Origin of the sequence: Pseudoalteromonas sp. NEC-BIFX-2020_015 (genome assembly GCF_012952265.1) — a bacterium.
Classification (GTDB): Bacteria; Pseudomonadota; Gammaproteobacteria; order Enterobacterales; family Alteromonadaceae; genus Pseudoalteromonas; species Pseudoalteromonas neustonica.
This window is the reverse complement of the sequence record NZ_JABCJL010000034.1, coordinates 1-43832: the sequence shown is the minus strand read 5'-3', so window position 1 is coordinate 43832 and position 43832 is coordinate 1. Positions and strand designations below refer to the sequence as shown.

Sequence of the window (43832 nt, the reverse complement as noted above, 5' to 3'; positions counted from 1 at the left end):
CCATAGCCCCCGTAGTTAAGCCTTCAGTATTTAACCCATTGGTCATTATATTTGCAAATGTTTCTGACACACCTAAGGACTTGGCAATATCAAGGTTAAAGCCATTCATTGCAACAAAACTATAGCTCCCAGTCCAAGTCAAGAGGCGTTGATTAATCAATTCAATATCATCACGAAGAACAAATAGTCCTGAATCATCCTGAAAATCTGACTGGGTCAGCTTTTTCAAAGCACTTTGCTTATATTCATGCCCATCAGCCCTGAAAAACAGCTCTGATTTCAAATCTGGGCCCAACTCCATTGAACGGCCTATCACAGGGATACTATTCGAAACACCTGAATTTATAGCTTTAATTGAAAAGTCTGTACACATTATATTTCTCCTTATGCTTATTAACTTAAACGTTTTTTACATTGATAGTTTTAACTAGATTTAAGTTAACAGCTAACGAAGAAAAGGCTCATTACAACTTATTACACCAGTACAAAACATCGCCTTGCTTTAAAATTACAAGCATGCATATTCTCGTTTTGAGCCAATATTTAACGTTTGATTAGAGTGTTAGAACTACGCCAATAGTTTTTTGTATTTGCTAAGGTTGCTGCTTCGATTTCTGTTTAAATCTTCGCAGTAACCAATATAAGGTGAGTATTAACCAATTTTCAGGGGAGATATTTATTCTTTCTAGTGAGATAAATTAGAATCTTCCATATTGTTGTGACTAAAACAAGCTTCAGTCATTGTGGGTGGCAAACTAATTTTTACGCTGCCTATAACAAGAGTGATAGAAAACTTTAGAATGGGTGTCATCTTTGTTCGTGTTCGTGTTAGTAACCAATTTTCAGGGGAGATATTTATTCTTTCTAGTGATATAAGTTAGAATCTTCCATATTGTTGTGACTAAAACAAGCTTCAGTCATTGTGGGTAGTAAACTAATTTTTACGCTGCCTATAACAAGAGTGATAGAAAACTTAGAATGGGTGTCATCTTTGTTCGTGTTCGCGCGCACTAAAGTACGCTGTTTAATGAAATTAGGGGTTAGTAAACGACTGGCCATAGCATGCTGTATCACCAGTACCAAAAGTAGGCGCTTGGAAGCGAAGGCCCTTGTAGATGCTCAAAAACAAAAGGAATTAACATTGCGCTAGGCAATGACTACTTAGCGTCACAAGGTTTAGTGTCATTGAGAGATATTTGGATCAATATTCATTACGGGAGATGAGCCGCCCATTGCACTTCCAGTTAATAAAAAGCGCATGATGGGTGATGTGGGGGCTCGAGGTTAGAGACCTCCGGCTACCCGATTAGGTGCAGATTACTCCTTTGTTTCGAATTCTATGCCACCAAACCTTTTAGCGACAAGATTATAAGCAAAACAAAAGAAGCGCTGCATAAAATAAAACATTACACCGTAAATCACTGGTGCAAAAACAAATAATAAATAAGGGAAACCTTGACCATTATGACTCTCAAAATCAGGTCCGAAAAAGAATAGCGCTAGCCCTATAAAGCCAAATGGTAAAGTAAGAACAAAAAATGTTAATGCGATAGCTTTACTTGTTTGATGTGACGATATCTTACTTATCTGAATATTCAATTATGCCTCCGATGCACCTAATGTCTTAGTATTTATACGTTACATTGTTTGTATCGTATACATATCTTGTTGAACGAAGCATACCCCCCATTCAACATTTTATTGGTATGCTTAATGCTATAGGAATTCTCTTTTTTAGGGAAGTTGTTGATTGCAGTTTTATTGGACATTTTTTTACTACTAAACGTGTTAATTACTGTTTATTTATTTCATTTTTACGCTTTTTTATATCGTTTCTTGCCTGCTGTTATCTTTTTTGCTTATTTTAGTCAGCACCACATCTAAGCTGATTCACTGTTACACCAACTTAGTTAACGAGTTATTTTTAACGGTTCGACTTACTATTAACCACTATTCATTGTTATGCCTTGCGTTGTTAAACCGTCGGTTTTTATATCTTTTGCACAGAGGCTTTTCATTATCAACTGCCCTTGCTTACATGATGGGCAAGGCCAATCAACGCTAACCGGCACTGTTGTATCTGACTTTCCTTGATTTACAAACAAACTAGACAGCCACTTTAATTGAGCAAGTAAAACTGTGCTACTAAGCTTACTCTTTTGGCTAAAACTTATCTCTTTTTATATCACCATCCGCACATCGTTCATTAAGTGGGCATCTATCGCGTTAAACCCAAATTACATGCATGAAAATAACGGCATGATTACAGCTTTCATTTTTAATAAGTCGTTCAAGCTCTATGCTAGTAGCTTTTGCAGTTACTGATATTCGCTCGTCATTTTCTGTTTTGATTTTCACATTAACTCTCTTGTGAGGCCGCTTGCCTACTACGCCTACGGATTATTATTGGCATAATCATAACAGCATTTCTACACGCACAAAAAAAGCGCCCGAACTGCTGGGCGCTTACATTGTTGAATTAAGTTAACTCAAAATGTTACTGATTTACTACACTTTTTAGTGGATTTATTGGCTTCGCGTTTTCGTCCAATAAGTTCATATCAAAATCAAACTCATCAACGCGGATAGCGCGTTCACGTTTTTTATTGTAATCAATCAGTTTAGCGTACTCTTCTTCAGTGATTACATTTGCAACAAGTGCATTATCAAGTGTTAGTGCAAAACGAATACCTGGTTTAATTGCTTTAGCACGTAGCGCTTTCTTCACTTTTGCGAGTAAATCTAAACAACCCATTTTTGCTTTATACGCTTGCTCATTAATGTGATGCCCATCACCTTCAACTGGCTTAACTAAATGCGTGATTTGCTTTTTAAAAGCGGTATCTAATTGCGCTTGCTTAGATAATTCACGAATTAAATCATCACTGATTTTTGGCATTTTAGTTGAGTAGTTCATGGTGATAAAACGCATAAACTTACGTGTGCCACTTGCTGGGAAGTTATCTAAAAATTTATGCAGTGCTTCTTCAGCACTTTGTAGTGCAAAACGCGTTGCGTAGTGGAAGTACGGCGCTGCTTGCTCTCGCTCACTGTTCGCTACTTTTTGCTCGTAATACTTAATTGATGCCATTGCGGCATACAAAAAGCTCATTACATCACCTAAGCGTGCTGAAAGCATTTCAGCTTGTTTAAGTTTACCGCCTAATACTAATAACGAGAAATCAGCGTATACCGCAAGTTTTGCTGATAATTTTTGCGCTGCTTTTTCATATTCGCGTACTTCAGGTAATGGTGAATTGGCACCCGCTGTGAACGGTAAAACACCTAAACGGAACGCACGTAAGCTGTTTGCTACACTGTAACCCACTGTTTTACGTAAAATGCGGTTAAACTCTTTATCAGCGCCTTTATCTTCACTGTGAATTGATTCAACCATAGACTGTAAATATGGGTGACAACGCATAACACCTTGACCAAATATCATTAGGTTACGCGTAAGAATGTTTGCGCCTTCTACCGTTATTGCAATTGGTTGTGCAACATAACCACTTGCTAAAGTATTTTGCGGGCCATTTTGAATCGCTTTACCAGCTTGAATATCCATTGCTGAATCAAGCACATCACGGCCAATTTCAGTCATGTGGTATTTAGCTATCGCCGTCACGACAGATGGCTTTAAGCCCATGCCTAAGCCTTCGGTGGTTAAAACACGCATTGCTTCTTGTAGGTATGTTTTACCAGCAATATCAGCCAACTTTTCTTGAATACCTTCAAATTGACCAATTGCTAAGCCAAATTGCTCACGTACTGCAGCGTATTCAGAGGCACCTTTAAATGCTACTTGCGCAGTACTCACGCCTAGTGCTGGTAATGAAATACCACGGCCAGCGCCTAAGCAGCTAACCAGCATTTGCCAACCGCGACCGATGTTCTTTTGACCACCAATAATAAAGTCCATTGGTACAAATACTTTGTTACCACGCGTAGTACCGTTGTAAAAACGAATGCCCATTGGATCGTGGCGATTGCCAAGCTCTACACCTGGGTGCTCTTTTGGAATAAGTGCACAGGTAATGCCGAGGTTTTCTTTGCCACCTAGCAAACCATTAGGATCAACCACTTTAAATGCTAAACCAAGTACAGTCGCAATCGGTGCGAGCGTGATGTAACGTTTGTCCCACGTGATCTCAAGGCCAAGTACTTCTTCGCCGTTATACATACCTTTAGTGACAGTACCTAAATCTGGAATACCACCGGCATCAGAGCCAGCTTCTGGGCTAGTTAGTGCAAAGCAAGGGATGTCACGGCCATTTGCTAGACGCGGTAAATAATGCGCTTGTTGCTCTTTAGTACCAAAATGCAGTAATAATTCGCCCGGACCTAATGAGTTAGGCACCATTACTGTTACAGCGACTGCGGAGCTTTTAGTTGCAATTGTACCTACAATGGTAGAGTTTGCATAAGGACTGAATTCTAAACCACCAAATGACTTAGGAATGATCAATGAAAAGAAACGTTCCTTTTTTAGAAAGTCTAAAATGTACTCAGGTAAATGAATACCATTTTGAATTTGTGTGTCGTCGATCATGCCCAGTAACTCTTGTAATGGGCCGTCTATAAATGCTTGTTCGTCAGCGCTTAGCACTGCTGCTGGCACTGCGCGTAATGCGTCGAAATCTGGCTTACCTTGGTAGATAGAGCCTTCTAACCAAACATCACCCGCATCAAGCGCTTCTTGTTCAGTTATTGAAATACTTGGTAATACTTTTTTTAATTTTGTGCGTAAACTCATGATTAACTCATCCGACCAGATAATTTATATCTCTATTACGTCATAAAAATTGCTTTAGATCAATTGCTCTAACCAACTTTTTAACAGTTTTTTCAATTTATTTATCTTTAGATGTGTAAGCTATTGAATAAAAAGGGCTTACACGTGTACGCTGAAATGTATTTATTTTGCGCCGATTTAATCAAAAACAACACTAAATAGAGTTTTTAATTAACCAAGCACAGAGAATAAGGACAAATAAGGTGATCAAAATCATAATCAAGGTATCCCAAGATAAAAAATTGTGCGTATCACAGGAGGTAATATTAGGGGTTACTTTGCACAAGTAGCAGCTCTTTTTTGTATCAAGTAGCAGCTCTTTTTTGTATAAAGCAACCTAAGGAGAAAGACCGGTGAAGCCTGTAGTCGTTATCACGTAACCTTCAACAATCATGCCTAATTTCATTGTTTTTAACGCCAACTAACATCGAATGGAGAGCTTATCCCCATACTTTTTTATTTGGTTAATTTACGCTAAAAATTGGCATATTGGCCGTTACATAAGTTAAGTAAACAATTAGGAGACAGGCCTATTTCAAGCCCTCGCTTACCTGCACTCACATAGATTGTCTCGAACTTTTCAGCACTGGCGTGTAAATAGGTTGCTAAACGTTTCTTTTGCCCTAAAGGGCTCACACCACCGAGTATATAACCCGTGCTGTTTTCTACTTTTTGCGGTGCAGCCATATATACTTTTTTAGCATTACAGGCTTTTGCCAGCTGCTTTAAATTAATTTGTTGGCTAACGGGTGTAATCGCGACGATTAACGTTTGCTCAGAAGTTTCAAGCACAAGCGTTTTAAACACCTTCTCAGCGGGCAAATTTAGTTTTTCAACGGCTTCTAAACCAAAATTTTGGTCTTTGGGATTGTGCTCATAACTCAGCAGTTCAAAATTTATACGGTGTTTTTTTAGTAATTTAGTCGCTGGTGTCATTATTTTTTACCAGTTCGGTTATTTTAAAACTAGGCCTACGATTATACCCAAACCACCTAAAGATACGAGCATCGTTGGGCGTTTTGAGGTGGTTTGCGTCTATACGGAACGTTTACTATATAGCATCCCAATTTGCGACTCTTTAATTAACAACTTTATACTCATTTTCTGTTTATAGACCCAAACTAACTTTGCAGGTTAATTGCCCTTCAAATTGATAATTTGAGAGGCTACTGCGCTCAATACAAACTTGTAGCAAGCTTGTAATAAAAATATAAAAATGCACCAAACTATTCCATTAAAGTAAATGCTCTTTTATTTTAAATTAACAAAACAATATAAAAACATTAATTATTAAACAGTTACAAAAAACAAAATAACGCCCACTAATCATTATAGTTAATCACAAATTAGTATTTTTTAGTAATAATTTATTGAAAAATAAGTTATTACGTATTACATTACGATCAAATGCAAATAATTATCATTTAAAAGGATTTGTTACTTTGAAACTCTCTCATCTGTTTGTATGTATTACTACGGCCACTTGTTCAATGGGCGTATATAGCCAAAATACACACTCTGACTCCCCTGCAAATATTGAAAAAATTGAAGTTTTTGGCCATAAATTAACACTCGATAATCAAGATGTTGCCGCATCAGTTTCTTCACTAAACGCAAAAGAAATTGAACGCCAACAAGTTGCAGATCTCACACAATTACTTAGAACATTACCGGGGGTTGACGTATCTGGCAGTGTTAATCCTTTATCAGGTCAACCTTCAATTCGTGGTTTATATGGCGAGCGAATTCATGTATCTGTCGATAATGTGAAACGAAAAAGCGAGTCTGATGGCAGCCAGAACATCGCTGTAATAAACAGTTTAGGAGTTGATCCTAACCAGTTAAAACAAGTCCAAGTATTAAGAGGTGCTGATTCTTTAACCGTAGGTTCGGGCGCACTTGGTGGAAGTATTCGTTTAGTCACCAAAAATGCAGCTGATTATTTAGCCGCTGAAAATGGTGTTGGTGTTAATGTTGCTGCAAACTATCAATCTGTTTCTGATGCTGTTTTTTATTCAGCATCGGCTTTTCATCTAACGGATACGCTTGATACCGTAGCGTACATTAGCCAAGTAAATTACAGTGATATAGACATAGTTAAAAAAGATCACGCACAAGAAGATGAAGTTATTGCACAACTCAATAAAATAAAAAATGAGTCTCAAAGAACAAATTTAACTCTAAAAAACACATGGTATTTTATGCCTGAGCATAGCCTCCAAAGTAAACTAGACTTTAGTGAAACAGAGTCACTCGATCAGCCTTACGGGCAAAGACTCGATTTGGGGATCACCTATCCGACACTCAGTGAAGATTACAAAAATGACTACATTGAAGGTATGCTTAATTACACATACCAACCTCAAAATATGTTTATCGACCTTGACGTACAGGCTTTTTATAGCAAAAAAACCTACGATGAGACTACGAATGGCTACATTATGCGAGGTAAAAATAAAATAGACTTTGATAAAGTCAGTAATGGTGAAAACAAACGCTATGGATTGAGAGTTGCCAACCTCGCAACATTCACGGGCTTAATTGACCATAAATTGGCTATCGAGTTTAGTTTTGATCGCGAACTATTTGACCAGCAACAATATGAAAAAAAGACCCTCTCAAGTTACTACGGACAAAGCCAAGGCGATAATGTATCGCTGTCAGTAATCGACCAAAGTGAATTCTTTAATAAACGTATTCTTTTAACTGCGGGGCTTCGTTACGACAATTATGATCGTAGCAGCGACACCTTTATTAGTTTTGCTGATAATAAAAATAATGCATTATCAAAAGAATTAGGAGTAACATTTAAGGCCACTGAGAATATAAATTTTTATATGAAAGCGGCTGAGGCATTCAGAGCCCCTTCGTTACAAGAGCTGTATAAAAAAGATGAATGGCGCTGTCATATCGGTGGTAAGTTATGCTATTCAGAACCCCAGCCTAATTTAAAAGCTGAGAGTGCTTTAAATTATGAAGGAGGTATCGGCTTCGCATGGCAAGATACTGCATACATTGATCAGCTCAGCATTAAAGCCATATATTTTAAAAGTAACATTGATGATTACATAGATAACGTACCGTATATGTACTACATCGACGCCGACGGTAATAAGCAGCTCGGTTCACCTGGTCCTGATCCTGCCAATGGAATCCCTGTTGCAACACATCGAGATTATAGTGCTAAAAACATTGGTCAGCTAAAAAGTGAAGGCTTTGAAATAGAGGCAAAGTATCAATACAAAAATCTCGATATGTACCTAGGATATGCAAAACTAAACATGGACATTATAGGCCTGCCTAACTTCTTTTTAGGAACAATTGATTACAATAAACAGCCTTATGCTGAAGCCCCAGCAAATAAGTTAACGTGGAATACCAATTATCAATTAAACGATAACTTTAATGTGGGTATACAATTACTCCATTACAGGGCGCAGCAACGCCTTAGTGACACATACAAAAAATATGGCTATGGCACAAGTACATACAGTATTTACAACTTAAATGCACAGTATCAAGGTAGTGATAGCCTCAGTAATCTCAGTGTTCGCTTTGGCGTAAACAACCTAACCAATAAGCGTTATTTACGCGCACCTGCCAGCGAAGCAAACGATCCAAGTGAGTTAGGGAGAAACTACAAGGTGACGCTTAGTTACCAATTTTAATTGTTCAAGCTCAGATTAAGGTATTTATAATTTAGAATTAGTTATACCAAACAACTTTAAATACGTGTTTCAGCTGTAATAAAAAGCGAATGTCATTGCTGCAAATTAACACATTAATTTTAAAGTTGTTTGAGTACATAAGCGTAGATACGCGACACAGTATTGTATCTACGCTGCTCATAAACAACTACATGCGAATAGTTGATAAATATGGCTCCTAGATTAAATAATATTCACCACCGGGATCAAGCGGCTTTTAGCTGCCATGCGTTTTCCATAAATACGCATTGAGCTTACCGCTAACGCAACCACCACAGCACAACCCAACAACCAAAAAGCTGAGAACATAGGTGAGTGTTTAAAATTACCCACTTGATAAACTACTGAGGCGGTAATGTAGGCGAGACCTGTTGACCAAGTCGCTACAAATAGCATCCACTTCATTCCAGCTTCTCTATACATGGCGCCCATAACAGCAACACATGGGGTATATAACAGTACAAACACCAAGTAACTAAATGCGGCTAATTGACTACTAAATAAATTTTCCATAGTCGCGTACGTTGACACATTAACATCTTGATCTACCGCAGCACTCGTTTGGTCACTTACATTCGCGACATTTAGTCCTAACGGATCGAGTAAATTACCAAAAACATCCAGTAAATTGGCAGGCACGCTGGAAAAAGCTTCACCTACTTTATCAAGAACTTTAACCGGTTCATCGCTTGTCGTATTTGCACCTTCTAAGTTTGAATATAAGCTATCTAGCGTACCAACCACCGCTTCTTTAGCAAACACGCCTGTAAATATACCCACTGTAGCAGGCCAATTATCTTGCTCAACACCAATTGGAGAAAATATTGGCGTTGCGAATTTTGATATTTCACTCAGCATTGATTTATCAGTGTTGTCGTTACCAAAGGTGTAATCGGTACCAAATGAACTTAGTATTTTAAGAATAACAAAAACGACGATAATCGTTTTACCAGCGCGCATACAAAAGCTTTTTAAACGCTCCCATGCTTTATAAAGCACCCCTTTTGCCGTGGGCATATGATACGCAGGCAACTCTAAAATAAACGGTGTAAGGGTTGGACTAAATAAGGTATTTTTAAGTACTAATCCTGTCAATACCGCCATTACTATGCCCAGTATATACAGTGCAAACACAAGGTTTTGACCATTGGTTGTAAAAAATGCGGCAACAAATAATGCATAAACACTTAACCGAGCACCACATGACATAAACGGCGACATGGCAATCGTCAATAAACGATCTTTATGAGTTTCTAATGTCCGCGTGGCCATAACCGATGGCACGTTACAGCCAAAACCAACAATTAAGGGTACAAACGCTTTACCAGGTAAACCTATGGCCCGCATTAATCTATCCATAATAAATGCAGCGCGAGCCATGTAGCCTGAATCCTCAATAAAAGCTAAGCAGAAATATAAAAAGCCAATAACAGGAATAAAGGTCGCAACTAACTGAATACCGCCACCGATACCATCGGCTAATAATGCACGTAACCAATCAGGCGCACCGACTGAAGTAAGTATTTGCCCAAAGCCATCAACCAAAATAGCGCCAACGGCAATATCAAAAAAATCTATAAATGCACCGCCAACATTCACCGCAACTGTAAACATTACGTACATAATAGCTAGGAAGATTGGGATCCCTAAAAATCGGTTGATCACTATTGCATCAATTTTATCACTAATCGTATCTGATGCTACACCCTTGGTATTTTGAACTTGATCAGCAAGCTGATGTGCAAATTCATATCGCCCGTTAGCAAATAGCACATCAAGTTCATGATGATCAGCAAATTGTGCAAACTGTGTTTTAGCCAATGCCTGTGTATCTTGATCAGCGTAACTAAAACAGCTTTCATCTTGCTCTAATAAACGCAGTGCAAGCCATTGAGTATCTACATTGTCTATTTTTTTATCACTTGCTTGTAGGCTTTTAACAATTTTGTTTGTCGCATGCATTACTTTTTCATCATAATGCGGCACATGCGACGACACCTGCTTAAGCTCTAAGCCTTTAGCAATGCATAACTTTAATCCTGTAATCCCTTTTTTATTATTGGCACTTAACGCAATTACAGGGCAACCTAACTTTTCTTCTAGGGCTTTAGTATCTATCACTAAGCCATTTCGCTTAGCAACATCAACCATATTTAACACGATAACCAAAGGTACTTTCATTTCAAGTAGCTGTGCGGTCAGGTATAAATTTCGTTCCAGGTTTGATGCATCTAATATATTAATGATCAGCTCAGCCTCGCCACTTAGCGCATAATCTCGTGCTATTTTTTCGTCAAGTGGTGTTTGCGAGTTTACATCAAGTGAGTATGTGCCCGGTAAATCAACCAAATCAACGCGCTGATCAGCAACCTTGAACTGACCAATTTTTTTATCGATCGTCACGCCTGACCAATTTCCAACTTTTTGCTTACTGCCTGTTAGTGCATTAAAAAGCGTGGTTTTACCACAGTTCGGGTTACCAATAACAGCTATGTTTGGATTCATACAGCAAGTTCCAAATTAATCGATTGAGCCTCAGCTTTACGAAGACTTAAAACAGTACCACGCACTTTGATAATCATAGGATCACCAAACGGAGAAAAACGTAGCACATGGACAGGCGCACCAGGGGTAAGCCCCATCGCGAGTAATTTTTGACGCAGCAAACTTGCATTGGGATCAATGCTTACCACAGAGCCATGTTGGCCGATAGTTAATTTATCTAATGTTAACATGCCGTCTTATTCTATTAATTACATCAATGGGCTGATTTTACGCCGATTATCCAATCATGCAAGTGAGACTGATTATCATATCGATAAGTATACAAAATAAAGCAAAAACGAGATGTAATTACCTGTTATAGGTATGTTTTTTAGTAGCTAGAGTTAATGAGTTAACCGTTATTGACTGCTTCGATGAGGTATTCGTTCTTTGCATATTTCATAGATGTTAATTAACTGTTTTTTTAAATTTAACTTTTTATCAAGCAAGTTACTTTTAGGTGGGGTAATTTGTAAATTAATAATAAAGTTTTCAAACAAAAAATGGCGCTAATTAGCGCCATTTTATGAGTAATGAGTTATTACTTCGTCAGATCATCAAAGAACTTTTTTACACCATCAAAAAAGCCTTTTTCTTTTGGACGATTTTTTGAACCATCCTTACCCATACTTTGCTCAAGCTCTTGGAGTAATTCACGTTGGCGCTCATTTAAGTTCACCGGCGTTTCAATTACTACCTTACAAATTAAATCGCCTATAGCGCCGCTGCGTACAGACTTAACACCTTTACCGCGCATGCGGAACATTTTGCCTGTTTGACTTTCTGTTGGGATTTTTAATTTAGCACGACCATCTAAGGTAGGTACTTCAATTTCACCGCCCAATGCCGCTGTTGTAAAGCCAATGGGTACTTCGCAATAAAGGTTATTGCCATCACGTTCAAATATGCGGTGTTCACGCACTGATACTTGAACATATAAGTCCCCAGCTGGTGCACCGTGCACGCCTGCTTCACCTTCACCCGATAAACGGATACGGTCGCCAGTATCAACGCCCGCAGGAATTTTAACTGATAATGTTTTAGTTTTTTCTACACGACCTTGGCCATGGCAGCTGTTACATGGATCAGAAATAATCTGACCAGTCCCCTGACATGTCGGGCATGTTTGCTGTACAGCAAAGAAACCTTGGCGCATTTGCACTTGGCCTGCACCATGACACGTTGTACATGTTTTAGGTTTAGATCCCGCTTTTGCACCACTGCCATCACATGGCGAGCAGCTTACCCAAGTGGGTACTTTAATTTCAACTTCTTTACCACGAACCGCTTCTTCTAAGCTTAAGTCCATGTTGTAACGTAAATCGGAACCGCGTTGTTGACGTGATTGACGTCGACCACCGCCGCCACCAAAAATATCACCAAATACATCACCGAAGATGTCACCAAAATCACCTTGACCGTGGCCACCATGACCACCGCCGCCGCCACCTTGTTCAAATGCAGCATGACCGTATTGATCATACATTTGACGTTTTTGAGCATCGGTTAAAATCTCGTAGGCTTCTTTAACTTCCTTGAACTTAGTTTCAAGTTCTTTATCGCCTGCGGTACGGTCTGGATGATATTTCATCGCTAAGCGTTTATACGCTTTTTTAACGTCTCTTTCGCTGGCATCTTTTGCCACTCCAAGGACTTCATAATAATCGCGTTTTGACATATCTATCACACTACTCTTTTCTTACTGCAGCTTGGCTGCGGATAAACCGATAAATCACATCGATTTACCATCTAATTTACATGCAAAAGGCGCGTCAAGCTTTTGCCTGCGCGCCTAAGGTGTTCATCCTAACTTAAATCATGACACTATTCATCGTGTTTTTAGTTAGGCGAAGCGCTAACAACAATTACTTGTCGTCTTTTACTTCTTCGAACTCAGCATCAACTACGTCGTCATCTTGTTTAGCTGACTGTTGTTGCTGTTGCTCGCCTGCATCTGCGTTGCCTTGTTGGGCTTTAGCTTGTGCAATTTCCATTAATTTTTGTGACTTTTCAGCTAGAGCTTGAGTTTTTGCTTCAATCTCGTCTTTTTTGTCACTCTTAATAGCGGCTTCTAAATCTACTACAGCGGCTTCGATAGCGTCTTTATCTTCGGCTGGAAGTGCATCGCCCGCTTCTTCAATTTGCTTACGTGTACCGTGAACCATTGCATCAGCTTGGTTACGTGCTGCTACAAGCTCTTCGAATTTTTTATCTTCTTCGGCATTAACTTCAGCATCACGAACCATTTTTTCAACTTCTTCATCACTTAAACCTGAAGACGCTTGAATCGTAATTTTTTGCTCTTTACCTGTATCTTTATCTTTTGCAGATACATGTAAGATACCATCAGCATCTACATCGAATGTTACTTCGATTTGTGGTGTACCACGTTGTGCTGGACGAATACCTTCTAGGTTAAATTGACCTAAAGACTTATTGTCACTTGAACGTTTACGCTCACCTTGTAGTACGTGAATCGTTACCGCTGCTTGGTTATCTTCAGCTGTTGAGAAAGTTTGCGATTTCTTAGTAGGAATCGTCGTGTTTTTCTCAATTAACGCAGTCATTACTGAACCCATTGTCTCGATACCTAGAGACAGTGGAGAAACGTCTAGTAATAGTACATCTTTAACGTCACCAGCTAGCACGCCACCTTGAATCGCTGCGCCTACTGCAACTGCTTCATCAGGGTTAACATCTTTACGTGGCTCTTTACCAAAGAACTCCGTTACTGTTTTTTGTACTAGTGGCATACGTGTTTGGCCACCAACAAGAATAATGTCGTTGATGTCGCTAACAGTTAAATCAGCATCCGCTAGAGCACGCTTAAGTGGTTCAATTGATTTAAGTACTAAGTCTTCAACCAGTGACTCAAGCTTAGCACGTGTTAATTTCACGTTCATATGCTTAGGACCTGATGCATCAGCAGTTACATACGGAAGATTTACTTCTGTAGATTGTGCAGATGAAAGCTCAATTTTTGCTTTTTCAGCAGCTTCTTTAACACGTTGCATTGCAAGTGGGTCAGTCTTTAAGTCTAGACCTTGATCTTTCTTGAATTCAGCTACTAAGTAGTTAATAACACGGTTATCGAAATCTTCACCACCTAAGTGAGTGTCACCATTGGTAGCAAGTACTTCAAATGTGTGCTCGCCTTCAACTTCATCAATCTCAATGATTGATAAATCGAAAGTACCACCACCTAAGTCATATACTGCAACAATGTTTTCGCCTTTATTTTTATCCATACCGTAAGCAAGTGCTGCGGCTGTAGGCTCATTGATAATACGCTTAACTTCAAGACCCGCAATACGGCCAGCATCTTTTGTTGCCTGGCGCTGTGAATCGTTAAAGTATGCAGGAACAGTAATAACGGCTTCTGTTACTTCTTCGCCAAGGAAATCTTCAGCGGTTTTTTTCATTTTTTTCAAAACTTCAGCTGAAATTTGTGGTGCTGCGCGTTTTTCACCGCCTGCTTCAACCCATGCATCACCGTTATCTGCTTTGATGATTTTAAAAGGCATGATGCCGATATCGCGTTGTACTTCTTCGTCTTCAAAACGACGACCGATTAGACGCTTAATCGCAAATAATGTGTTGGTTGGGTTTGTCACTGCTTGGCGTTTTGCAGGTTGACCAACAAGTGTTTCACCATCTTGCGTGTAAGCAATAATTGATGGTGTTGTGCGATCGCCTTCCGCGTTTTCAATTACGCGTGCTTTACCGCCGTCTAGTACTGCAACACAAGAGTTTGTAGTACCTAAATCGATTCCAATAATTTTACCCATGAAACATCTCCAACTTCAAAATTCATTAATACGTTCGATGACTAGTAAATAGGGATGCACAGAACTGAATTCAACTGTAAAAATGAAAAAAAAGTGATTTTTTATCATTTATTTTGCAAATAACCCTGATAATTGTATGGATTGATGTTTTTTGCGTCAATCAACCCACACACAAACTGGTCTGATGAGTTTTTCCGTGCTATAAAATTGCAATAATAAATAATCATTACACAAGGAACTGCTATGCATTTCGATCAACTCCTTCAAAGCGCCGCACATATTGGCCTTATGCCAGCCCACGAACAAGCTAAAGCAACAATGCAATTTCCGGCTAATTGGTGCCAAGGCAGAACAGCGTTTGGGGGGCTTTCAGCGTCTTTACTTTATCAAGCAATGCGCCAACAAGTTGAAGCAAGTCGTCGATTACTATCAATAAGTACGAACTTTGTCGGTCCTTTATTAGCTGATACTGAGTTTTCGTTAATAGTAGAGGTTTTAAGAGAAGGTAAAAGCAGTACGCAAGTATTAGCAAAGGCAGTGCAAAATAATCAAGTGAGTGTAGTAGTACAAGCATGCTTCGCTAAACCCCGTGATTCAGCAATTAATGTACCTATTACTAAAACGATGGACTTGAAACCTGTTGATCCACGTTACACTTTGCCTTTTAAGTCAGGCGCGATGCCGGAATTTTTTCAGCATGTTGATTTGTGCCCACAACAAGGCGCTATGCCGTTTGCTGGTGCAGATACATCGCACTTAGGTGGTTGGATGCGATTAAAAGAATCGCCGAATGAAATAACCGAAGCCCATATTATTGCTTTGACGGATGCATGGCCGCCAACATTACTACAAATGTTTAAGCAACCTGCTCCTGCAAGTAGTATGTCTTGGTATTTGGAGTTTGTACAAATGCCGCAGTTAGGTGCGCAGCAATGGCTTGGCTTTGAGGCAATAACACAGCATTGTAAACATGGTTATGGCTTAGAGGATGGCTGTATCTGGTCACAGTCAGGAGAATTAATCGCCCTTACTCGTCAAACCGTTGCGTTATTTGATTAATTCTGGATTGACTACTTGCGCATAATCACTGCCTTCAAAAGCCATAATTGCACGGTACTCACCATTTTCTTTGATATGGGTAAGCCCCATATCAAAGACTTCTTGTAATACTTGGCTATTGAAGTATGCCGGACGAGGAGCTTCTTTAAAAATAGGATGGATAGTAATCACCTGCGCCAGTGCGTGCTTTTTCTGATATTGCTGGAAATAATATAAGAAAACCCGTTTTTCAAGCACAATCACATCAACCCATTCTTTTAATAAGTTATCAACCTGCGCAGCTTGATTTACCACTTCATCATAAAATTGTAATCTTGTGGTAATAGTTTTAAATGGAGCTGGTAAAAATGCCGTCGCATTTTGAAATGCTAATACGCTCTTCCCTGTTAAGTCATAAATTGTATTTATTATGTAATCGTTCTTTTTGAGACTAACCGCAACATTTTGATACGCAAGTAAGCTATCACTTGAATAAATCCCCCGCGAGTATCCACCAGCGTAATTTAGAGCAACATCAATTTTTCTTTGCTCAAGCAGCTGCTCTGCACGCTTATTAGACATATAGACGATTTCTAAATTGGTTATACCTTGACTTTTAAAGGCTGATTTAAGAATTTCTAGTTGTAAACCCGTACTATCATCACTAAAAACATATGGAGGCAGTGATGCGCTCGCAGCAATTGTAATTCGATCAGTTAGCTTTGGGGCACTTAAAGCAAGTGAATCAATACTAAATAAAACAAACAATATTGCTAATAAATATTTCATATTAAACCTTATAAAATCAAACACCGACGCTTACAGTGTTAAGAGATATTTGCCAAGTAAATTTATCAGGTAATTGTATTTACAATATAATTGATGCAAACTTGTCTTATATTACTTGTCAGTGGATATTAATTTGCAAACAGCTTGCCCTAACTGTGATTTAATTATCGAAGTTCCTCGGATAGCTGCTAAGCAAGTGGCTGTTTGTCCACACTGCCACACTAAGCTTTGCTCTGCAAATCTAAATAACGATGCACGAATAGTAGCCTTAAGTCTTAGCTCGCTTATCATGCTACTCAGTAGTATGTTCTACCCTTTTATCTCATTTAGCAGTAGTGGTATTACCCAAACTATAACCCTTCCCGACGCGGCTCGCATACTTTTTAACTACGACAGTGATTTACTTGGTATTTTTATTGATCTGAGTATTATCGGTTTGCCTATGGCGTTATTAGTAACATTAATCCCATTGCATTTAGGTTTATTGAAAGTACTTCCTTATGGTTTTGCCAAACGATTGCTTAAATATACATTAGCCATTGAACCTTGGGTCATGTCTGAAATATTTTTAATTGGTGTGTTAGTCAGTATGGTTAAAATTATGTCCATGGCTGATATTAGTTTTGGGGTGAGTTTTTGGGCTTATGTGGCATTTGTTATTTTTTATATTGCTACGCTTACGCAACTCAATCACAGGCGACTGTGGGATCAAGTTCAACCAATAAAAGCGATTAAATACGTTCATCATAGTCACCGAGCAATAGATAATAACGTACGTTCATGCCATGTTTGCCATCAACTGAGTGACTCTCAATACTGTACTCGGTGCAACACAAAAACACATATACGTAATCCCCATAGTGTACAAAAAGCTGCTGCATGGCTTATTACTTCCGTTGCGTGTTATATCCCAGCCAATATTTTCCCTATAATGTACACCACCAGCTTGGGAGATGAATCCCCCTCTACCTTAATTGGTGGCGTAATAGTATTGTGGCAAGCGGGCTCTTATCCTATTGCGCTAATAATCTTTTTAGCCAGTGTAGTCGTGCCTTTAGCAAAAGCATTAATCCTTACGCTTTTATGTTTATTAGTTAGTAAACCGGCAAATAGCCAAACAAAAGGCTATACCAAGGTATACTTATTAACTGAGTTTATAGGACGCTGGTCTATGATTGATGTATTTGTTGTGGCAATTTTAGTAGCCTTAGTCCAACTTGGGAACTTAATGTCGGTAACCCCCGGTATAGGCACAGTATTTTTTACAGTTATGGTAATTTGCCAAATGTTGGCAGCGCACGCATTTGATCCTCGACTATTATGGGATTCTCCAAGCAATGATAATAAACACAACCAATTAGAGAAAAAACATGAGTGAAATAGCTAACATCAAAAAAGAACCAACTATTTCAGGTATTTGGATAATCCCTATTATTGCTTTATTGGTTGGCGCATGGATGCTATATCAGTATCAAGCAAGTAAAGGTGCCACTATTTACATATCAATGCCTCAAGCTGAGGGCATTGTTGCGGGTAAAACAGAAATAAAAGTACGCAGTGTAAAAATTGGCCATATTGATCATGTTCGTCTCTCTAGTGATAAAAACAGTGTTATTGCACGTGCGCAAATAGATAAACATTATGATAGTTTACTTACTGATGACGCCACTATATGGGTTGTCAAGCCGCGTATTGATGAAACGGGGATCAGTGGTATGAGTACATTATTATCCGGTGTTTACTTGGAATTCGCCCCAGGAGAAAGTAAAAACATCACCGACCGTTTTGATTTACAAGATGAACCTGCACTAATAGGTAAAGATGTTAAAGGGGGTCGTTTCACATTACAAAGCTTTAATGCAGAAGTCATGGAGGTCAGCACCGGAATTTTCTTTAAAAACTATAAAATTGGCCAAATTGAAACGGCGACTTTTGATTGGAAAAATCAAGCCATGAAGTATGGTATTTTTATCAATGAACCTTATCAAAATTTGATCACTCTGAATTCTATTTTTTGGGTCAACTCGGGCATTGAAATTGATTTATCAGCTGATGGAATTAACTTCAAAACAGGCTCATTGAGTAAGTTATTAAAAGGGGGAATTTCGGTCGGTTTACCAGAACAACAAGCGCCGGGTGACTTTGCCCAAGACGGTCATGGTTTTTCTTTAAGTAACAGCTATCAAGATGCTCTTGAAGAACGTTTTTATGATTTTGATTATTACTTAATTGAATTTGAACAATCAATACGTGGTCTACGTGCGGGTGCACCTGTTGAATACAGAGGCATGCGTGTTGGCACTGTAGTAGAAGCGCCAGCAAATGTTATTATTGACGGTAAACCCGCTCATTTTAAAACAGATAACACCGCAGTTCCTGCACTTATAAAAATAGAGTACGGCCGTATGTATCACGACAGTGCTTCGGCTAAAGAGTTTTGGAAAAGCAGTGTTGATGGCTGGATAAAAAATGGTCTGCGTGCATCATTAAAACCGGGTAATTTACTTACGGGTGCCGTGTATGTTGATTTTGATATTTATCACGATACACCTGAAGCTCAACTCACATCTATTGCTCAATACCAAGTGTTTCCCAGTGTTTCCAGTGGTATTACGGTGCTTGCAGATCAAGTCTCTGATGTACTCAATAAAGTAAACAGTTTAAAAATTGAAGATAGCTTAGCGCAAATGCAGTCTACATTTGCCGATTACCAAGCACTGGCTAATGAAATGCGTGCGTTGTTAAGCAAACAAGATACACAAAATTTACCCGGTGACTTTAACCGCAATTTTGCTGAAATGACTAAAAGCATGCAGCAATTTGATATTACTATGAAGCAATTTGAAAAAACCATGGCGAGTTATCAGCAAGGTTCACAATTTCATCATCAGTTACAACAAACACTGTCTGAGTTTAAGCGTTTGAGTGAAGAATTACAGCCATTAACTCGTGGTTTAAACGAACAACCTAACATGTTTATTTTTGACAAATCATTACCCGCAGATCCAACACCGAGGAAACAATAATGCCATATACTTTCATCGCTAAAGTGCTAATAGCAATAAGTCTGACATTATTAACCGGATGCAGTCAGTCACTTAATTCATCTATTGAATATTATCAATTCGAGCAGGCTATCAAGCCAATTCAACGAAATAGTATTGATACCTCAACACAGTTACGTATTAATACTGTTACTTTACGCGGCGCGTTAAACAATCGTGGAATTGCTATGAAAATAGATAATAATCAAATCAATGCGGCTAATTATCATTTATGGAGTGAAGCACCCGATCAAATGCTTACAGCAAGCAGTCATCAGACTTTGTTTACCGCGCTTGATGATTGGATGGTTGTCAAAGGCTTGCCTGTGATCACTGATAAAGATCAACAAAGCTATTATGAATTAGAATATGAGCTACACCACTTTTATGGTGATAAACAAGGTAATGCAGATATAGCTGGGCTTTGGCGTCTTTACTATACCTCATTTGAGCACGGTCGTTCTTTACAAGCGGTTCACTATTTTAGTGAGCTAACCCCCTTAGTTGAGAATGACTATGAAGGGCTTGTTGCTAGCCTAGAAAAAACCTGGCATACCATTAATTTACAAGTAGCAGCTCAGTTGCACACCATTAAAAGGTCTTCAAAAATACATTAATAGCGAGTGCATCGGGGCTTATGATCACCTTAGTATAATCACTAAAGTCCAGCTTTTTAAAGACTCGTTTGGAAGCGGTATTGTCTTGTGAAGTAATTGCACTTATTACATCAAACTGTTGACTTGCAGTAGCGCATTACATCCCTGTGTTTATACCCTTTCCCCGTATATTCGGGTAATAGTGCATAACCGAGATCAGAGCTATTTACCTTTAACTAAAAAAGCCCCGTTGATATGCGGGGCTTCTTCGTTTTTATTTCTCGCGAACAAGGATAGTTAAGTATGGTTAATCTGCACTATTTGCTTACCGGTAAACCCCCCATTAACTTGCATATTGAGTGCGTTTGAAATACTTTTCGCATCAAATTTAACTGCCGTAATAGCAGGGATCATGAGTGTGCCTTGCGCCATATTTTCGAGCAATAAATTTCCCATAAAACTCATTCGCTGTTGAGCGCATAAGCTATTAGCCAGCCATGCCCCTCCTAATGAAACAATACCAATATTAGGCGCTCGCCTAAACATCAACTCTTGCTCAAATTTAGGCAGTGGATTTAAACAGGCTATACGACCACAAAATCGCATTAATTCAACATTACGCACTGTTGTTTCACCACCAATTGAATCCAGTACCGCATCAAAACCTTGTGGGCCTAACTCTTTTTTGATTTTTTCACTGAGTTTTTTATCGGTATAATCAAACACAGCATCAGCACCCAGTTTTTTAACAAGTTTATGATTTCGCTTACTTGCCGTTGTAAAAACAGTGGCACCACGTTGCTTGGCAAACTGAATTGCAAATTGACCAACAGCACCTGCGCCGGCTTCAATCAGGATTGAATCGCCCTCTGTTAATTGCAATTTATCAAGCGCAATTAACGCTGACATACCCGCACAAGGTAACACCGCAGCATCGCTAAATGTGACTTCATCTGGTATTAGTGACACAGCATAATTAGGGACTTTGGCGTATTCAGACAGCACGCCTTGCTCACCAATATTACCATGCCACATTACCCGCGAGCCTACCTCAGGGAATATCCCCTTACGTGCTTTAACAACCACCCCCACAGCATCTAAGCCAAGAGTGTGGGGGTATTGCCATTTGCAAAAGCCCTGTTTAGCAAAGTATGCATCAACGGGATTTAAGCCAACATACTCAACTTTGATCAGCAGTTCATTGTCTACAATTTCTGGCACAGGCAATTCCAACTCAGATAAATCGATCTGCTCGTTGGGCTCAAGTAGCGCAATCGCGCGCATTGTTGCGGGAATTGGCGATAAAAAATCAGTATGTGGCATCAATAACTCTACATTGGCTAATTAACTAACACATAACTCCAACGACCATTAAATACTTGATAGGTATCTACCTTGGCAAGTAATGATGAAATCGTTGAGTCAATTGCATTTTCTTGCGCTATTAAAACATCCTGTCGCGCATCTAACAACTCTAAGTATGGTATTTGCCCTTCTTGATACATAGCCTGCGCTTGTAAAAAGGCACTATTGGCAAAATCAAAGCGTTGTTTTGCATAGTCTTGCTGCTGACTTTGCTTTACTAATAATTGCAATGATAGTTCACTTTCACTCATTGCATTTAACACAACCTGTTGATATTGACTGTAAGCGGCTTCACTCAAGTATTGTTGTGCATCACGCTGGGCTAATAAAGCCGGGTAACTTAATAATGACCACTTTATTTGTGGTGCAACTTGCCATTGCTGCTGTGTATCTGACAATCGATTATTATCTAAACTCAATACACCTGCAAACGCACTTAAACTAATATCTGGTAACAACGCTTTACTTGCCGCTACGCTTAATGAGTGAGCTTGGCTAAACTCAAATAACGCTTGGCTAATATCAGGACGAAGCGCGATTGCATCACTTGGTTTTGCTAAACTAACCGTAAATCCACGTTCAAGTACACTACGCTCATCTATCAATGTAATATCACTCGGTAATTGCCCTGATAACATTGCAAGGCTTGCTAAGTCGCGAAACTGTGCATATTTAATATCCGGTAATAATGCTTGCTGGCGCTTTAGCTGCGCTAAAGTACGGTTTAAATCAAGCTCATTAGCAATTCCTTCTTCAACCTGAGCGCGCAATACACCTATACTTTGTTTAAGCGCCTCAATTTGCAGTTCAATAATATGCTGTTTTTGCTTATTTCCTTGATAACTTACAAACCCTTTAACCACCGACGCAACGACTTCAATATGTAGCGCACGTACTTGCTCTGCTTGACTCATTGCCCCTGCATTACTGGCATTAACTAATGCAGTTACTTTCCCAAATAAATCCAGTTGCCAATCAAAATTGGCATTGGCAGCTGACTGGCGAGTATTTAGCTCGCCCAAACTACTACGCGTTGCTTCAATACCTACCCCACCTTGGGGCAAGTATTGTGCTTTTTGCCCCCCTAAGCGGGCAAGTGCACTTTTCAGTTTTAATTGGCTGGTTCGTAAATCGTGATTATTAGCACGCGCATTTGCAACCAAGTTATTAAGCTGTGACGAATCTAATTGTTGCCACCAATTCAGTTCATCTTGACCTACTAACTGAGATGCAATTTGTGTTTGCGCAACAAACTCTTGAAGCTGACTCTGATGTTGCTGTTCATCTATTTTACTAGCACAACCGGCTAACAACCCCGCAACCAATACAGCGGTTATACGCAACTTATTACTGTTCATTTACTTGCTCCACTGTCGCGTGTTCTTTGCTTTTTGTGACCAAAATATAAAATACTGGCGTGAATAACAAACCAAATACCGTCACACCAATCATGCCTGAAAATACTGCATTCCCCATCGCATGACGCATTTCTGCACCGGCCCCTGTTGCTAATACCAGCGGGATTACACCAGCAGTAAAGGCAATCGAAGTCATGAGGATTGGTCTTAATCGCATCCGACACGCTTCTAAAATCGCATCAAAATGACTTAATCCATGGTTATTTTTATCGCGCGCAAACTCCACCATCAATATCGCATTTTTAGACGCGAGTGCGACCAAGACGATTAAAGCAATTTGCGTGAAAATATTATTATCAGAGCCCACTAGCCATACACCCATTAATGCAGAGAATATTGTCATAGGCACAATTAAGATAATCGCCAGCGGTAAACGTAAGCTTTCATATTGTGCTGCTAATACCATAAACACTAATAACACCACCAATGGGAAGACATACACCATGGTATTACCCGCCAAAATTTGTTGGAAAGTCACTTCTGTCCACTCATACTCTATGCCACTGGGTAAATTATCAGCCAGAATGAGTTCAATAGCCTGTTGTGCTTGATCTGAGCTATAACCCGGTGCTGGACTGCCGTTAAGCTCTGCACTTGGGTAACCATTATAATGCATAACGCGATCAGGGCCTGTGGTTGGCGTTACCGTTAATACTGAACCAAGCGGTACCATGTTACCTCGGTTATTTCGTACTTTAAGGTTTAATACCTGTTCTGGATCAAGGCGATAATCTATATCAGCTTGGGCATTAACTTGGTAAGTACGGCCAAACATATTAAAGTCATTAACATACATAGAGCCAAGATATACCTGTAGTGCATTAAATACTTCATCTAATGGGATGCCTTGGATCAACGCTTGTTCGCGGTCGATATCAATATCCATTTGCGGAACCTGAATCCTAAAGCTTGAGTACAACCCCATTAAAGCAGGATCTTGCTGTGCTTTTCCAATCACTGTTTGCAAGCTATTAAATAAGGTTTCGAACCCTTTATTACCACGATCTTCAATTTGCAGTTTAAAACCACCTGTAGTGCCTAAACCTTGAATTGGCGGCGGCGGGAAAACAGCAACAAATGCCTCATCAATAGCACTAAAGCGCTGATTAAGTTGCGCGGCAATAGCCATCGCAGACTGACTTGGATCAGTACGCTCACTAAACGCATCTAATGGAGTAAAGACAATGGCGCTGTTAGGACTATTGGTAAAGCCATTAACTGACAAGCCTGGAAACGCAACTGTGTCTGCAACACCGGGCACTTGCAGCGCTATTTCTTGCATTTGTCTTACTACATCTTGCGTACGATCTAAGCTTGCTGCGTCAGGTAATTGAGCAATTGCTACTAGGTACTGTTTATCCTGTGCGGGAATAAAACCACCCGGGACAGCATCAAAAAGTTTGAACGTACCGCCGAGTAGAGCAACATAAACAACCATTACCACCATACTCATTCGCATCATTTTTTTAACAAGCTTTTGATACCCTTTAGCACCGCGATCGAACACTCGATTGAACGGGGCAAACAACCAGCGGCCAAATAAACGATTAAGTAAACGTGTCAATGCATCTGGCTTTGCGTCGTGACTTTTTAACAATAACGCTGCTAAGGCTGGCGACAGTGTTAGTGAGTTAAATGCAGATATAACCGTAGAAATAGTAATTGTTAGCGCAAACTGTTTATAAAATTGACCTGAAAGCCCAGAAATAAATGCCGTTGGAATAAACACTGCACACAACACTAACGCAATCGCGATAATTGGCCCTGTTACTTCACTCATTGCTACACGGGTAGCCTCTAAAGGAGAAAGACCTTGCTCAATGTTTCGCTCAACGTTTTCGACCACAACGATGGCATCATCAACAACAATACCGATTGCTAATACTAAACCAAATAACGATAAGGTATTTATCGAAACACCTAACCATTGCATCACAGCGAACGTACCAATTAAAGATACTGGCACAGCAATTAGAGGTATTATCGAAGCGCGCCATGTTTGTAAAAATAACACCACCACAATAACAACAAGTGCAATTGCCTCTAGTAACGTGGTAATTACAGCATCAATTGATCCACGTACAAATACAGTAGGATCATAAACGATGTCGTACTCAACCCCACTTGGAAAATCGTTTGATAAACGTGCCATCGTTTCACGCACCTGATCTGAAAGCTCTATCGCGTTCGAACCCGGGCGCTGAAATATCGGCATTGCTAAAGCGGGTTGATTATTGAGCTCCGCACGCAACGAGTACGTATTTTGGCCTAAATCAATACGGGCAACATCATTTAAGCGTGTAAGTTGGCCTTGTTCACCGACTTTGATGATCACCTGTTCAAACTCTTCAATGCTGTTTAAACGTCCTTTAACATTAAGTAGCACCTGAAATTGGCTGTCGTTTGAGGTTGGCTGTGCACCTAAACTACCCGCAGCAACTTGTTGATTTTGTGCGCGAAGTGCGCTTACCACATCCATTGCCGTTAATTCGCGTGCTGCAAGTGCATCAGGGTTTAACCATACGCGCATAGAGTATTGCCCAGCACCAAAAAGCTGTACATCTCCCACTCCACTTAAACGTGCAATTTGGTCTTTTATATACAAATCCGCATAATTAGATAGGTAAGCGGTGTCGTGGGTTTTTTCAGGTGAATACAAATGTACCACCATGGTTAGATCCGGGGATGACTTTTCAGCCACAACGCCTAAGCGTTGCACTTCTTGCGGTAAACGTGGCAATGCACTGTTAACGCGGTTTTGCACTTGCACTTGAGCACGATCTAAATCAGTACCGAGCGCAAACGTAACAGTTAACGTCATGCGGCCATCACTGGTCGCTTGTGAAAACATATACAGCATGTTTTCAGCGCCATTAATTTCTTGTTCTAATGGCGTGGCAACAGTTTGTGCGATTACCGTTGGATTTGCACCCGGGTAGTTAGCTGTAACAACAACCGTTGGAGGCACAACTTCAGGGTATTCACTCACTGGTAATTGAAATAACGAAATACCACCCGCAATTAAAATAATTAATGACAGCATGGCCGCAAAGATTGGCCGTTGGATAAAAAAGTGTGAAAATTTCATAAATTACCCTACTTCTTAGCCATTAAAATATGCTGCGCTGTTGGCGAGAGCGTAAACGCCACACCTTCGGTATCTAACGTTATTTGATTTGGCGCAATGGGCATACCTGGTCCCACACGTGCAGGCCCATTAACAGCTATCACATCGCCTGTTTTTAAGCCTGATGTGATAGTGCGAAAACGACCGTAGCGCTCACCAACCGTAACAAGCTTATATTCAAGAATATTATTGTCACCAACAGTCAATACAAAACGATTTTTCAAATCGGTACCTATCGCTCTATCTGGCACGATTACCTGCTCTGTGACATCGCTGGCGGCTAATTTAATACGCGCAAATGACCCCGCGCGTAGCGCTTCGTTTTCATCAAAGCGTGCACGTACACGTAATGTACCCGTTGCTGCGTTTATTTGATTATCAATAAAATCAATATACCCAATGTGAGCAAATGCACGTTGACCGACCTTTTGCATTACAACTTGTTGTTTATCATTGGCTGTTACATCATTAAAAGCGCTATTCCATGTACGCTCGTCTACATCAAAGTACGCGTACATCGTTTGATTTGACACAATTGACGTTAAAACCGTTTGCCCAGCCAGTACGTTATTACCTTTGGTAATATTTGCTAAGGAGATAACGCCATCAATCGGTGAGCGTATATCTGTAAATTCTAAATCCAGTTTGGCTGAAACTAGCTGCGCCTTTAATGCTGCTAACTGAGCTTCTCGTTGATGTAACATCGAAGTACGAGATTCAGCTTGCTCGGTAGAAATAGCTTTTCGCTGCGTTAACCTTACCGCTCTTTTCGCTTCGCTTTGCGCTTGAGATAAAGCCGCTTTTGCACTTTGTACTTGTGCTTCAAGGCTGGTAACAACTGCCGCATATGGACGAGCATCTAATTTAAAGAGTAAATCGCCTTGTTTAACGTTATCGCCTTCTTTAAACGCAATGTGATCAATAACCCCTGCAACTCGTGGCATAAGAGCAACCTCTTCAGGTGCTTCAAGTCGTGTCGTGAAAGTGTGCCAATTTTGTACTGGTTTGATAATTACTTGTGCAACATCAATTGGCTGTAAGTGCTGTTGTTGACTGGTTTGTTGGCTTGGTTCTTCCGCACATCCGCTCAGAGCAAGTGATGCCCCTAAAATTGCAGTAGCTATTAAGTATTTGTTCATGACGACGCTCCTTTTAGTATATTTATCCATGGTACGGAACAAACCTGCGGACAAAAACTATAGATTTTAAAACTCATTAATGCCAATATGGCACCAATTAAATTTGAATGAGCAAAATATGGATACTACGAGTCGTTTATTAATGTTGTTAGAAGTGGTTGAGCGTGGCTCTTTTGCTAAAGCAGCTGAAACCCGTAATATTGATCGTTCTGTGATCTCAAAACAAATTAGCCGTCTTGAGGATGACTTAGGTGTTCGTTTATTAAATCGAACCACTCGTTCATTTTCACTTACTGCAGCTGGCGCTGAAATGGTCAAAAAAGCCAGTGAGCTACGCGAACTATTAGGTGAAACCGTACGCCTTGCTGAGAACTATCACCAAGAACCGCGCGGCGTGTTAAAAATCACATCCTCAACCATTATTGGACGGCGTTATTTACAACCCGTGATCAATGATTTTCAAAAACGCTTTCCGCAGGTTGAGGTTGAGTTACGCTTAGATGATAGGCTTGTCGATATTGTCTCTGAAGGGTTTGATTTAGCATTTAGGGTGGGAGAGCCCAAAGATTCATCCTTAATTGCTCGTAAAATTGCCCGTAATCGATTACTACTTTTGGCATCACCAGAGTTTATTAGAACGTATGGATTGCCTGAAAAAATTGAAGATTTAATTGATTTACCCGCAGCCAGCTATTCAAGCACTTCATTGCGCGTTGAGGGCGTGAAGTATGTTGATGAGTTTGGTTTGCCACAAGAGCAAAAAATTAAAAGCGTATTTAGAGCGAATGATGCAGAAGTACTTTTAGATAAAACCCTTTCTGGAACAACTTATGTTCTTGCACCCGCGTTTATTATCGGCAATGAAATTAAGGAAGGACGATTAGTGCCTATGCTTACACATTTAAAACTTGCCGAATACAGTGCCATGTATGCAGTTTATCCACATCGCGATTTACCAGTTCGTACTCGGCTATTTTTTGATGCAATACGTGAGCATTTAGGAAAAGACTTGCCTCTATGGGAACAAAATATTCCAGAGTTTGAGTTAATGTATCAAGGAAATTAAATAGTCGCGTCATTAAGAGGCTTGATTTAGTTGCTTTCCCTGTGGTGGGTCATTAAAAACAACTTGGTTACGTCCGTTATTTTTAGCTTGATAGAGCCTATCATCTGCTGCTTTTATTGTTTGCTTTAAGGTTTCATTGCCACTGTAAGCGATAACGCCAATACTTGCTGTAATTGACACTGATTGCTCTGCAATAATAAGCTTATTATTCTCTATAGTATGTCTAATATTTTCTGCAATGTTTGCCGCCTCAGACGCCGATGAGTGAGCAACAAAGATGGCAAACTCTTCACCACCAATACGAAAAACAGCACCTTCTTTAGTTAACTGAGATTTGATAATTTTAGTTACTTCAATCAGCACACTGTCACCAATTGCATGGCCAAACTCGTCGTTTACTTTCTTAAAAAAATCTAAATCCATTACCATCGTATAAAGATTTTCTTTATCACTAAGTTCAATCTCAAAATATTGATTCATTGCTAAGCGGTTCCCAGCGCCTGTAAGTGGATCTAACATTGCTAAATCTTCCAAACGCTTAGAAAAACTAGCTCGGCTTGTTTCAAATACATGCGCAATAACCCAAATAGTAACATAGCTAAATGCGAGATTTAAACCTAGATTCGATGGGGAATATGGAGCCACACTTTCTTTTGTTATTAATGCGATGGCTTGCAACAGAGCCAGTGACATTGACAAACCAAAGCCCCACAACTTTCCCAATAATAAGTAATACAGAACGGGTAAAACGAGGGTCCAAACAAAAAGTGCGTTATATACACTTGATAAGTAACTACCCAGCACAACTAATAACGACACAAAAGTGCAAATACTGACAGGCTGCCAAAGTTTAAATACATGTTTAGTTATATAAAAATAAATACCAAAACAATACACAGAAAAAACAACTTCCAAAGCGCCTAATATTAAAAAGTCATTTATTAATAGATTAAATACCGCAAATATCCCTGACAGAACACCTAGACACAGGCACATCCACTTAAGAACTCTACTACGTAAAGCAAGCGTGCTATTAAGGGCCGCAATATCCATTTATAAACTTAATTTAAGAAGAGACTGGCTATTATTTTAAACATAAATGGTTATATCTCAAGTGTAGAAGGCCAATCACTGCATTTAACCTCTACTAATAACGCTCAGACGAACTAAAAGTTACTAAAGTGCAACTTCCATTTTATAGTAGGCTACCTCCCCTTTGAAAAAGCGCTCACTGCACACATGCATATCAAACCGTTTATAAAACTCTAAAGCAGACTCTCTGGCATCACACCAAAAGTAATCAACAGTGCCACCTTTTAAAAACGTAATGATAAATGTAAGCAATTGTGATCCTATCCCCTGATTTTGATATTGCGGATCAGTGGCAAACTTGCGTAAACGTGCTTTATTTAATGTTAAATATACGGATGCTACACACACTAATAAATCATCAACGAATACCCCAAAATGTAAACCATCGTCATCCTCTGGTATATGACAATACTCTAAAGGTTTATTTGGCCATAAAACACGGTGGCGAAGAGGAATTGTTTGCTGCCATGAAATTTTACGTATTTTCATATAATTAGGGCGTGTTGACCTTTCGTGATTGATTTTGCAGCAGTCTATTTGGTATTTAGGCAAGGCAGCGCCTATGGTGTGTGGTTGTTCCCCATAAATAGGCGATAACGCAGTATAAATGCCAAACATGCGCTGCCCAATGGGTTCTTCCTAGGGGCGATTAACTCTTTGTTGCTCGGTTTTTACTTAGCCCGCTAGGTTACAAACCTCGCGCCGCGATTAAATCGCCCCTAGATTGAACAAATTTCAATCCACAAAGGTCAACACGCCCTAGAACCCTTAAAATATCAATCATTTATCAAATCGTCTATTTCATCAACCATTTGTGTAAACTCCTTACGTGCATGCTTAATCTGTTTATCCGACAAGGTTTGCCTTAAATCAACTAATAATGCCGCATAACGCGCTAAGTTTTGTTGATCGTGCATAATTAACTCTTCACTCATAAATGCGTGCCTGTTTTTAATAATACGGCCAAGCTCTCGCGTAAAATCATCATTATCGAGTTTATCGGAGTTAAATGCAGTGCTCAAAGCATCTAACCGCGTTTGTTTATAGCGTTGCCATAATATAAATGTTGATTGAAATTCACTATTAGCCACTGTAATTAGCTGCGTTTGTTCTGCCGATAACTTTCCCAGCCAATCAGCATAAGTTGCTAATTGATCTTTTAAACGCTCTTCAGAACGCTCCTTTGCTGTTTGCTCTGCAAATTCTTGCTGCTCTTCATTCATTTTGTCGCTAATTGCAGCTATAAACTGTGCACGTTGTTTACTATCAAGTGTTTTGGCAACTTCAATTAAAGGCATGCTTATATGCTCTACTAAAATTTGCCAGTGTTGTTTAGTGTTTTGAAAGTGCGCAACAAGTATTTTCTGCGATGGTGTTCCTGACAGTATCTCTTGTAATGTAATAAGATCTTTTTTGTATAACGGTAGCTGTGTTTTTCGGTGCCAATCTCGCATTTCTTTGATTAACGATTTAACCGTTTTACTTTGCTGCTTGTCTAAATCAACATAATCATCAATCCAAAATGTGGATAACCAACCAATATTGTTATAGGTAAAAGATGCTGAACACCCAGCTAAACTAAGCAGCATTAACCCAATCAATCCAAGCTTATAGTTTAAACGTATATTTTTTATAAACATTTTAGTTTTTATTAGAGTACGAATAACCCTACGGTAATCAACTTATTCGCCGGTGTAAATGGAGCAATTCAAAATAAAACAAATTAAATGTAAATAGTTATCATTTAGCTGTTGACTGACACGTTAAACTAAGTAATAATCGTTCGCATCAACACAGAATAACCCACACATTAATACTTCGCTTAGTGTGAATGGAATGTACCGACCTCAGTGCCCTAGGGAAGAATAACCAGTAAGGATGCTGGACCCCTTTAGTACAACTTTGTTGATGAAGATAGTGACGCTTCAGCAGTATTGCTTACTCGACCCAAGTAATACAACTTTAAGATCACACTTACTTGCTACATTGCTCATATCGGTGACGGTTGATATGAACCCAAAAAGCCCCTAAGGGGCTTTTTTTATTTCTTTAAATTTTCTGTAATATCTGTATCTTATATCTATTCGTTATCATTTTTAGAACCAAGCTAGGCAATTGCTATTGTTAGGACTAAAATTAAAGAGTTATAAACTCAATGGAGATATTGCCATGTGGCAACCTAAGTTTAATGTATTGTTAATGGTCGCTGCACTTGGCATTAATGGTGTTGCCCATGCAGGACTTGAAGATGGGATACGCGCGGCCAACGAAGGGCAATTTGAAGAAGCGCTAAAAGAGTTTAACTATCTTGCTGATAAAGGCTTTGCACCTGGTATATACGAATTAGGTAAGCTCTACGAAAACGGGCACGGCGTCGTTCGTAACTACCATAAAGCGGCTGCGCTTTATCAAGAAGGAGTCAAAAAGCAACATGTAGATTCAATGTTTGCTCTTGCGGTTCTTTACCAAGAAGGTAAAGGTGTAAAACTTGATAAGCAAATGTCTGTGACTCTTTTTAAACAAGCAGCAGCAAAAAATATGCCTGCAGCTCAATTTAACCTTGGTGTAATGTATGCTAATGGCGAAGGCGTAAGCCAAGATTATAAACAAGCCATGCGATGGTATGAGAAAGCAGCTGGAAACAACTACACACTTGCGCAATTTAATATGGCGCTAATGTATTTTGAAGGCCTAGGCGTACAAAAGAACATTGAAAAATCGTATATTTGGAATACCATTGCTGAGTATAATGGTAATTTAAATGCAAGCCATAGCCGAAAACTTGATGAGCGTAAAATGCTCCCCGCTGAAGTTACCGAGGCAAAAGAGAAAGCCGATGTACTTTACGAGCGAATTCTGGCTGGGCTCTATGCTGGCGAAGGACGTATGTTTTAAGTTTTAATAAAAAGATATATTAAGCGCCTAATAACTTAGTAATGATTATATTTATACCCAAGTCACCTCAAGATGTGAGTTTCAGTTGGAATTAAAAGCGATTTAGGCAAGGCATTGATTACAAGTAATAGTGGTTAATCAATAACGCAGTATAAATCGCTTTTAAACCAACCCGTTGGGCTTTTCACAGCGACTTACTCTCATCGTTGTTCCTTCTTAAAAGGGACCGCCATTCCTACAAAGTAACGCCTTGATATTAAGCCTCTGTGAAACGCTGAATTCTGCATCTTGAGGTGGCTTGGGTATTCGCTCTTTATGGGCGTAAATACAACCATTTTAGCACTTTAATTAATGCCTTATTTTGAGACAATAATAGACTTAACTTTGGGTTGAAACTACCCGTTTTTAATGTGTTTCGCGCATGGCTAAATGTTAAAAACCCTTCAACACCATGATAGTTACCCATTCCTGAAGGCCCCAAACCACCAAAAGGTGCATCGTCCGCAGTAACTTGCATTAGTGTATCATTAACAGCAAAAGTGCCACTGTGTGTTGAATCCTGAACGAGCTGATTTACCTGCTGATCTTGCCCCATAATATACAATGCCAGTGGATGTGGATGCTGATTAACATAATCGAGTGCTTGAGGTAAACTTTGATAACTCATAATTGGTAATACTGGACCAAAAAGCTCTTCTTGCATCAATAACATATCATCATTAACGTGTGTCACTATATGCAGACCAAGGCGGTGTTTTTGCTCATCCGATTGATTATCATCAAGCGGCATAACAACTTGCGCACCGCGTTGTTGTGCATCATCGAGCAGGTTAGTTAATCGAGAAAAATGCTGTTCACTGATAATAGACGTTAAATTTTTGCCCTCAACACCTAACGGAAAATGTTTTTTATATAAAGAACATAAAGTTTGTACCAGCTGCTCCTCAAGTTTTTCAGGAACTAAAATGTAGTCTGGAGCAACACAGATCTGCCCAGCATTGGCCATTTTACCAAATAAAATAGCTTTCGCAGCTTTTAAAATATCAACATTTTCGGTAATGATAACAGGCGATTTTCCACCTAACTCTAACGTAACGGGCGTGAGGTTTTTACTCGCCGCAGTCATAACATGACGACCAACGGCTGTTGATCCAGTAAAAAATAAATGTGCGAATGGTAGCCCCGAAAATTGCTGGCTAAGAGTTGCATCCCCCTCTATAACAGCACAATGCTCTGCAAGTTCATCAGTAAAAATTTGTTTGAGTACTTGGTTTGTATGCGGGGTAAATTCACTCACTTTTAACAGCACACGATTACCCGCAGCAATCGCAGTGATCACCGGCACGATTGCAAGTTGAATCGGGTAATTCCATGGCGATATTATTCCTACAACTCCTTTGGCCTGATAGCTTACTGCAATTTTTGAAGGTGCTAAGCTCAGCCCAGCTTTACGAGGGGAGTCTTTCGCCCACTTTGGTAAATGCGAGATAGTGTGCGAGATGGTTTTAACAGTAGGTAAAATATCCCCCAACACGGTATCAAACTCAGTTCGATAACCAAAATCTTTTGACGTAGCCGCTATCAATTCATTTTCGCAGGTAATTAACACTCGTTTTAACTGCTTAAGTAACACGATTCTTTTGGCAATTGGTAAATAAGGGGTAGCGTTAAAACGTTGCTGCATATCATTAAGTTGGGCTGATAGTACAACATCAATACAAGGAATTTGGGTATTAGCAGACAAAAGCGTACTCTGAGTATGTGATAAAAGTATAACCAATATATACCTATACCCAAGCAACCTCAAGATACGTGTTTCGCACTAGAATTATATGGCTTAATGTTTTACCACGTAAAAAGAGTGCTATTAAAATTTTAACAGCACTCTTGAGTTGGGTAACTCGTTTAGTTATTAAAAGTTAAAGACGGAGGCCGCAATAGTCATCGTCACTAAAGTGATCAAGATAATAGCAATAAGGTTTAGTACAAAACCGGCTTTAATCATATCCCCTATTTGTATTTGCCCTGAGCCAAACACTATCGCGTTTGGCGGTGTTGCAACCGGCATCATAAATGCGCAACTGCACGCAATTGCTGCAGGGATCACCCATACTAAAGGTGTGCCTGTAACTGATTCAGCAACAGGACCAAGTAAAGGTAAGAATCCAGCGGCTGTTGCTGTATTACTAGTGATCTCAGTTAAAAAGGTAATTAATGTCGCAATTGCTAAGACGCTCAATACAAGTGGGATTGCACTTGCGCCTTCAATCATGTGTGCTATGTATTCAGCTAAACCTGATGACTTTATTTGCGCCGCAAGGGTTAATCCACCCCCGAACAATAATAACACTCCCCATGGAACGCCTGCGGCACTTGGCCAATCTAAAATGCGCTCGTTACTGCCTTTATTTGCAGGTAATACAAACAACAATAAAGCAGCTGCAATTGCGATGCCTGTGTCAGATATTTTTAAGCCAGAAAAATCCGCAATTAACGGTCTAAATATCCAGCATATCGCCGCAAAAGCAAATACACATAACACGCCTTTTTCAGCTCGTTGCATAAGACCTAAATCTTTCAACTGCGCACTAAAGAGTGACTTAGTATCAACTTTTATCTTTTTCTCATCTGTTTTATCTACTTTATATGCAAATTTAGTTAACCATACCCAACAAATGATCAGCATAGTTAACGATAAAGGCACGCCCACTATCATCCATTGTGCAAAGCCAATTTCAATTTGGTAACTATCAGATAAATAAGCGGCCATTAATGCGTTCGGTGGTGTACCAATTAGTGTTGCAATCCCGCCGATACTTGCGCCGTAAGCAATTGCTAAAAGCAGTGCTTTGCCAAAGCCATTATTATTTGGGTTCGATTTTTGAACTAAATGTGTAATGGAAAGTGCAATTGGTAACATCATCACTGCTGTTGCGGTATTAGACATCCACATTGATAGAAAAGCAGTTACTAACATCATAGCCAAGATCTGTAAACTGGGTTTTGAGCCAGCATACAACATTGTACGCAGAGCAATGCGCTTATGTAGACCCCAACGTTCCATCGCAATTGAGATTAAAAATCCCCCTAAGAATAAAAATATCAATGGGTGCGCATAAGGTGCTGCCACAGTTTTTATTGCGGCAATGTCCGCAAGCGGTGAAAAAACCAGCGGCAATAACGCTGTAGCAGGAATTGGCACAACCTCACTCACCCACCACGATGCCATCCAAAATGCTAATCCTGCTGTACGAAAAGCCGCTGTGCTCATGCCTGATGGCGGATCCATTAAACAGGTAAATAACATAACCGCAGGGCCTAATAAAAGCATCACCATTTGTAGCATCGGGCTTTTTTCAGATTTACTCTCAATAATTTGTGTACTCATAAATGACCCCTTTAAAATTTATACTTTAAGCCAAGGGCTAAGCTATTGTCTGTTTGCTGCTGTAAATCCAGATCGGTATACAATAAATAAGCCGTGGTCTGTTTATCAAATAAATAGTCAACCCCAGCGGTCCACTGTGTGCCCTTTGTACTATGACGAATGGTTGAGTCATCACTGGCAAATTGCACTTTGGGTTGCCATTTATCTAATTTATAACTCGCACTTAAAACGTAACCATTGCCCGATTTAGTACCATCAACAGATTCACTTCGCTGATAAATAGCACCAAGTTGCAAATCGCTTTGTTTCCACGCAGCCACTAGCCGGCTTGCATTTATGTTATTTAATGAGTCAACATGACTGATTGCTACATAATAGTTTTTATTTTTTAAACCTCGATCACCGTAAATCAATGTCGCTGCAAAGCCAGCTTCGTTGTTTGAACTGTCATCTTGTGGTGCATAAGTCAGTGATAATTGCGCACCTGCAAATGATTTTGAGCTGTAAGTGATTGTATCGCCTAATCGATCTTGGCCTGGTAATAACTGTGCAATATCAGCTTGTGTTTCATTAAAGTTATCAACTTTACCTTCAGAGTACTTAAACCGAGTGTCATTACGTCCAATGACTATCTCACCAAAGTCCCCTGCAAGGCCTAAGTAAGTATTACGAGCTGTAAATGGATCACTTGTATCGTCATGCTCAAAACCTTTAACTTGTACTTCATACTTAAATATAACTTTAAGAGAATCTGTTAAGCCATGTTCACCTTTGACACCAATACGCGAAAACGGGGCATCAATATGTGTCCCTTCCTTTGCATAACGCATTGTACCTTTGTCTGTGTTAGCAATTTGCACTTCAGCTTTGCCATAAATAGAGTACTGCGCAGCATTTACAGGTTGTCCACAGCAAGCTAAAACAAGCCCTGTGGCTGCAAATACAGGGATTGATTTTTTATCTATTATTATCATTATGTGCCCTTATTGTTAGGATCATTTGTTGTTCCTAACAATAAAGGCAAGTTTACTGCCAATCAGTCTAAATTTTAAATAAATAAACATAATCAAAAACTTAAAGTAAAAAGCGAATTTTAAAATCAATTATTAGTGTGGAAAACCGCACACTCCAAAAACATATTTGTCACTGTTTCCACACATTAATCAGTAAACATATCTCGATTAAGTGCATATTTGTTCATTTTGTCGTATAAGGTTTTACGCGCAATTTGCAAAGTCTGCATGGTCTCTTTTATGCTGCCTTGATGACGTTCAAGGGCTTCTTCTATTAATGATTGCTCATAAAAACTGACTTTCTCAGCTAAACTCAAATCTTGAGATAATTGCTCTGGGTTATTATTATTTGTATTTGCAAAGGCAAGCTCTACCCCAAGTAGCACAGCACGTTCAGCTTGGTTTCTCAGCTCTCGTACATTTCCAGGCCATGGGTAATTCATTAGCTTTTGCTGCATATCGCTACTTAGCGGCGCAGGTGGCTTATGAAAGCGCGTAGCGGCAATAGAGCTAAAATGTTTAAATAACAAGGGAATATCGGCTTTTCTATCACGCAGTGCTGGGATGCTCACTTTAACTAAATTAAGGCGGTAGTATAAATCAGCGCGAAACTCCCCTTTATCTACCAGTGACAATAAATCAACCTTCGTCGCTGCCACAATACGTACATCTAAATCAATAGCGCTATTACTGCCAACAGGTGTTACTTTTCGCTCTTCGAGCACGCGTAGTAATTTTATTTGCAGTGACGTTGGCGTACTTTCAATTTCATCTAAAAAAACAGTACCACCTTGTGCAAACTCGAATTTTCCTTGGCGGCTTTGCGTTGCGCCAGTGTAAGCACCACTGGCCGCGCCAAATAATTCGCTTTCAATAAGTTGCTCTGGTACTGCACCGCAATTTATAGCAACAAAATTACAGCGAGAACGGTTGCTTTGATCGTGTAAATATCGCGCTACTAACTCTTTCCCCGTACCCGTTTCGCCTTCAATCATCACATCCGCTGGCGTATCAATAACGGTATTGAGTAAATGCATCATTTGCTGCATCTGCACGGTTTCACCCAAAATACGTACACCCGGAGCAGATGTTTTTTCTACTGCTAATTTTAATGCACGGTTTTCCATTACCAGCGCACGTTTATCACTTGCTCTTGCGATACAGTCTAACAATTGCTCTGTCAGTGGTTTTTCAAATAAATCGTAAGCCCCCAACTGCATTGCTTTAACAGCTACAGACACATCAGCAAATCCTGTTAGGAATATAACGGGCAGTTCGCTATCGAATGCCTTAACTTGCTCTAAAAAAGCCAAGCCATCCATTTTTGGCATATTAATATCACTGAGCACAATGCCATTAAAACGACGGCTTAATTTTGATAATGCACTCACAGGTTCACTAAAACATTGTACCTGATACCCTTCGAGTGTTAGCAGTTGATTTAATGAGTCACGGATCATCGCTTCATCATCTATTACAATGATTTGCTTGCAGTCAATAGCTAAAGTATTCATTGCTCTCCTTGGGTACTTGTTAATGTAATTATAAATTGGGCACCGCCGGTAGGACGATTGTGCGCACTTAAACAGCCATTAAATGAATTAATGATCTGCTTAGAAATAGATAAACCTAAACCCAAGCCGTTTGTCGATTTAGTGCTATAAAACGGTTCAAAAATAGTGCCTAACGCATGTAACTCTATGCCCGGACCCGTATCTAAAATTGATAACTTAACGCGATCGTCAAATTGTTCAACCTCAAAGCTTAACTCACGCTTTGGACTTTGTAGCATTGCTTGGCTTGCATTGGTGATAACATTAACTAATACTTGCTCAAATTTAATTCCATCAACCCATACTTTAACGTCATCAGTAATAATAATTTTTTGGACCGTAACATCATCGTGTTTTAACTGTGCGGAAGCAATAACCATCGAATTTTTAAGCAATTGGTTAAGGCTTTGCGCTCGTAACTGGGTTTGAGCTGGCTTACTAAAATGCTTTAATTGGCCTACTATTTTATGCACGCGATCTATCAAAGATTGTACGATGACAATATTCTTTGCCGCTTGCTCTATATCCCCCTTGGCAATTAAACGTTTAGCACTAACAAGGTATGTGCTCATCGCGCTCAATGGTTGATTAATTTCATGGTTAATACCCGCGCTAAGCTGGCCAATAGTGGCAAGCTTAGCCGCTTGCAGTAACGCTGTTTGAGCATTTTCTAAAGCATGTGTACGCTCTATCACTTTTTGCTCAAGACTGTGCCGCGAATAAAGTAACTTTTTATAACCGGCAAACCTCGCCATTAGACTATAAAAAATAAGCAAGGTACTGATGTAAATAACCGCCAGCCAAAATAACCGCGGGAGTTGATCAAGGTTGACCGATGAAACATCCACTAACACCGTCATATCAGCTTTGATCCGATCGATTGAGGCACTTGCTGGTACAAACTGACGACGTGTTTGGCGCTGCCCAATAGACAATAATGTGATGCCTTGGCTTGTTGTTTGCGCTAAATCAATGACTGTGGGAGTGTGAGCCAAATAACGTCTACTTGTCTGTAACTGTTGCAGCTGTATATTAGATAAAGAATCAAAGGTATTAAGTCGCCATGATTGTTTATCCGACATAGCGATAATTTTATCATCCAGTGTTAAATAAAAATGACTCGCATGCGATGTATTGAGTAATTGACGATCAGTCTCAAATTTAGAGACGTTTACCTTAAGTGTTACAACACCAATAACTTGCTGATTAAGGTAAATAGGCTCTGAAAAATATATACCCCGCTCATTTGAACGTAAGCCCAAAGCAAAATAGGCAATTTTATCACCCGCTAACGCTCGATAAAAGTAAGGCCTGAACGCAAAATTATTACCTATATACGTGTAATCAAGTTGCCAATTACTTGATGCGATCACATCTCCTTCACGATTGAGTACATACACATCAGATGCGCCACTGGCTTGTTGTATATCTGCTAAATAGTTATTAACCTGTTGTGCTGATTGATTTTCATTACTAATAAACGTGGTTAATAATTGATTGTCTGTGGCTAGATAAGGAATTGTTGCAAACCGAGACAGCTCAGTATCAAGGTAGTGACTGAGTTGCCCAACTTGTACTTCGGCTTGGCGCTTTGCATTGCCTAAATCATATTGACGCCCAAATAAAAAACTTAGTAATAACACTATAATGAGCACAACAATAGCAAGCGTAATCTTTCGGGAAAAGTACAACATGAGCAACCATAATGCGCAGCTTAGCGCCTCAAAAACTTAAAATTTGACTTGATAGTGTAACGAGTATTCACTGCCGACACCAGCAACTGCACCATTACTCACTCGCGGATCATATACATCGTAGTGTTTATCTAAGAGATTATGCGCTTTTAAGCTGATTTGAGTTTTTGCACTAAGCTGCCAACTTACAGCCCCACCAATGAGAAAATACGCTGATTGATCAAAGATATGATCTGTAGTGTGTGCCTGAACTTGGTCACGCCAAACACTATTTAAACTTAACATCCATTGATCATATTGGTAATTCGCAATCACACTTGCAAAGCGTTTAAATGTTGGCCTCATTGGTACATCAAAATAATGGGTATAAGTAGCTTCAACAGAAAAATCACTGTTTATCTGCACACGGCTATCAAGTTCTATGCCTCGGTTAATGTCATCTAATTGGTTTTCAAAAGTAAACATGTTGTCGTGAATTGTATGCGGCACTATATTAATAAAATCATGTAACTGGTTATAAAACAGTACTGAGTTTAAATGCCAATCCCGATGTTTATAACGCCATACTAACTCTGTCGTTTTAACATACTCAGACTGTAAGTTTGGATTACCCATAGTAACGTCATCATTCGAATATAGCTCATTAGTCACAGGAGTACGAAATGACTCGCCGTATTGCAACTTTAAAGTATGCGCTAATGCCGGTTGATAAATAACTGATATACGCGGTGATAATTTACTGTCTAAATCTTTAACATCATCATACCTAGTACCTACAAACAAGGTTAGTTGTTCTGAATAAGGAATTTTAAGCTGCCCATAAACGCTTTTTGTCTCAAAGCTGGATTTGAGATCAGTAAAAGGAGCAAAGTCATTGACTGTTATTATTCCACCTTGATAGAACGGATCTTCGACAATAATTTCACCACGGCTTGAATCAAAATAATTTGTACGCACATCAGCTTTAAGCTGCTCTGCATGGCTATATTCAACACCTGAATTCAATGACCAGCCGTTATAAAATGTATGGCTTGCGTCTATATTTATTTTCAAATCAGTTGTGTGCCAATCAGGGCCAATAAAAAAATCATGATTAGCATTAAGTAACGCGTTGGCTGATGCTATTAACCCTGCACTTTGAATTTCGTGATGAGTATACGACACCTTTGAAGATACAGAGCTCGAATCAGAATCTAGCCAGTCATACCCTAAAGATAGAAAGTGATTTTCGCTACGGTGTTGATTATCGTTAGAATAGCCACCTAAATTAAGAAACTTATTTAATTCAGTAAAATTATAACGTCCACTAAGTGACAACTTATCGATGTTTATACCTACCTCAAGATAGGCAGACTCAAGAGGGTCTTTAACACCTTGCTCATAACGCTCGCCTTCTTTATGGTAGTAAGCCATATTTGCATAAACATGGGTATTGGCATTAAATTGATGATTAAGCGACGAAGTAGCACCTACTTGCCCCGCATTACCTATAGCGATAGACATTTCATTGTGATGCGTTTTAGTAACAATATTCATCACACCCAAAAATGCATTACTGCCATATAATGCAGATCCAGGTCCTCGGATAAATTCAACTTTATCAATGATTTCAACAGGAATATAGGGCATATAAACTGAAGCTTTACCAAACGATGACTCATTCAAGCGCTCGCCATTGATCATTACCAATATATTACCACTATCTAAATATACACCACGGGCATGATCTTTAGGCACAGCTCCAACCCAATCTCCACGAGTCGATTGCATACCCGGTACAAAATTCATCAGCTCAAAAGCATTATGTATGCCTAATAAAGCGATTTTTTGACGATTAAAAACGGTAATAGTTGATGGGGCTGAGGTAAGTGTTTCGGAAGTTTTTGAGGCAATATCGACTTGAACTTCAAGTAGATCTTCAAAGCTAAGTGCAAATAAATCGTCTGACTCAGTTGCTGATAATGGAATTGTGTAAATACACAAAAAAATACATGCTGATTGCTTTAAAGTCATTACGCCGCTTTACACCTATATTTCATAATAAATTAACTACACTGTAAAAATGTAGTATTTACAATATTAATACAAATGCGCGACGGCGCGATAATTATTTCTATAAATTTTCGTAGATTTAAGCTGTTGCAGTATTACGTTTCGCTTTTAAATATTTATATAAACCGATTAATGATGCTGCAATCCAAAATATTTCTATCACAAAACTTGCTAAATTAAAGTTATAACAAAGACTTATCAATAATAATATAGCCCCCGTTAAATTCATCATATTGTACAACAAGCCTGTTGGCACCGCTTTACCTAGTTGCAACATAAAAAATGCACCAACTACTAAAAAAGTCCCAGTCATACCTACAATATCAAATAAAAGTGCAATCACGTGCGTGTTCCCTTATCCATTCAAATTACCCACACTACTGGCCCAATCCATGGGGAGGGTTGTTTTCAATCATTGAAACAGCAAACCGAGTAAGTCTAGCAGGGTTAAAATATTGGCACAGGATAAATGTCCTGCTTTAGCCCATGCATAGATACAAAGACAAATCACAACATATGCCCAAAGCAATAATTAAAAAGTAAATAAGAAATTGCGACCTTGGTGGTCACCTGTTATCACATTATTTCGCCGAAAAAGTCATGAAAATCATAAGGCGACACAATTAGGATTATTGATGCCTTACCCTAAAATACACGCTACCTAAGAAATATAACGTATGAAGTCACAATTCTAATTCATCTATTAACAATTATTTTTTAACTTTCCTATAATTACACTTACTTTATGGTTTATGTGAGCATCCATGAAAAAGCAACAAACCTTAGAAATGGAACGTGTTGAGCAACATTTTATCCGTTATCTACCAGACATCTCATACTTATATCTCGATAAAAATGGCCGAGCTTATATAGGTATGGGTTTTCATATCAGCTCAAAATCTGACTATATTAGGCTTCCCCTTAAAGATAAACGCACTAAAAAAGCAGTAAGCAATATCGATAAGGCCACCGAGTTTGCACGTATAATTCGTTTACCAAAGGGCTATGCCGTGAATTTTTACGAGCCCTTCGGCGAATGTTACTTATCCCATAATGAATCAATCATCTTGTTAAAAAATAAAATCAAGCAACTTACCATTGAATTTAAAGAACAACATGCTGAATTAAATTTTGCACAACTGCCTGCAAAAGTGCAATTGGCAGTGCTCGATGTGACGTACGATTTAACCGAACAATCAATAAAACACGCTTACCCTGATTTTTATCAAGCTATTTGCATTAAAAATTGGCCTGTTGCCGCACAAACGTGCACGCGTTCAGGAATCTGTAAAGTCCGTAATAATGCCGTACAGGCACTTTTTAAAAACCTAGCGACACCAGATAAAAGCGTCTTTGAGACCTTTAAAAGCTGGTTTTTATAAAGTGGATGGTTTTATATTCTCAATTGCAAATATTTATTATATAAAGGATTTCGATTAAAAACTATTTTCATAAAGCAAAGTATTAAGCATCAATAATACTTAATTAAACCGCCCAAATTAATATGATTTTTTTATTCAAGCCATGGAGTATATTAACACCAATCGACTTCATAACTAGATGCGAAGTCATATTTAAAGTGAGTTTAAAAATAACAACACTTTATTTTTTAATAAAAAGATCAAGAAAAAACAGCTATCTGCTTAACCGGGAATTTATAATGGGTGACCCTGTTATTTCTTAGGTGGTGGAATTGGAAATAAAGGCAGCTCACGCTGGTATTTATAATCTC

Annotated in this window: 32 protein-coding genes and 1 pseudogene; 8 read left to right on the top strand and 25 right to left on the bottom strand. The window is 39.2% G+C overall.

Features of this window, described 5'->3' with window-relative positions; all coding sequences use genetic code 11:
• The 6 genes and pseudogenes from HH219_RS19325 to ybaK all read right to left on the bottom strand — a co-directional run.
• A pseudogene (locus tag HH219_RS19325) lies at positions 1 to 373 on the bottom strand (choloylglycine hydrolase); the annotation flags it as partial.
• Positions 374 to 1317: 944 nt separating this feature from the next.
• Positions 1318 to 1599 carry a hypothetical protein gene (locus HH219_RS19320; RefSeq protein ID WP_054203888.1) on the bottom strand — a complete coding sequence of 94 codons (282 nt, stop codon included), beginning with the start codon at positions 1597 to 1599 and terminating at the stop codon, positions 1318 to 1320.
• A gap of 344 nt (positions 1600 to 1943) precedes the next feature.
• Entirely contained in the window at positions 1944 to 2105 is a 162-nt protein-coding gene (locus HH219_RS19315) for a hypothetical protein (protein WP_157756407.1), read from the bottom strand.
• A 121-nt stretch (positions 2106 to 2226) separates the two neighbouring features.
• Positions 2227 to 2358 (bottom strand): hypothetical protein, encoded by a 132-nt coding sequence (locus tag HH219_RS22335; protein WP_280138097.1) that lies wholly within the window; start codon positions 2356 to 2358, stop codon positions 2227 to 2229.
• A gap of 139 nt (positions 2359 to 2497) precedes the next feature.
• Positions 2498 to 4753 carry an acyl-CoA dehydrogenase gene (locus tag HH219_RS19310; RefSeq protein ID WP_169328370.1) on the bottom strand — a complete coding sequence of 752 codons (2256 nt, stop codon included), beginning with the start codon at positions 4751 to 4753 and terminating at the stop codon, positions 2498 to 2500.
• Positions 4754 to 5266: 513 nt separating this feature from the next.
• Positions 5267 to 5728, bottom strand: coding sequence for a Cys-tRNA(Pro) deacylase (gene ybaK, locus HH219_RS19305; protein WP_169328369.1), 462 nt, complete (start codon positions 5726 to 5728; stop codon positions 5267 to 5269).
• Between the two features lie 506 nt (positions 5729 to 6234).
• Here ybaK and HH219_RS19300 point away from each other — a divergent pair.
• Positions 6235 to 8460 (top strand): TonB-dependent receptor, encoded by a 2226-nt coding sequence (locus HH219_RS19300; protein ID WP_249118563.1) that lies wholly within the window; start codon positions 6235 to 6237, stop codon positions 8458 to 8460.
• A 222-nt stretch (positions 8461 to 8682) separates the two neighbouring features.
• Here HH219_RS19300 and feoB read toward each other — a convergent pair whose 3' ends face one another.
• The 4 genes from feoB to dnaK form a co-directional block, all read right to left on the bottom strand.
• The gene (gene feoB / locus HH219_RS19295; RefSeq protein ID WP_169328368.1) at positions 8683 to 11004 is read right to left on the bottom strand and encodes a Fe(2+) transporter permease subunit FeoB; all 2322 of its coding nucleotides are present in this window, start codon (positions 11002 to 11004) and stop codon (positions 8683 to 8685) included.
• A complete protein-coding gene (locus HH219_RS19290; protein WP_054204957.1) occupies positions 11001 to 11234 on the bottom strand; it encodes a FeoA family protein in 234 nt (77 codons plus the stop codon). Before HH219_RS19290 ends, feoB begins: the two co-directional genes overlap by 4 nt.
• Positions 11235 to 11584: 350 nt before the next feature.
• Entirely contained in the window at positions 11585 to 12721 is a 1137-nt protein-coding gene (dnaJ, locus tag HH219_RS19285; RefSeq protein ID WP_054204958.1) for a molecular chaperone DnaJ, read from the bottom strand.
• Between the two features lie 187 nt (positions 12722 to 12908).
• On the bottom strand, positions 12909 to 14831 hold the full coding sequence (gene dnaK / locus HH219_RS19280) for a molecular chaperone DnaK (RefSeq protein WP_054204959.1): 1923 nt from the start codon (positions 14829 to 14831) through the stop codon (positions 12909 to 12911).
• Between the two features lie 243 nt (positions 14832 to 15074).
• On the opposite strand from dnaK, the gene HH219_RS19275 reads away from it, so the two are divergent.
• On the top strand, positions 15075 to 15890 hold the full coding sequence (locus HH219_RS19275) for a thioesterase family protein (protein WP_169328367.1): 816 nt from the start codon (positions 15075 to 15077) through the stop codon (positions 15888 to 15890).
• Here HH219_RS19275 and HH219_RS19270 read toward each other — a convergent pair.
• Complete coding sequence (locus tag HH219_RS19270) at positions 15879 to 16658, bottom strand: transporter substrate-binding domain-containing protein (RefSeq protein WP_082355649.1); 780 nt, start codon at positions 16656 to 16658, stop codon at positions 15879 to 15881. The two genes, HH219_RS19275 and HH219_RS19270, sit on opposite strands and share 12 nt — an antisense overlap.
• A 133-nt stretch (positions 16659 to 16791) precedes the next feature.
• Between HH219_RS19270 and HH219_RS19265 the strand changes: the two genes are divergently transcribed.
• From HH219_RS19265 to HH219_RS19255, 3 genes are read left to right on the top strand one after another with little or no spacing between them, the layout of a single operon-like run.
• The gene (locus tag HH219_RS19265; RefSeq protein ID WP_169328372.1) at positions 16792 to 18036 is read left to right on the top strand and encodes a paraquat-inducible protein A; all 1245 of its coding nucleotides are present in this window, start codon (positions 16792 to 16794) and stop codon (positions 18034 to 18036) included.
• Complete coding sequence (pqiB, locus tag HH219_RS19260; RefSeq protein WP_054204961.1) at positions 18029 to 19684, top strand: intermembrane transport protein PqiB; 1656 nt, start codon at positions 18029 to 18031, stop codon at positions 19682 to 19684. Before HH219_RS19265 ends, pqiB begins: the two co-directional genes overlap by 8 nt.
• Entirely contained in the window at positions 19684 to 20319 is a 636-nt protein-coding gene (locus tag HH219_RS19255; RefSeq protein WP_169328366.1) for a PqiC family protein, read from the top strand. The genes pqiB and HH219_RS19255 overlap by 1 nt, the downstream gene beginning before the upstream one ends.
• 276 nt (positions 20320 to 20595) lie before the next feature.
• On the opposite strand, the gene HH219_RS19250 is transcribed toward HH219_RS19255, so the two are convergent.
• Genes HH219_RS19250 through HH219_RS19235 form a run of 4 tightly spaced genes read right to left on the bottom strand, consistent with a single transcriptional unit; the run spans position 20596 to position 27347 of the window.
• Positions 20596 to 21621 carry a zinc-binding dehydrogenase gene (locus HH219_RS19250; protein WP_169328365.1) on the bottom strand — a complete coding sequence of 342 codons (1026 nt, stop codon included), beginning with the start codon at positions 21619 to 21621 and terminating at the stop codon, positions 20596 to 20598.
• A gap of 17 nt (positions 21622 to 21638) precedes the next feature.
• Entirely contained in the window at positions 21639 to 23021 is a 1383-nt protein-coding gene (locus tag HH219_RS19245) for a TolC family protein (RefSeq protein ID WP_169328364.1), read from the bottom strand.
• The gene (locus HH219_RS19240; RefSeq protein ID WP_054204965.1) at positions 23011 to 26169 is read right to left on the bottom strand and encodes a multidrug efflux RND transporter permease subunit; all 3159 of its coding nucleotides are present in this window, start codon (positions 26167 to 26169) and stop codon (positions 23011 to 23013) included. Before HH219_RS19240 ends, HH219_RS19245 begins: the two co-directional genes overlap by 11 nt.
• An 8-nt stretch (positions 26170 to 26177) precedes the next feature.
• On the bottom strand, positions 26178 to 27347 hold the full coding sequence (locus HH219_RS19235) for an efflux RND transporter periplasmic adaptor subunit (protein ID WP_169328363.1): 1170 nt from the start codon (positions 27345 to 27347) through the stop codon (positions 26178 to 26180).
• Positions 27348 to 27465: 118 nt separating this feature from the next.
• Between HH219_RS19235 and HH219_RS19230 the strand changes: the two genes are divergently transcribed.
• On the top strand, positions 27466 to 28413 hold the full coding sequence (locus HH219_RS19230) for a LysR family transcriptional regulator (protein WP_054205064.1): 948 nt from the start codon (positions 27466 to 27468) through the stop codon (positions 28411 to 28413).
• 12 nt (positions 28414 to 28425) lie between these two features.
• On the opposite strand, the gene HH219_RS19225 is transcribed toward HH219_RS19230, so the two are convergent.
• The 3 genes from HH219_RS19225 to HH219_RS19215 form a co-directional block, all read right to left on the bottom strand.
• Complete coding sequence (locus tag HH219_RS19225) at positions 28426 to 29466, bottom strand: GGDEF domain-containing protein (RefSeq protein WP_064435621.1); 1041 nt, start codon at positions 29464 to 29466, stop codon at positions 28426 to 28428.
• A gap of 123 nt (positions 29467 to 29589) precedes the next feature.
• Complete coding sequence (locus tag HH219_RS19220) at positions 29590 to 29994, bottom strand: GNAT family N-acetyltransferase (protein ID WP_169328362.1); 405 nt, start codon at positions 29992 to 29994, stop codon at positions 29590 to 29592.
• 287 nt (positions 29995 to 30281) lie between these two features.
• Positions 30282 to 31145: a DUF6279 family lipoprotein gene (locus HH219_RS19215; protein WP_169328361.1), complete on the bottom strand. Its 864-nt coding sequence runs from the start codon at positions 31143 to 31145 to the stop codon at positions 30282 to 30284.
• Positions 31146 to 31674: 529 nt separating this feature from the next.
• Here HH219_RS19215 and HH219_RS19210 point away from each other — a divergent pair.
• Positions 31675 to 32400, top strand: coding sequence for a tetratricopeptide repeat protein (locus tag HH219_RS19210; RefSeq protein WP_054204970.1), 726 nt, complete (start codon positions 31675 to 31677; stop codon positions 32398 to 32400).
• A gap of 313 nt (positions 32401 to 32713) precedes the next feature.
• Here the strand turns inward: HH219_RS19210 and HH219_RS19205 are convergent, their stop codons facing one another.
• The 7 genes from HH219_RS19205 to HH219_RS19175 all read right to left on the bottom strand — a co-directional run bounded on the left by HH219_RS19205 (position 32714) and on the right by HH219_RS19175 (position 42443).
• A complete protein-coding gene (locus HH219_RS19205; protein WP_169328371.1) occupies positions 32714 to 34084 on the bottom strand; it encodes a coniferyl aldehyde dehydrogenase in 1371 nt (456 codons plus the stop codon).
• 228 nt (positions 34085 to 34312) lie between these two features.
• On the bottom strand, positions 34313 to 35788 hold the full coding sequence (locus HH219_RS19200; protein WP_054454049.1) for an SLC13 family permease: 1476 nt from the start codon (positions 35786 to 35788) through the stop codon (positions 34313 to 34315).
• 11 nt (positions 35789 to 35799) lie between these two features.
• On the bottom strand, positions 35800 to 36762 hold the full coding sequence (locus tag HH219_RS19195; protein ID WP_169328360.1) for a porin: 963 nt from the start codon (positions 36760 to 36762) through the stop codon (positions 35800 to 35802).
• A gap of 185 nt (positions 36763 to 36947) precedes the next feature.
• On the bottom strand, positions 36948 to 38315 hold the full coding sequence (locus tag HH219_RS19190; RefSeq protein WP_054204972.1) for a sigma-54 dependent transcriptional regulator: 1368 nt from the start codon (positions 38313 to 38315) through the stop codon (positions 36948 to 36950).
• A complete protein-coding gene (locus HH219_RS19185) occupies positions 38312 to 40048 on the bottom strand; it encodes an ATP-binding protein (protein WP_169328359.1) in 1737 nt (578 codons plus the stop codon). The genes HH219_RS19190 and HH219_RS19185 overlap by 4 nt, the downstream gene beginning before the upstream one ends.
• Before the next feature lie 36 nt (positions 40049 to 40084).
• Positions 40085 to 42061: a TonB-dependent receptor gene (locus tag HH219_RS19180; protein WP_169328358.1), complete on the bottom strand. Its 1977-nt coding sequence runs from the start codon at positions 42059 to 42061 to the stop codon at positions 40085 to 40087.
• A 118-nt stretch (positions 42062 to 42179) separates the two neighbouring features.
• Positions 42180 to 42443 carry a hypothetical protein gene (locus HH219_RS19175; protein WP_054204975.1) on the bottom strand — a complete coding sequence of 88 codons (264 nt, stop codon included), beginning with the start codon at positions 42441 to 42443 and terminating at the stop codon, positions 42180 to 42182.
• Positions 42444 to 42864: 421 nt separating this feature from the next.
• Here HH219_RS19175 and HH219_RS19170 point away from each other — a divergent pair, with 421 nt between their 5' ends.
• The gene (locus HH219_RS19170; RefSeq protein WP_169328357.1) at positions 42865 to 43482 is read left to right on the top strand and encodes a hypothetical protein; all 618 of its coding nucleotides are present in this window, start codon (positions 42865 to 42867) and stop codon (positions 43480 to 43482) included.
• Positions 43483 to 43832: the final 350 nt, after the last annotated feature.

What these genes read in the sequence shown, in the direction of transcription:
- HH219_RS19205 (WP_169328371.1), bottom strand. Translation starts at nt 34,084, where the DNA reads ATGCAGCAACGTTTTAACGCTACCCCTTATTTACCAATTGCCAAAAGA.
- HH219_RS19185 (WP_169328359.1), bottom strand. Translation starts at nt 40,048, where the DNA reads ATGTTGTACTTTTCCCGAAAGATTACGCTTGCTATTGTTGTGCTCATT.
- HH219_RS19275 (WP_169328367.1), top strand. Translation starts at nt 15,075, where the DNA reads ATGCATTTCGATCAACTCCTTCAAAGCGCCGCACATATTGGCCTTATG.
- feoB (WP_169328368.1), bottom strand. Translation starts at nt 11,004, where the DNA reads ATGAATCCAAACATAGCTGTTATTGGTAACCCGAACTGTGGTAAAACC.
- HH219_RS19225 (WP_064435621.1), bottom strand. Translation starts at nt 29,466, where the DNA reads ATGGATATTGCGGCCCTTAATAGCACGCTTGCTTTACGTAGTAGAGTT.
- HH219_RS19210 (WP_054204970.1), top strand. Translation starts at nt 31,675, where the DNA reads ATGTGGCAACCTAAGTTTAATGTATTGTTAATGGTCGCTGCACTTGGC.
- HH219_RS19220 (WP_169328362.1), bottom strand. Translation starts at nt 29,994, where the DNA reads ATGAAAATACGTAAAATTTCATGGCAGCAAACAATTCCTCTTCGCCAC.
- dnaJ (WP_054204958.1), bottom strand. Translation starts at nt 12,721, where the DNA reads ATGTCAAAACGCGATTATTATGAAGTCCTTGGAGTGGCAAAAGATGCC.
- HH219_RS19235 (WP_169328363.1), bottom strand. Translation starts at nt 27,347, where the DNA reads ATGAACAAATACTTAATAGCTACTGCAATTTTAGGGGCATCACTTGCT.
- HH219_RS19200 (WP_054454049.1), bottom strand. Translation starts at nt 35,788, where the DNA reads ATGAGTACACAAATTATTGAGAGTAAATCTGAAAAAAGCCCGATGCTA.
- HH219_RS19230 (WP_054205064.1), top strand. Translation starts at nt 27,466, where the DNA reads ATGGATACTACGAGTCGTTTATTAATGTTGTTAGAAGTGGTTGAGCGT.
- HH219_RS19215 (WP_169328361.1), bottom strand. Translation starts at nt 31,145, where the DNA reads ATGTTTATAAAAAATATACGTTTAAACTATAAGCTTGGATTGATTGGG.
- dnaK (WP_054204959.1), bottom strand. Translation starts at nt 14,831, where the DNA reads ATGGGTAAAATTATTGGAATCGATTTAGGTACTACAAACTCTTGTGTT.
- HH219_RS19240 (WP_054204965.1), bottom strand. Translation starts at nt 26,169, where the DNA reads ATGAAATTTTCACACTTTTTTATCCAACGGCCAATCTTTGCGGCCATG.
- HH219_RS19180 (WP_169328358.1), bottom strand. Translation starts at nt 42,061, where the DNA reads ATGACTTTAAAGCAATCAGCATGTATTTTTTTGTGTATTTACACAATT.
- HH219_RS19290 (WP_054204957.1), bottom strand. Translation starts at nt 11,234, where the DNA reads ATGTTAACATTAGATAAATTAACTATCGGCCAACATGGCTCTGTGGTA.
- ybaK (WP_169328369.1), bottom strand. Translation starts at nt 5,728, where the DNA reads ATGACACCAGCGACTAAATTACTAAAAAAACACCGTATAAATTTTGAA.
- HH219_RS19170 (WP_169328357.1), top strand. Translation starts at nt 42,865, where the DNA reads ATGAAAAAGCAACAAACCTTAGAAATGGAACGTGTTGAGCAACATTTT.
- pqiB (WP_054204961.1), top strand. Translation starts at nt 18,029, where the DNA reads ATGAGTGAAATAGCTAACATCAAAAAAGAACCAACTATTTCAGGTATT.
- HH219_RS19245 (WP_169328364.1), bottom strand. Translation starts at nt 23,021, where the DNA reads ATGAACAGTAATAAGTTGCGTATAACCGCTGTATTGGTTGCGGGGTTG.
- HH219_RS19190 (WP_054204972.1), bottom strand. Translation starts at nt 38,315, where the DNA reads ATGAATACTTTAGCTATTGACTGCAAGCAAATCATTGTAATAGATGAT.
- HH219_RS19255 (WP_169328366.1), top strand. Translation starts at nt 19,684, where the DNA reads ATGCCATATACTTTCATCGCTAAAGTGCTAATAGCAATAAGTCTGACA.
- HH219_RS19270 (WP_082355649.1), bottom strand. Translation starts at nt 16,658, where the DNA reads ATGAAATATTTATTAGCAATATTGTTTGTTTTATTTAGTATTGATTCA.
- HH219_RS19195 (WP_169328360.1), bottom strand. Translation starts at nt 36,762, where the DNA reads ATGATAATAATAGATAAAAAATCAATCCCTGTATTTGCAGCCACAGGG.
- HH219_RS19250 (WP_169328365.1), bottom strand. Translation starts at nt 21,621, where the DNA reads ATGCCACATACTGATTTTTTATCGCCAATTCCCGCAACAATGCGCGCG.
- HH219_RS19310 (WP_169328370.1), bottom strand. Translation starts at nt 4,753, where the DNA reads ATGAGTTTACGCACAAAATTAAAAAAAGTATTACCAAGTATTTCAATA.